This window comes from Nonomuraea sp. K271 (assembly GCF_009908215.1).
Taxonomy (GTDB): domain Bacteria; phylum Actinomycetota; class Actinomycetes; order Streptosporangiales; family Streptosporangiaceae; genus Nonomuraea; species Nonomuraea longispora.
In genome coordinates this window covers 1-56,944 of sequence record NZ_JAAAHR010000039.1, presented here as the reverse complement: position 1 = coordinate 56,944, position 56,944 = coordinate 1, and the positions used below count along the sequence as shown (strand labels likewise).

Below are 56,944 nucleotides of genomic sequence, written 5' to 3'. Positions count from 1 at the left end.
CCTCCTGACCGCCGCCCGCCGCCCGCGTCATCGCCCGCCGCGGGCGTGGCGACGGCCGAAGCTCCTGACAGTGCTGGCGGCGGTGTCCGCGGCGGCCGCGGCGGCGCTCGGCGCGCTGGCCGTCGACGCCCACCGCGACCTCGGCGACCTGTCCGCCAGGACGGGGGAGCTGGCCGCCGTGCTGGCCGCGCCCGACGTCCGCACGGTGCGCCTGCCGGTCTCCACCGGCGGCACCGGCACCGTGGTGCTCTCCCGCTCCGCGGGACGGATGGTGTTCACCTCGTCCGGGCTGCGGGACCTGCCCGGCTCCCACGACTACGAGCTGTGGCTGACGGGACCGCGAGGCGCGCGCCCCGCCGGGCTGCTCGACCGTGCGGGAGGCGGGGCGACCGTCCCCGTGGTGGCCCCGCTGGACGGCGACCGCCGGGTGGCGCTCACCGTCGAGCCCGCGGGCGGCTCCGAGAAGCCCACCACGCGCCCCATCATGGTGGGCGGCCTGCCTCCCACCTGAACAAACGCCCGTTACACGGGCCGGGTGAGGCGGGCGAGCAGCACGTCGAGAGCGGCCAGCGAGCCGTCGCGGACCCTGGCGTACTCCTTCTCCGGATACTGCCGGGGCCCGTTCTCGATCAGCAGGATCAGGTAGAGGTAGGCGCGGTAGAGGTCGAGCCGGGTCAGCACGGAAGGGGTGAGCTCCAGCGGCGTCACCTCGCGGTAGCCGGCCAGCAGCGGGTCGTCCTCGCGCAGCTCGCCGAAGACGGTCGGGGTGACGAACTCGGCGATCGGATCGCCCCAGAAGGCCCGCTCGTGGTCGATGATGGCCTGGATTCTGGGCGGGCCGCTGAGGTCGAGGAAGACGTTGCCCGCCCACACGTCGAAGTGCACCAGCCGGGGTGTCGTCACCTCGCCGAGCACCGGCGACGCCGCCTCGAACACGGCCATGAGATCGGCCGCCGGGCGCGGCAGCGGGGCCGGATAACGTACGGTGTCGCCGAGGAGGGCGGCCACCATCGCCAGGAACGCCTCGCGCCACGTGGCGCCCACGATGCCCGCGTGCGGGTAGCCGAACACCTCGCCCGTCACCGCGTTGAACCTGGCCAGGTGGCGGCCCAGCTCCCTGCGCAGCGCGTCTTCGCCGTCGGGCTTGACGGCGTTCCACGACACGCCGTCGAGGGCGCTCAGCATCAGGTAGTCGCCGCCGAGCACGGGGTCGTCGAAGCCGGCCCGCAGCAGTGACGGCACGGGAACGCCCGCCTTGAGCGCGTGCTCGTACGCGGCGGCCTCCATGCGCAGCAGGTTGCGTTCGTAGCTGAGCTGGTCGAGCTCGGGCGGCGGGGAGAGCTTGAGCACCACCTCGCGGCCGTCGTCCAGCGCGAGCCGCCAGACCGCGTTGGCGAAGCCGTCGGTCAGCTCGCTGGCGGACGCCACGCCCGCGCCCAGCGCGCGCCTGGCCAGCGCGTCGAGCTCGGCCGCGGATAACCGGCGCTTGGTCCTGCTGTCCATGGCAACCCCTTCCTGCCGTCAGGCGGACTCCCTGCGCACGAGATGCGTGTCGAGGATCACGACGGGCTGGCGCAGCTCCTCGCCGTTGATGCGGGCGACGAGGAGCCGGGCCATCTGCCTGCCCATGGCCTCCGTCGGCTGGTGGACGGTGGTCAGGGGCGGGTCGGCGCTGAGCGCGGCCTTGGAGTCGTCGAACCCGATCACGGCCACGTCGCCGGGGATCTCCCGTCCTTCGGCCTTGAGCACGCGCATCGCGCCCAGGGCCATCGGGTCGGACGCGGCGAAGACCGCGTCGAGCTCGGGATGCGTGCGCAGGAGTTCGGCCATCGCGACGGCCCCGCTCTGCTCGGAGAAGTCGCCGTAGGACACCAGCTCCGGCAGGCCCGAGGGCAGCAGCGCGTCGCGGTAGCCCGAGAGCCGGTCGACGCCCACGCCCATGTCCTGCGAGCCGGCGATCGCGGCGATCGCGCGGCGGCCGAGGCTCAGCAGGTGTTTGACCGCCTGCCGGGCCCCGGCCCTGTTGTCCATGTCGACGTAGCTGTAGGGGTCGAGGCCCACGGGCCGGCCACCGAGCACGGTGGGCACGCCCATCGCCTCCAGCCGGCCCGGCAGCGGATCGGCGCCGTGCAGCGACAGGAGCAGCACGCCGTCGACGTGCTGCCCCGTCAGGTAGTTCTCGAGTCGCTCGTGCTCCTCCGGCGACCTGGCCATCGCCAGGATCAGCTGGAGGCCCGTCTCGGCCAGCGCCGAGCCGATGCCGCGGATGGTGCCCGCGAAATACGGCTCGTCGAAGACGCGGAACTGCGACTCGGACACCACCAGCGCCACGGTGTCCGTGCGGCGCGTCACCAGCGCCCGCGCCGCGCGGTTGGGCACGTAGCCCAGCTCGCGGATGGCCAGCTCGACGGCCTCGCGGGCCCTGGCGCTGACGTTCGGCGAGCCGTTGATGACTCTCGACACCGTGCCCCGGCCCACGCCGGCCCGAGCCGCGACTGCCTCAAGAGTCGGTCGGTTCATGTCGCCTATTGTGCCGGATGATCTCCGAGTACCAGAGCGCGCTGTCCTTGAGCAGCCGCTCCTGCGTCTCGTAGTCCACCCGGACCAGGCCGAACCGTTTGCCGTAACCCCAGGCCCACTCGAAGTTGTCCATCAGCGACCAGGCGAAGTAGCCCTCCAGGGGCACGCCCGCGTCGATGGCCTGCTTGCATGCGGCGAGGTGCGCCTCGACGTACGCCCGCCGCTCCCGGTCGTGCACGCGGCCGTCGTCGAGCACGTCGTCGAAGGCGGCGCCGTTCTCGGCGATCACCATCGGGATCGCGGGATAGTCACGTGCCACCCTGGTGAGCACCTCGACCAGGCCCGACTCGTCGATCTCCCAGTCCATAGCCGTCACCGGACGGCCGCCGTTGACGAACGACACGTGCTCGCTGCCGACCCACGGCGACCCCGTGTCCGTGGGGGCCGCGGCCGCCGACCGGGCGCCGCCAGGGGCTCCCGAGACGGTGAAGCGACTGTAGTAGTTGATGAGCAGCACGTCGATGGGCGCGTTGATGATCTTCATGTCGCCGGGCTGGACGCAGTCCATCTCGAAGGGCAGGTCGGCCAGCACGTCCTCCGGATAGCTGCCCAGCAGCATGGCGTCCAGGAAGAACCGGTTCTGCAGGCCGTCGATGCGCCGGACCGCGTCGAGGTCCTCCGCGCTGCCGGTGGCGGGCGTGACGGGGTACAGGTTCACGCTGCCGCCGACGCGGCGGGCGCCCATCGCCTGCACGGCCAGGCCGTGCGCCAGATTGAGGTGGTGCGCGCCCCTGATCGCGTTCTCCGGTTCGCGCCTGCCGGGCGCGTGCTCGCCCGAGGCGTAACCGAGGAACGCGGCGCACCACGGCTCGTTGACGGTGCTGAACGTGTGCACGTGGTCCTTCAGCGCATCGTGCACCGTCGCCGCGTAGTCGGCGAAGCAGTAGGCGACGTCGCGGTTGGGCCAGCCGCCCCTGTCCTCCAGCTCCTGGGGCAGGTCCCAGTGGTAGAGGGTCAGCCAGGGATCGATGCCGTGCCTGCGCAGCTCGTCGGTGAGCCGCTTGTAGAAGTCGAGTCCCTTCTGGTTGACCTTGCCGGAACCGGCGGGTTGGATGCGGGGCCAGGAGACCGAGAAGCGGTAGGCCGACAGGCCCAGCTCCGCCATGATGGCGACGTCGTCCTTGTAGCGGTGGTAGTGGTCGATGGCCACGTCCGCGTTGTGCCCGTTGAGCACCCGGCCCGGCTTTCTGGTGAAGGTGTCCCAGATGGACCGTCCTCGTCCGTCCTCCGCGACGGCGCCCTCGATCTGGTACGCCGAGGTCGCCGCGCCCCACGCGAAGCCCGCGGGGAAGCGCAGTCCGGTACGCGTCTGTTCCTCTTGTGTCGTCACGCCTTGACCGCACCTTCCATGAGTCCGCCGACAATCTGGCGGCCGAATGCGACGAATACCGCGATGAGCGGAATGATGGACAGTGCCGTACCTGCGAAGATCAACGAGTACTCCGTGGAATACCTCGCGTTGAGCGAGTTGATCGCGATCTGCACGGTCGGGTTGTCCTGGTTGAGCACGATCAGCGGCCACATGTAGTCGTTCCACATGAGCATGAACGTGTTGATGCCGAGCACGGCCATGCCGGGCCTGACCGCGGGCAGCACGACGTTCCACCAGATGCGCAGCGTGGCGGCGCCGTCCACCCGGGCGGCCTCCACCAGCTCCATCGGCACGGACTGCCGCGTGTACTGCGTCATCAGGAAGACGCCGAACCCGTTGAGCAGGTACGGCAGAATGACCGCCTTGAGCGTGCCCGTCCAGTCCAGGCTCACCATGAGCCGGTAGAGCGGGACCACGCCCATCTGCTGCAGCGGCACCGCCATCGTCAGCAGCACGAGCAGCAGCAGCGCGTTGCGTCCCCTGAAGTTGAGGTTGGCGAAGGCGAAGCCGGCCAGCGTCGAGATGAGGATGACCGAGATGGTGACGACGCTCGCCACGATGAACGAGTTCGTCAGACCGGCCACGAACTTGGCCTCGGGGTGTTCGAGCACCGCGATGATGTTCTGGCCGAGATTCCCGCCGGGCAGGAACCTCGGCGGCGAGGCCACCGCGTCGGAGTTCGTACGCGAGGCGATGACCAGCATCCAGTACAGCGGGAACGCCGACAGGAAGATGGCCAGCCCGAGCAGGACCTTCGTGAGGACGGACGGTTTCCACATGGTCATCGTGTGCCCCCGATCCTGCGCACGAACAGGAAGTTGATCGCCGCTCCGATGAGGATCAGCAGGAACAGCAGCCAGGCGGCCGCGGAGGCGTAGCCGTAGTCGAACTCACGGAAGGCCTCCTTGTAGACGAACATGGCCACCGTCTGAAACTGGCCCTGCGACCCGCCGTCGGGGTTGCCGTTGTAGAACGTCATCGGCTCCGAGAACAGCGTCAGGCCGCCGATCGTGGAGTTCAGCACCACGAAGATCATCGTGGGGCGCAGCATCGGCAGGGTGATCTGCCAGAACTGCCGGCGCTGCGAGGCGCCGTCGATCGAGGCGGCCTCGTACAGGTCGCGCGGGATCGTCTGCATGCCGGCCAGGAAGATGATCGCGTTGTAACCGGTCCAGCGCCAGTCGACCATGGTGGCGATGGCGATCCACGACGGCACGCGCTCGGCCCGCCAATTCGTGTTCTCCACCCCGAACATGCCGAGCAGCCAGTTGACCAGGCCCCAGTCGCGGGCGAACAACTGCGTGAACACCACCGCGACCGCGACGACCGACGTGACGAGCGGCAGCAGCACGCTCATCCGGATCGCCAGCCGGAAGCGCATGCGCTTGTTCAGGGCGTTGGCCAGGAACAACGCCAGCAACATCTGCGGGACGGTGGCGATGAGGAACATGGCCACCGTGTTCACCGTGGCCCGCCAGAAGTCGTCGTCGCCCAGCAGCGCGGTGTAGTTGCCCAGCCCGGCCCACTCCGTCGTGCCGGTCAGGTCGTAGTCGTACAGCGAGTAGTAGAGCGTGAACGCCAGCGGGAAGAGCCCGAAGGCGGCGAACAGCAGGAAATACGGGGACACCAGTGCGTACGGCATCGCCTTGATGTCGAGGCGGGAACGCCAGCGGCGGCCGGGCGGGCGGGCGCGGCGATTGTCGCTCCGCGTCGCCCGTGGAAGGGTGTCGATGCTCATTACAGACCTTTCGGCGGCAACAAGCCCGGCCCGCTCCTGGCGGGCCGGGCGCGAGAATCAGCCCGCGGCCTTCACCGCGTCGTCGACCAGCTGCTGCCAGGCCTTGTCGTACGGGACCGAGCCGTCGTCCATGCCCTGGATGACCGCCTCGGTGGCGTTCTTGACCTGGGCGTGCTTCACGCCCAGGAAGACCGGCTGGAGGCTGGCGGCGGACTTGGCGAAGATCTCACCGATGGGCGCGTCGTTGAAGTACTCGTTCTTCGCGCCCTGCACCGCCGGGTCCTGCTGGGCCTTGGTGTTGCTCGGCATGTTGCCGAAGTCGGTGAAGACGCTCGCCTGGGTCTTCGCCTGCGTCAGATAGTCGGCGACCATGGCCGCTTCCTTCGGGTGCTTGGACTGCTTGGGCACGGCCAGCCAGGAGCCGCCCCAGTTGCCGCCGCCGCCGGGCACCGCGGCCACGTCCCACTTGCCCTTGCCCTCGTCGCCGGCGTTGCCGCTGACCGCGCCCAGCATCCACGACGGGCAGCCCAGCGTGGCGAACGCGCCCTTCTGGGTGCCCGTCGCCCACTCGTCGGAGAAGTTGCGCAGCTTGGCGGTCAGGCCATCCTTGCTCAGCTTCTCGACGAAGTCGAAAGCCGTCCTGACCGCCGGGTTCTTGTCGATGATCAGGTTGTTGTCCTTGTCGAAGTAGGACACGTTGCCGTTCTTGGCCGCCTCCTGATACAGCACCACCTGGTACAACGTGTTGGTGCCGTCGGCCCACTTGGTGTCCTTGACCTTCGACTGGAACCGCTTGCCGACCTCGAGGTACTCCTCCCACGTGGGCCACAGCGCGCTGACCTCGTCACGGTCGGTCGGCAGCCCCGCCTTCTCGAACAGGTCCTTGCGATAGCAGAGGCTCATGCCGCCGATGTCGGTGCCAAGGCCGAACAGCTTGCCGTCGGCCGTCACGCCGTTCTCCCACTTCCACGGCAGGTAGTCGGCCTTGCGCGACTCCAGACCGTGCTCCTTCAGGTCGGCCCACCACTCGGTGCGCGCCTTGGCCAGGCCCATGCCGCCCTCGTCGATGCCGATGACGTCGCCCGCGCCGCTGCCGGCCTGCAACCACTGGATCATCTGCGGCCAGTACTGCTGCTCGAACTGGTCGGTCAGGTTCTCGTGCTGGATCTGGATGTCCTTGTGCTCGGCGTTCCACTTCTCGACGGCGTTCTTGTAGCCGAAGTTGCTGCCGCCGCCGAACGTCTGCAGGCGGATGGTGACCGGCTCCGACGCGGTGGAGGGCGCGTCGGAGCTGCAGGAGGCCACGGCGAGCGCGGCCGCCGCCAGGACCGAGGCCACGGCGAGACCGCCGCGACGTTTTCTGATCATCATGGTGGGCCCCTTCTCGGGTGAATGTGCAGGAGATGCACCGCGGCCTTGCGTTCCACCGCGGTGGGATGTTTGGGAGCGCTCCCACAAAGGGTGCACTTGCCCGCTCTGTGCGTCAATCCCGCGAAACGTAACCGTTACCAATGGTGCGGTTTATCACTGAACAATCGGATTTATAGGTGTAAACCTCGCAAAGGGCTGATTGGGAGCGCTCCCATCACAAGAGGCATCTTTTGTGTCGCATCAAGGGCATGTCACGCGCACGTACTCGCCTGAGGCCGGCGCCGGGCACCGCCATGCACCCGCGGACCGCTCAGCCCAAAGCGCCACCCGACCGGCCGGGACAGCCGACCGGGCAGCCCGGCAGAGCGGTCGGGGGAGACTCAGGCAGGCGGGTCGTCGCGGCAGGCGGCGGCGCGGGTCTCCAGAAGCGTCCGCTCGCGAGCGTTGGGCGTCATCCCCGCCGCCCGCTCGAACTCCGCCAGCGCCTCGCCGAGCCGGCCCAGCTTGACCAGCAGGTCGCCACGGACGCTCGGCAGCAGGTGGTAGTCCTTGAGCGACGGCTCGTCCACGATCTGGTCCAGCAGCCCGAGCCCTGCCGCCGGGCCGTACGCCATGGAGAGCGCCACCGCGCGGTTGAGCTCGACCACGGGGGAGCGCGACAGCTCGGCCAGCTCCTCGTACAGGCCGGCGATGCGTGCCCAGTCGGTGTCGTCGGGGTCGAACGCCCTGGCGTGGCAGGCGGCGATGGCGGCCTGCAGGGTGTAGGGGCCGCGGGCCCCACCCGGTTCCTCCGCGCGGCCGAGCGCGGCCAGGCCCCGGCGGATGAGCAGCCGGTCCCAGCGGGTGCGATCCTGCTCCAGGAGCAGGATCGGCTCACCGTCGGGGCCCACACGGGCGGCCGAGCGTGATGCGTGCAGCTCCATGAGCGCCACCAGGCCGTTCACCTCGGGCTCCTGCGGCATCAGGCCCGCCAGCACGCGACCCAGCCGGAGCGCGTCCTCGCACAACCCCGGCCGCATCCAGTCGTCGCCGGCGGTCGCCGAGTAGCCCTCGTTGAAGATCAGATAGATGACCTCGAGTACGGACGCGAGCCGCCCGGCCAGCTCGGCGCCCTGCGGGACCTCGAAGGGGATCTGCTTGGCGGCGAGGGTACGCTTGGCCCGCACGATCCGCTGGGCGACCGTGGACTCCGTGACGAGGAACGCCCTGGCAATCTCCTCCGTGGTCAGGCCGCCGAGCACCCGCAGCGTCAGCGCCACCCGCGCCTCCATCGACAGCGCGGGATGGCAGGCCGTGAACACCAGCCGCAACAGGTCGTCCTCGATCTCGTCGACCTCGGGCGGCTCCTCGCTCGCCTCGAGCCGGTGGGCCAGCTCCGCCAGGTTGCGCGCCAGCCGCTCGTTCCTGCGGATCATGTCGATGGCGCGGCGTTTCGACACGGTCATCAACCACGCGCCCGGGTTCTGCGGCACGCCGGACTCCGGCCACTGCTCCAGGGCGGCGACCAGCGCGTCCTGCGCCAGCTCCTCGGCCAGGCCGACGTCGCGCACCAGCCGGGCGAGCCCGGCGATGAGCCTCGCCGCCTCGATCCGCCAGACCGCCTCGATGGCGCGATGAGTGTCGGAAGCCGTCACCGGGCCATGACACCAGTAACCGTCCCGGCCCGGCAACTCACCACACCCCGCCGCGCCCCCACCTCGTCCGCTCCGGCGTTCCGGCCCGGGTCTGGTTTCCGGGTCCGGTCTCTGCGTCCGGCCACAGCGCCCCACCACCGCGGCCACCGCCCAAGGGCTCCGCGAGGACGCGCGGCACGGCCCAAGGCGGCAAGCCGTCAGCCGCCCGGCTGATGGGACAGCGCGTCATCCCGCGTGTGGAGCGTGCCGGCCGCCCGCCCCGGTGGACCGCTCGCCGTCGGCTGTCCGGTTGGTGAGCGCTCGGGCCGGCGGGCATGCCGTCAGGTGCTTTGGCGGGGCGGGCGCGTGACGTCGCGCGGCCCCGGCAGCGGTGGCGTCAGCCGCTCGGCTCGTCGGCGCCGAGGCGCTCGCGCAGCGCCTGCTCGCGCTCCCGGACCTGGGGCGGCATCGTGTCGTCCGGTACGTCCGACGGGTCGAACACCTGCCACACGTCCAGCCCGACCCCTTCGTGCCCGGGAGGGACCGGCACGCGCAGCGCCCACTGGACGGCCTCCTCCCTGGACTTGACCTGGATCAGCCAGAACCCGGCGATGAGCTCCTTGGCCTCGGCGAACGGCCCGTCGATCACCGTCGCCTTGCCGTCGCTGTAGGAGATCTGGGCCCCGTACGAGCTCGGGTAGAGCCCTTCGGCCGCCAGCAGAACCCCCGCCTTGACCAGCGACTCGTTGAAGGCGTGCATGTTGTCGACGAGCTCCTGGCTGGGCAGTTCCCCGGCCTCGACCTCCGCGTTGCTCTTGCCCACGATCATGAATTTCACCGGTGTGGTCCTTCCGTCCCGTTCCGCTTGTCATGCAACGCGTCGAACGGCGCCGGCGCGGATCGACACGCATGTGGACACTATTGCGCGATGCTACACACCCGCCGATGAGAGCGACCGATCCGGACGCCGACCGCCCCTGACCCGCCCTGTACGGCCGTGCACGGCGCATCCGGCGCGGCCGTAACCGGACGGAGCGGGCCGCGAAGGCGACGACCGCGAGCAGGACCGTGGCGGCGGCGAGCGCGGGCACCGGACCGGTGGTGACGTGCAGCGCGGCGCCCCCCAACGCCCCCGCGAACATGGCGGCGATGCCGGCGGACCGGCGCAGTGCGTCTCGTCCCGGACCTTCGGCGAAGAGCGCGGTGAGGGTGGTCGTCAGGACGTTCGTGTTCATGTCGGGCACGGACAGCTCGCGTACGGACGCGCTCTGCATGCCCATGCCGCAGGCGAGCAGCGCGATGAGGGCGGCCCGCCCCGGCGGCTCGCGATGTCCGGCGAGCTCGGCCGTCACCATGGCGGCCGCCACGAGCAGCGCGTGCACGGCGGTGAGCAGGACGAAAGCCCGGCGCGGCTCGGCCGCCCGCCGGGTCGCCCGCCCCGTGACCCAGGCGCCCGCCGTGAAGGCCACGAGGGCCACCGGCGATCCCCACAACGACAATCGCTCCTCGCCGGCCAGCGCGAAGCCGAGAAAGACGATGTTGCCGGTCATGTTGGCGCTGAAGACGCCGCCCAGGGCGAGAAAGCTGACGGCGTCGACGATGCCTGTCACGACGGTCAGCACGACCAGCAGGGTGGGCACGGTGTCGTGCCGGTTGGCGCCAGGCGGGAACAGCTTGTCGGCGAGCCACCGCAGCCCTCCCCTCACCTGCCCTCCCCGGCCGGCCGGTCAGGCGTCTCTCCCGCGCTCGTCCCCGGGGCGGGACATTTCGCCTTCCTCACAGTTGGATACTCTCCGTAACGGAATGCCCTCGCAAACCCGACACGCTCAAACGCCTGGGCGGACGCGAGCGCGCGCCCCTCGCTCGACGAGCCACCGCTCGGCCGCGGAGCACCGCTGGTCCGGCCCGTTGCTATCTCGATGTGATCGCATGGGTTTGACCGGTGCGGCGTCGCCGCGTTACGGTGGGCGGCATGTCAGGTCAATGTGAGCGCATTGGATTGCTATGAGTCTGGTCCGGCTGCTGCCGCTGGCCGGATCCCGTCGGTTCCTCCCCCTGGGGGTGTTCAGCGTGGGCGCGGCGGTGCTCGGGCCGCTCAGCACGATCCCGCTCGGCCGGCTGATCGACCACGGTGGCGCCACCGAGGTCGCCGCGCTGCTGCTCGCCCTGCTGGGGCAGGAGTTCTGCGCGGCGCTGCGGGAACCGGCCGGGGCCGCCGCCGCCCGGCGCATCGACGGCGTGCTGCGCGCGAGGGTGCGAGCCGCCGCGACGGCCATGCCGCTGGCGCGGCTGGAGAACCCTCAGGTGCAGGCCGACGTACGGCTGGCGCTGACCGGGCACCGCGGCAGGACGGCGGGCATGGCGGCGGTTGCGCGGGCCGGAGAGGCGAGCCGGGCGGCGGCGGCGCTGTTCGGCGCCGCCGTGCTGGCCGCGCACGTGTGGTGGGTGGCCGCGGCCGCGCTGGCCCTGTCGGCCGCGCAGAACCACCGCATCGCCGCGATGCTCGTCGGCCCTGGCGGCGTGGAGTCCCTGGCCGACAGCCCCGAGCAGGTCCTGCGCCTGCGCCGGGCAGGCTACCTGGCCGAGCTCACCGGCGGCCCCCGCGCGGCCAAGGAGGTCCGCGTCTTCGGCGTGGACGGATTCCTCATCGGCCGGTACGTCGCCGCCATGCGCGCGTTCGTGACCCCGCAGGCGCGCGGACGCCGCGCCGTCGTGCACGGGTACGGCGTCGTGCTGGCGCTGCAACTGGCCGGCGCCGCCGGCACGTTCGGGGCGCTGGCCTGGCTGACCGCCGCCGGCACGCTGACGGCCGTCGCCCTGGCCCAGAGCGTGCTGGCAGCCTTGCTGGTCCTCGCGTACGGCGCGGGCGGGCACCAGATGTTCGAGATCGCCCACGGGAGCAAGCCGTACGAGGCGGCAATGCGCGTGCTGGACCAGCCCCTCACCGCCGCCCCCACCGCCACGGCAGCCGAGGAGCCCGCCGAGGAGCCCGCCGAGCCGGCCGCCGAGGAGCTTGCGCTGGTCAGGGTGACCTTCGGCTATCCCGGCCGGGCGGAGCCGGTGCTCAAGGAGCTGGACCTGCGGGTGCGGCCGGGCGAGCGGCTGGCCGTGGTCGGGCTGAACGGCGCGGGCAAGACCACCCTGGTCAAGCTGCTCACCGGCCTGTACACCCCTCAGAGCGGCGCCGTCGGCACCGCAGGGGACGCCGCCGTGGTCTTCCAGGACTTCGCCCGCTACCCGCTGCCGCTGCGGGACAACGTCCGCCTTGGCGCGCCCGAGCAGGAGTGGACGGACGCCGACGTGCTGACCGCGCTCGCCGCCGTCGACGCGCTCGACCTGCTCGAAGGGCTTCCCCAAGGGCTGGACACGCCGCTGTCGCGCTCGTTCACGGGCGGGCGGGACCTGTCCGGCGGGCAGTGGCAGAAGGTGGCGCTGGCCAGGGCGGTGTACGCCCTCGACGCGGGCCGGCGCATCCTGATCGTCGACGAGCCCACCGCCCACCTGGACGCGCGGGCCGAGCAGGAGGTGTTCGAGCGGCTGCTGGAGCGTACGCGCGGGCGCACCCTGGTGCTCATCTCGCACCGTTTCGCCACCGTACGCCGGGCGGACCGCATCGTCGTCCTCGACGGCGGCGCCATAGCCGAGCAGGGCGGCCACGCCGAGCTGCTGGCGATGGGCGGCCGTTACGCGCGCTGGCACCGCCTCCAGACCGCCCTGACCGCGGGGACGAGCCGGTGACCGCGACCCTGCGCACGCTGGTGGGGCTGGCCTGGCGCACCGACCGGCGGGCCTTTCTCACCCTGACCGTCTTCCTCGCCCTCGGCGCCGTCAGCCACGGCATGGTCGGCGTCTTCCTGCGCGCGCTCACCGACGCCGCCACCGCGGGCGACGGCGTGCGGGCCTCGTGGTGGGGCCTGGCCGCAGGGGCCGCGCTGGCCACGGGCGTGGCGCTCGGCCGCGCGGAGCTGACGCTGATGGAGGAGCTGGGGGAGCGCATGGGCCTTGCCGTGCAGGAGGAGATCCTCACCCTCTCCTCAGGTGTGCCCACCATCGAGCATCTGGAGCGGCCCGCGTACCTGGACAGGCTGGCCACGTTGCGTGAGGAGAGCCGGCAGCTGTACTTCGCGGTGTGGGCGCTCGCGCTGGTCGGCGAGCACGCCGTGCAGATCGGGCTCGGCGTCGTGCTCGTGGCCGCCGTGCATCCGCTGCTCACGCTGCTGCTGGGCGGAGCCGTGCTGCCGTCGCTGCTGGTACGCGGCCGCGCGGCCCGCCACGTCGACGCGGCCGTCGAGCGCACCGCCGAGACGGCCAGGCTGGAGGAGCACCTGTCCGAGTCCGTTACCACGCCGGGGACGGCCAAGGAGGTACGGCTCGCCCGCGCCGCGCCCGCCCTGGAGGCGATGGCGGCGCAGCGGTGGGAGGAGGTGTCGGCGGGGTTGTCGCGGGCCAGGCTCCGCGCCGCGCTGCTCACGTTCGCCGGGTCCGGCACGTTCCTCGCCGGGTACGTGTCAGCGCTCGGCTGCACGGCGTGGCTGGCCGCCCGGGGGCAGGCCACGGCCGGCGACGTGGTCCTGGTCGCCACGGTCGGGGTGCAGTTCGTCACCCAGGCCTCACGGCTGGCCTTCCACGTGGGGTCGGTGGCCGCCGGCCTGCGCGCCGCCGGGCGCCTCGCCTGGCTGCGCGCCTACGCCCGGACCCGTAGGCCCCCCGCGGACGAGGCCGGAGGGGCCGAGCTGCCCGGAAGCCTCAGCTACGGCATCACGCTGCGGGACGTGTCGTTCACCTACCCCGGCACCATGAAGCCTGTGCTGCGCGGGATCGACCTCCGCCTGCCCGCCGGCGCGACCGTCGCGCTGGTCGGATCGCCGGGCTCGGGCAAGACCACGCTGGCCAAGCTGCTGTGCGGCCTGTACCAGCCCACGGGCGGGGAGATCCTGCTGGACGGAGTCCCGCTCCGCGACGTGCCCCCGGGGCGCTGGCGGCGCCGGATCAGCGCCGTGTTCCAGGACTGGGTGCCGTTCGAGCTCACCGCCGCGGAGACCGTCGGCATCGGTGACCTGCCCCGCATGGGCGACCGCGCCGCCGTGGACCGGGCGCTGGGGTGGGCCGGCGCCACGGAGGTGGTGGCCGGGCTGCCGGAAGGCCTGGGCACCGAGCTGGGCGACAGCTTCGCGGGTGGAGTGAAGTTGTCCGGCGGACAGTGGCAGAGGCTGGCGCTGGCGCGCGCCTCGATGCGGGAGGAGCCGCTGCTGCTCGTGCTCGACGAGCCGACCGCCTCCTTGGACGCGCCCGCGGAGAGCGCGCTCTTCGCCCGGTACGCGCAGGCCGCCCGCCGCCACCGTGCGGCCATCACCCTCCTGATCACCCACCGCTTCCCGACGGTGCGCGTGGCCGACCTGATCGTGGTGCTGGAGGCCGGGCGGATCGCCGAGCAGGGGAGCCACGACGAGCTCATGGCCCTTCACGGCCGCTACGCCGGGCTGCACGCGGTTCAGCGGGACGGCGAGGGCTGACCGGACGCGCGAGAGCGCGCGTCCATGCCGGACGCGCGCTCGTACGCGGGGGGCCGGGATCAGGCGGCGTACTCGGGGTAGCCGTAGCCGACGACCTCGGAGGTCGGACGGGTACGCTCCTCGACCTTGCCGTTGCCGGTGTTGCCTTCGATCGTGGAGATGGTGCCGTCGCCGTTGTCCTTCACGACGAAGCCGACGTGCTGGATGTCGCTGATGTCCTTGCCGCCGTCCCAGGAGAAGAACACCACGGCGCCAGGCTTGGCCTCGGTGCCGAAGCGGTCGTTGGCGGCGAACCACTTGGCGTGGGCGACGGTGTAGGCGTCCCAGCCGACCTGCGGACGGGCGCCGGTCTGCTCACCGACCCAGGAGACGAACATCGAGCACCAGGCGGCGTTCAGGTAGGCGGCCGGCTCGCCCCCGTCACGGGCGACGGTCTCGGCGGCGCGCTGCGAGTTGGCGTACCACTGCTGGTACGGGGTGCCGCCACCGGCGGCGTTCTCGGAGACGCCGACCTGGGACTTGGCGAAGTCCAGAACCTGGGAGGCGGTCACATTGACCTTGGTCTCCTCGGCCGCGCGCTTCTTGGACTCGGTGACCGGCGAGACGGCGGCCGGCCTGTCGCCGGGAGGGGTGTCGGCGTTGGCGGCGGCGACGTTCACGCCGAAGGCCGAGGCGAGGACGGTGGCGCCGAGTGCGGCGCGGGCGATGGTGCGCTTGGGGACAGCGGTAAGTCGGAACGTGGCCATCGAGGGGATAACTCCTTGCTTCCATGCCGCTTACCGGGTTAGCTGACGGGTTCGGGCGTGGAAGCTGCCCTACGGCACCAAGGTGCCGATTCACCCCAAAGGACGTGGGTCCCCGGTTCCGCGTGATGCGGATTCAGCGGTCACAGGACGATCCTGTGATCTTGTTGCGATGGTCAGACATAGCCGGACAAACCGGACGTATGCCTTGAGATGCCCCATAAGGTAATACATGAGGCAAGAGGATTACAACTACATAAAGCCCAGCTAGGCGATTTGCCTGCGAGCGTCGGCCAGAAGCCCGAGCATGGCAAGGGATTCGTCAAGGGGCATGATCGAGGATTCGGTCCTGCCCTCGGCCGTGGCGGCGCGGACCTCGCGGAGCTCACCGGCGTAACCGTTGTCGGCCGGATCGAGCACATGCTCCTCCGGCTCCATGGAGGGCCCGGTGAGGACGATCCGCTCGGGCGCCCAGAACGGCGCATGGATGTCCGCCCGCATCTGCGTACCTACAACGCAGGCCTGGTTCGGGTAATTCCCCAGCAAGGAGGTCTCCACGAAAGCCCTTCTGCCGCCGGGATAGAGCAACATCCCGGCCGCCTCCGCGTCAACTCCGTTCGGCGCCAGCGAGCCCGTGACGCGCAGGCCGGTGGGCATGCCGAGCAGCAGCTGGGCCAGGCCGAACGGGTAGACGCCCAGGTCGAGCAGCGCGCCGCCGCCCAGCTCCGGGGCCCACAGCCGGTGCGCCGGGTCGTAGGGCATGGCGAAGCCGAAACTGGCCTGCACGGAGCGGATCTCCCCGAAGCGCGAGTCGGTGGCGATGAGCCTGATCAGCGGGTTGAACCGCATCCACATGGCTTCCATGAGGAACACGCCGGCCTCGCGCGCCATGCGTACCATCTTCTCGGCGTCGCCCACGGTCGCGGCCAGCGGCTTCTCGCACAACACGGACTTGCCCGCGGCGATGGCGGCCTGCGCGACCCGCAGGTGCTCGGTGTGCGGCGTCGCCACGTAGATCGCGTCGACCGCCGGGTGGGCGCACAGCCGCTCATAGGAGCCGTACGCCGACTCCGCGCCCAGCGCGGCGGCCAGGGCCCGCGCCCGTTCCGGATTCCGGGAGCCGACGGCGCCCACCCGCATCCCGGGCTCCGCCACGATCGCCGCCCCGACGGTCCGCGCGATGACGCCCGTCGCCGCTATGCCCCATGTGAAATCGCGCACGCGGACGATGCTAGACGCATCAGATCACGTTGAACGTGTCAGGATCACCACCGTAGCGAAGGCCCCTGTTCAGCGCGCCGACGGCGGCCATGCTCTCCGGATCGAGGATGAAGTCGAACACGTCGATGTTCTCCGCGATCCGCGACGGCGTCACCGACTTCGGGATGACGACGTTGCCGAGCTGCAGGTGCCACCGGAGCACGATCTGCGCGGGCGTCTTGCCGTGCTTGTCCGCCAGCAGCGCCAGCGCCGGATCCTCCAGCAGCCCCCGGCCCTGGCCGAGCGGGCTCCACGCCTCCGTGAGGACGCCGTTGGCCTCGTGGAAGGCCCGCGTCTCCCGCTGCTGGAAGTAGGGATGGAGCTCGATCTGGTTGATGGAGGGCACGATGTCGGTCTCGTTCATCAGCCGGGTGAGCATGCCCGCCGTGAAATTGGACACGCCGATGGCCTTGGCCCGCCCGTCACGGTGGATCTTCTCGATCGCCTTCCACGCCTGGACGTACTTGTCCTGCTTCGGCACCGGCCAATGGATGAGATAGAGATCGACGTAGTCGAGCCCCAGCCGGGCCAGGCTCTCGTCGAAGGCCTCCTCCGCGCGGGCGTGGTCGGCGTTGGCCAGCTTGGTGGTGACGAACACCTTCTCGCGGCGCAGGCCGGACGCGCGCACGGCACGCCCCACGCCCTCCTCGTTCCCGTAGGCGGCGGCGGTGTCGATGTGCCGGTAGCCGGCCCGCAGCGCCGTCGCCACCACCTGCTCGGCCTCGTCGGCGGGGACCTGCCAGACGCCGAAGCCGAGTTGCGGGATCTGGACGCCGTCGGTGTTGAGCATGAGCGAGTTCATGGGTCCCATTGTTCACGTACCGTTTCTGGCCGCTTAAGGCGGCCGGGCTAGCTTGAAGCGGTCGTGAACGCGCCATCACCCGGCTGGGAGGACTGGAGTGGTCGAACAGGCGTCGGCCTGGGTGGAGTCCCCGCTCCAGATGCTGTGCGCCGTCGAGGCCCACCACGCCGGGCTCCTCGGGCCCGCCACGGCCGTCGTGCCGCGGGCGGGGCTTCGCCCGCTGAAGGCGACCCGCCGGGAGCTGCGCGCGCTCGGGCTGCCCGACGGGCTCGAACTCGCGGAACCGCGCGACGCCATGCCGAGGCGCGTGCACGCCGTCGGCGACGCCTTCTCCGGCAAGGTCCAGCTGCGCTGGCTCACCTCCGGCACCGGGCTCACCTCGGGACGCATCGTCATCGTCGACGACGGGCTGGCCACGCTGCGGCTGCTGGAACTGCTGGCCGCCGGGCCCCGGCGGCCGCTGCTGCGGGCCCGCGCCAAGCCCACCGCGCCGCGCTCCGCGCTCGGCCTGGCGGCCGCCCTGCGGCTGCGCGTGAGCGACGTCTCCGTCTTCACCGCGCTGCCCGTGGCCGACGACCTGGCCGCCGCCGTCCGCCGTACCGGCGTCGATCTCGTACGCCACGACTTCGCCTGGCTGCGCGCCCAGCCGCCCAGCACGCAGGGGCCGGCCGAGCGCACGGTCGTGCTCGGCACCTCGCTCGTCAGGAACGGCCTCGTGCACCGCGACCACTATCTGCGCTGGCTGACCGAGCTGGCGGCGCGGGAGCCGCTCGCCTACTACCCGCACCGCCGCGAGGACCCCGTCGACGTGGCCCTGATCCGGGAGCGTCCCGGCATCACCGTGCACGACGCGGGCGCGCCCGCCGAGCTGACGTTGCGCGGGCTGGACGCGGGCCAGCGCGTCCTCAGCCTCCCCTCGACGGCGATCACCTCGCTGCGGGTGCTGCTCAGTCCGCGCGGTGTCGCCATCGAGCCCGTGAACGTTCCCGATGACTGGTGGACCAGCAGGGCGGAACCCGCCCTGCGCTCGCATTTGACTGGAGTGACCGGGTGAGAGTGCTGGCGGTTGCCGACTCCGACTCGTACCTGAAGTGGGCTGCCTGCCTGCTCGGCGACCTGCCCGCGGGCTGCGTGACGGAGCTGGCGGTGGTGCGGACGCCGATCGCGCCCTCGCCCGAGCAGATCGCCGCGGCGGTGAGCGGGCCCGCGGACGGCCCGGGGAGCGGCGCACCGGCCCCGCCACTGACCGGGCCACTGACCGGGCCACTGACCGGGCCACCGATCGGGCCGCCGATCGGGCCGCCGGTGATGTCGGCGCGGTCGGTGCGCCGGCTGGCCGAGCGCACGCGGCCGGACGTGATCCTCGTGGCCTGCACGGGCCCGGTGGTGGACGTGCTGGTCTCCGACGTGTTCGCGGGGCTGACGCCGAGGCCCGTGTTCGTCAGCGGGCTGCCGGGCATCTCGGTGCCGGCCACGGAGAAGGCGTGGCTGTTCCGCAGCGGCTGCGACCTGTTCGTGGTGCACAGCGAGCGGGAGGTGGCCGAGTTCCGCGACATCGCCGGCCGGCTCGGCGGGGGCGGAGCGGTCGGCCTGGCCAGGCTGCCGTTCCTGCGTCCCGGCGCGGTCGCCGGGGGCGGGAACAGGATCGTGTTCGCCACCCAGGCCAAGGTGCCGCGCCCGCGCGAGGAGCGCGAGCGAATCCTGCTGGCCCTGGCCGAGCTCGCTGGGCGACGGCCGGAGCTGGACGTGGTGGTCAAGCTGCGCGCCCTGGAGGACGAGCGGCAGACGCACAACGAACGCCACCACTACCAGCGGCTGTGGCGGGAGATGGGCGAGCCGGGGCGGCTCACCTTCGCCGCCGGGTCGATGCACGACCAGCTGACGCGGGCGGCCGGGTTCGTCACGGTGAGTTCGACGGCGGCGCTGGAGGCCATCGCGCTCGGCGTACCCTCACTGGTCCTGAGCGACTTCGGCGTCAGCGCCCAGATGATCAACCTGGTGTTCGAGGGCAGCGGCCTGCTGGGCACACTGGACGACCTGGCCAAGGGCGACTTCCGCGCCGCCGCGGCCGAGTGGTGCGCGGCCAACTACTTCCACCCGCCGGAGCGCGGCGACTGGTCGGAGCTGCTGGCCGGGCTGGTGAGGGCCCGGCCGGGCGAGCCGGCCCGGTCGCTGCTGGACGGGCCTGAGCACGCCGCCGCCCGGCGCAAGGCCCGGTTGCGGGTGGAGCTCCATCCCACGATGGTGCGGGCGGGCTACCGCGCCAAGCGCCGCATGCGCCGCTATCTGAAAGCCCTGTCCTGAGCGCTGTGAGGGATGCTCAGATCCCTGATCTGAGCTTCCTGCGCAGCCTGGTCAGCGCGGTGGGCCTGGCGGGCGGTGCCACCAGGTCCAGCGCCTCGAGCCGCCTGCGCTTGAAGTAGCGGGCGTCGAACGTGATGGTCTCCGGCCGCAGCTCGGGGTAGGTGTCGGCCTGCATGCAGTAGCCCACCGTCCGTACGAGGCCGGGGAGGTCGAGGGTGGGCGGCCGCTCGATCACGCCCTCCTCCGACAACCGCGGCAGCAGCGCGTCCACGATCGTGACCGGGATCCTGTTGCTGTTCTCGTACGGCGTCAGCCGCTCCAGCACCATGCCGGTGCCGTACGACGCGACCTGCAGCCCGAAGTAGCGCCGCGCGGTCATCAGCCCCGTGGAGAAGCAGCCCACGACCAGTTCGGGCCGCAGCGCCGCGAAGCACACCTCGGCGGGCACGTTTCCGGCGGCCACCGACAGGCTCACCCCCAAGGGCGCGGCGGCCGCCCGCAGCATCCTGGCGTGCCGGCGCCCGGCGGCCGGGTGCGGCTTGAACACGACGTCGGTGTAGCCGCGGGCGGCCAGCGCCGCCAGCATCGTCTCGTGCAGCGCGGCCTCCTCCTCCGGCGTGACGATCTCCAGCGCCGACAGGTACTGGCCGAGGATCATCGCCTGACCGTGCGGCGGGGCGGGCGTGGCGGCGGACACCTCGTCCAGCACCGCGAGGAAACGTTCGCCGGGCAGGATCTCGGGCGCGACGCCGTACTCGCTGAGCAGCAGCGGCCTCAGGCCCGGCACGAGGTCCAGGTGGAGCAGCCGCCCGACGCGGCGGAAGATCTCGGCGGGCAGCGGGTCGCGGGTCGGGCCGTAGCTCATCAGCCCGTCGGAGTAGACGGTGATCGGGCAGTCGCGCACCAGCCCCGCGATCGTACGGGCGGGCGGCACCGCGATCGACTCCAGCACCAGCTCCTCCACCCCGTCCAGCCCCCAGTGGGAACGGATGAGGCGCTCCAGCATCGGCACCTCGATGACGCGCGCCCGCCAGTCGGACGGATGCAGGGGGGCGATGAGCTCGTTCCACGAGACGACCTGGTCGAAGCGGCCGCGCAGCGGCGCGAAGCCGGGCGACTCGTCGAGCGGTGCCGTCACCTCGGGCACGGCCGCGTTGTCGGACACCACGAGCACGCGCCGGCCCGCGCCGAACCGGCCGTCGTCCACGGCCGCGGCCAGGGACATCGCTCCGAACAGCGTGGAGGCGTAGAAGACTTTCACTGGGGCTCCTCCCGGTCACGGCGGACCCGGATGTGCGGGCTGGGGGGCAGGCCGGGCACCAGGGCCCGCAGCAGGGCCTCGCGCTCGCAGGCCATCCGCGCCACCGACTCCGTCACCAGGTCAGGGGGCAGCCTGCCCACCATCTCGGCGCCGCGCTCCTCGAAGCGGGCGCGCAGCTCGGGCGTGAGACGGTCGCCGATGTCCAGGTGGTGGGCCAGCAGCGCGCAGAAGTTCCGCACCGCCTTGGGCAGGAACTCCCGCTCCAGGTCCTTGAACACCAGCTCGAACGCGTCGAAGAAGTGCAGCTGACGCTCGTCGCCCACCTGCGTCAGCGACCCGGACACCAGGCGCCGGTAGAACACGCCGGCCAGCGACACCACGGCGAACGTGGCGGCCTCCCTGTGCAGCCGCCAGATCCACGGGCGGTCCTCGGCGGTGTGCAGCGAGCCGGGGAAGTGCAGCAGGTCGCCCAGGGAACGCCGGTAGATCCCGGCCCACGCGTACGGGTAGTCCACCATGGTCCGCACCCCGGCGGGCATGATGGAGCCGCGCGCGTCGAGCACCGTACCCCTCGGGGCGGCCAGCGGGGCCCGGTGCACCACCCGCTTGCGGCCCTCGACCTGGACGTGGTCGGTGCGTACGAAGTCGCACCCGAGCCCCTCCACGGCCTCGACGAGCCTCGCGAGATAGCCGGGGGCCAGCCAGTCGTCGCCGTCCATGAACGTGACGTACCGGCCGGAGGCGGCCGACAGGCCCGCGTTGCGCGCGTCGGCCAGCCCCACGGGAGTGCGGTTGCGCAGCACGCTCAGCCCGGGCAGGTCGAGGAGGAAGTCCTCGACGATGTCGCCCGTGGCGTCCTTCGACCCGTCGTCCACGACGATGAACTCGAAGTCGCGCCGGGCGTTGCGGCACAGCGAGGCCAGCGCGTCGGCGATGTACCGCTCGCCGTCCCGCACGGGGACGACGACGGAAAGAGTGATCAACGTGCGGTCTCCTGCCGGGGACGTCAGACCGTCACCCGGCGCAGGCGGGCCTTGGGGGCCTCCTCGCCGGGGAAGACGCGCTTGACGCCGTCGCCCATGGCCTGCTCGATGATGCGGATGTCGCGTACGAGGTGCTCCAGTCCCGCCGGCTCCAGCGAGGCCGCGTGGTCGGAGCCCCACATGGTGCGGTCGAGCGTGATGTGGCGCTCCACGCAGACCGCGCCGAGCGTCACGGCGGCCAGCGAGATCTGCAGGCCGCGCTCGTGCCCGCTGTACCCGACGGGCACCCCGTAGCGCTCCTTCAGGGTGGTGATCGTGCGCAGGTTCGCCTCCTCGGGAGGCAGCGGGTACGTGGACGTCGCGTGCATCATGATCAGCTTGCCGGTGCCGAGGATCTCGACGGCCTGGTCGATCTCCGTCAACGTCGACATGCCGGTCGACAGGATGACCGGTTTGCCGGTGGCGGCCAGGACGCGCAGCAGCTCGTGGTCGGCGACGCCGGCCGAGGCCACCTTGTGCACCAGGACGTCCATCTCCTCCAGGAACTCCACCGACGGCACGTCCCACGGAGAGGCGAACCAGTGCAGCCCCCGCTCGTCGCAGTATTTCGCGATCTGGCGGTACTCGTCGTGACCGAACTCGGTCCGCTCCTTGTACTCCAGGTACGTCATCTCGCCCCACGGCGTCTGCCGGATCTGCCCCTTCTGCTCCTCGGGCACGCAGATCGACGGGGTGCGCTTCTGGAACTTGACCGCCTGGCAGCCCGCGTCGGCCGCCACGTCGATGAGGCGGCGGGCGATGTCGAGGTCGCCGTTGTGGTTGATGCCGATCTCGCCGATCACGTAGACGGGCTCGCCGTCGCCTACCGGCACGTCGCCGATGCTCACCGGGCCGAGCCTGCGCTCCGCCCTCGCCTCCGCCACCGGAGCCGCAGGACGGGCGGCCACGACCCGGTCGCACAACTCACGCACCGCCCCCGACCCGCCGGGCCTGGTCAGCACCACGCGGGCGGCGGCGCGCACGCGCGGGTGCGCGTCGGGCGTCGCGACCGGCCAGCCGACCTCGGCCATCGGGCCCAGATCGTTGACGTCGTTGCCGACGTAGGCGACCCTGGCCGGGTCGAGGCCCTCGATGTCCAGCCAGTCGCGCAGCACGGTGCGCTTGTCGGCCAGCCCCTGCAGCACCGGCACGCCCAGCTTGCGGGCGCGGGCGGCCACCACCGGGTTGCGCTCGGTGGACATCACCAGCACCTTCACGCCCGACCGCTTCAGCAGCGACACGCCCATCCCGTCGGAGCGGCTGACCAGGACCATCTCCCGGCCCTCCGAGTCGACGTAGGCGCGGTCGTCGGTGTGCACGCCGTCGAAGTCGGTGATGACCGCGTCCACGTCGACCGGCTCCGGCCCGTCGAGGAACGGCGCCAGCGCGCGTACCAGCTCCAGGTCCTCGGGGTTGTCGATCTCGATGGCGTGCTGCGGCGGCACCGGCTGCACGGCGACCTCGCCGAAGAAGCGGTGGCCGCGCTCGCGCAGGCCGGAGGTGCGCATGACGTAGAAGGCGCCGTTCTCGCGGAACTGGGGCTCGCGGTCCTGGCGGCGCGGCCTGACAGCGGGGTCGTGGTTGATGCCCCCGCCGGCCGCCGTCCATAGGAATTCGTGCGTCGGCAGCCCCGACACGACAGAGTCGGCCTGGCCGTCCAGCACCCTGCGCACCGCCGCCGACAGGTCGGCGGGGTCGATGAACGCGCTCGTGCACTGCACGAGCACCACGACCTCGGGGTCGGCGCCGAGGGCGTCGAGCGCGTGCAGCACCGCCGACTCGCTGGAGGCCGTCGAGCCGCTCAGCTCCTCGGGCCGGACCACCACGGTCGCGCCCGCCAGCCTGGCGGTCTCGGCGATGCCCGCGTGGTCGGTGCTGACCACGACCTCGTCCACGAGGTCGGCGCGCAGGCACGCCCGTACGGCGCGGGTGACCAGGGGGACGCCCCCGACCAGGGCGAGGTTCTTCAGGGGAACGCCCGTCGAACCTCCGCGGGCGGGAACTACGGCCAGGACTCGCACGGTGGGTCTCCTCGGTACGTGGGATCGCACCCAGAAGCTAGAAGGCCGGGTTGAACGGCCAGCGTCACTGCCATTAACTTTCCATGGGGATCCGGTAGAGCAACTCTGGCCGGCCCACCCCTCCGTACCGCGGCGCGCGCTCGGCCACCCCCAGCTCCACCAGGTGTTCCAGGTAGCGGCGCGCGGTCACCCTGGACACTCCGACGGCGTCGGCCACGGCCTGCGCGGCCATGCCGTCCGGTTCCCCGCGCAGCCGCGCCGCCACGGCGTCCAGCGTGTCCCTCGCCAGGCCTTTCGACAGCTCCGAACTGCCCCTGAGGGTGCCCAGCACGCGGTCCACGTCGCCCTGCCCGATGGCCAGGCCCGCCTCGTCCTTGAACCGGGCGTGACGCGTGAGCTTCTCCAGCAGTGCCGCGTAGGTGAACGGCTTGAGCAGGTACTGGGAGATGCCGAGCGACACCGCGGAACGGACCATGGCCAGGTCGCGCGCGGACGTGACGGCGATCACGTCGCACATGAGCCCGCCCGCGCGCACCGCCCGCACCACCTCCAGCCCGTGCATGTCCGGCAGGTACAGGTCGAGCAGGACGAGGTCCACCTGCCGCCCGCGCAGGAACCGCAGCGCCTCACCGCCCGACCTGACCACGCCCGCCACCTCGAACCCCGGCACCCGCCCCACGTAGATGCGGTTGGCCTCGGCGGTGATCTCCTCGTCCTCCACCACCAGTACGGAGATCATCGTTCCCTCCCCGCCGCCGGTGCGGGCAGGCGCACGGTGAACACCGACCCCGCCACCTCGATGGAACCGCCCAGCCGCCGCACCGCCTGGCCCACCAGCGCCAGGCCGAGCCCGCGTCCGTCGCCCTTGGTCGTCCATCCCTTCTCGAACGCCTCCTGCCCGGTCAGCCCGGGCCCGTCGTCGGCCACCCGGATCAGCAGGCCCCGCTCGTCCGCGCTCAGATGCACCTCCACCCGTCCGGCCGCGTCAATCGCGTTGTCGATCAGGTTGCCCACGATCGTGACGAGCTCGCGCGGATCCAGGCCGGGGTCGTCGAGCTCGCTGTCCTGCGTGATCACCAGCTCGATGCCGCGCTCGGCGGCTTCTGCGCTCTTGCCCAGCAGCAGTGCCGCCAGCACCGGCTCGCGCACCGCGCCCACCACCCGGTCGGTCAGCTCCTGCGCGGCCCGCAGCTCCGCCGTCCCCAGCGCCACGGCCTCCTCCGTACGGCCCAGTTCCACCAGCGTGACGACCGTGTGCAGCCGGTTGGCCGCCTCGTGCGCGGCAGAGCGCAGCGAGTCGGCGAAACCGCGCTCGGCGTCGAGCTGACCGGTCAGCGCCTGCAGCTCCGTGTGGTCGCGTACGGTCACCACCGTGCCCAGTTCGCTCGCGGCGACGTTGACGGCGAGGACCCGGTCGCCGGCCAGGCGGACGCGCTCCTCCCCGCCGGCCGCCAACTCCGCCAGGCCCAGCTCGGCCACGTGCCGCCCTTCGGCATCCGCTGGCAGGCGGAGCAGGTGCCGGGCGGCGTCGTTGCACAACGTCAGGGCGCCGTCCTTGCCGACGAGCAGCAGCCCCTCCCTGACCGCGTGCAGCACGGCGTCGTGGTGGCCGTGGATGCGGCCCAGCTCCACCGGCCCGAGCCCGTGCGTCTGGCGGCGCAGGCGCGCGGTGACGAGCCACGTCCCCGCCGCGCCCAGGCCGAGCGCCAGCGCCACGACGAGCCCGGCCCAGGGGAGCCGGTCGAGCAGCCTGGCGCTGATCCTGTCGATCGTGATGCCGGCGCTCACCAGTGCCCGCACCCGGCCGCCCGCCATGACGGGGGTGACCGCCCGCTTGGACGGCCCGAGCGTGCCCGTGTACGTCTCGGTGACCGTCTCGCCCGCCAGCGCCCGCCCGGTGTGCCCGAGGAACCGCCCGCCGATCCTGGCCGGGTCGGGGTGCGTGTAGCGTGTGCCGTCCGGCCGCATGATCGTGATGAAGTCGACGCCGGTCGCGCCGCGCACCCGCTCCGCGTACGGCTGCAGCCGCCCCGACGGGTCGGGGTCGCCGAGGGCGTCCAGCACGTCCGGAGAGGCCGCCACACTGAGCGCCACGGCCCTGGCCGTGCCCTACGTGACCTGCGTGCTGTTCGTCGGCGTCGTGCTCGGCGCCATCCTGTGGCTGGTGGCCAGGATCAACCTGTGGGGGCTGCTGCGCTATCTCGGCCGCGAGTTCCTGCTCATCCTGTCGACCTCGTCGTCGGAGACGGCTCTGCCCAGGCTCATCGCCAAGATGGAGCATCTCGGCGTGAGCAGGACGGTCGCGGGCATCACCGTGCCGACCGGCTACTCCTTCAACCTCGACGGCACCGCCATCTACCTGACCATGGCCACGCTGTTCATCGCCACGGCCACGGGCTCGCCGCTCGAGTTCGGCGAGCAGGTGGCGCTGCTGGTGTTCATGATGATCGCGTCCAAGGGGGCCGCGGGCGTGACCGGCGCCGGGCTGGCCACGCTGGCGGGCGGCCTGCAGGCGCACCGGCCCGAACTGGTCGACGGCGTCGGCCTCATCGTCGGCATCGACCGGTTCATGTCCGAGGCCAGGGCGTTGACCAACTTCGCCGGCAACGCCGTCGCCGCCGTACTCGTCGGCACCTGGACGGGCGAGTTCGACCGCGAGCGCGCGGGCCGGGTGCTGGCCGGCCAGGCGCCGTTCGACGAGGCCACGCTGCTGGACGAGACCGAGCCGCAGGAAGCCGGGTCCGGCCGCGAGATGACGAAGGTCTAACCCGGTGCGCGAGGCGAGTGCGCCGTCACTCCGCGAGCGGCAGCCGCAGGACGAACCTCGCCCCGCCCCGGCACTCCTCGACCGCGATCCGGCCGCCGTGCGCCTCCGCCACGTCCCGGGCGATGGCCAGGCCCAGCCCGGTGCCGCCGGCGTCGCGGCTGCGGGCCGCGTCGAGTCGGGTGAAGCGTTCGAAGATGCGTTCGCGGTCCTCCACGGCGATCTCCATGCCGTCGTTCTCCACCGCCAGTACCGCCATGCCGTCCGCGCGGGAAACCTTGACGAGGACCCGGGACTCGGCGTGCCGCTGGGCGTTGTCCAGCAGGTTCGTCAGCACCCTGCTGAGCTGGACGCGTACCCCTTCGATCACCACCCCCTCGGCCAGCTTCACCTGGACGGGCACCTTGTCCGAGCGGGTGGACAGCTCCTGGCGCACCAGCAACGCCAGATCGATGCGCTCCTTGGCGGTGTCCGCCTGGGAGCCGATCCTGGCCAGGAGCAGCAGGTCGGTGATGATGGCCTGCAGGCGGTCGGTGTCGCGCAGGCTGCCGGCCACCAGCGCTTCGACGTCGGTGTCGTCCGGATAGAGCTGGGCGCTCTCCAACTGGGCGCGCAGCCCGGCGATGGGGGTGCGCAGCTCGTGGGAGGCGTCGGAGGCGAACTGGCGCTGCTGCTCGGCCGACCGTTCGAGCCGGGCCAGGGTGTTGTTGACCGAGCGGGCGAGCTGGGCCAGTTCGTCGTCGCCCGGTGGCTGGGAGACGCGGTGGCTCAGGTCGCCGGCCCCGACGGCGTTCAGCTCGGACCGCATGACCGCCACCGGCCGCAACGCCCTGCCCGTGACGAGCCACGTGGTCCACGAGGCCAGCCCGATCAGCACCGCCACCTGGACGAAGACGATCACGTCCAGAACGCGGGTGTCGAGCACCTCGGGGGTCCTGCGGCCGGCGTAGACGACAGGGGAGTCGGCGAAGATGGTCACCCGCACCGCCGACAGGTGCACGCACTCGGTCGGCAGGCAGTTGACGGTGCTGATGTCCTGGGTCTCCTTGCTGGGACGGACGTCGCTGAGCGGCGGTAGGTTCCTGGCCGCGTCGCTCGTGGCGAGGATCTGCCCGCTGGGGCCGACGACCTGGATCAGGTCGACCGGCGGGTTCACCACCGGGATGGCGGCGCCCGCGGGCAGCGCGCCGCCGCGCATCTCGGCGGCGATGCGCTCGGCGGTGTCCCTCGTCGACTGGAAGACGTTCGCCTCGATGACGGATCTGGAAACCACGATGCCGACGATGGCGAGAGGGATGAACACGAGGGCGGCGACAGCCGTCGCGATGAGGGTCACGCGTCCGCGCAGGGACCTGGCCCACCAGGGTGCCACCCCCCGAGGTTACCGAGGGTGACCGCTGCTGTATGCCGCGTCAGGACAAAGATTCGCCCAACCGTTCAGCGCTGGAGCCAGACCGTGGTGTCGGGCGGCACGGACCCGTCGCCCGGCAGCGGCCCGCTGGTCACCAGCACCTCCCCCGTCACGCCGGGCCGCACCGGCTCCTCACCCGTGTTGACCACCACGACCAGGCCGGGGTCGCGCTCGATGGCCAGCACGTCCTCGGGAGAGTCGAGCCACGTGAGCGTCCCGCCGCCGAGCGCCGGGTGCTCCTTGCGGATCCGCAGGGCGGCCCGGTAGAGGTTCAGCGTGGAGCCGGGATCGTCCTCCTGGGCCTGCGCCGACAGCGCCGCCCACGACGCGGGCATCGGCAGCCACGGGTCCGTCCATCCCATGTCGCCGGAGCTCGTCCACGGGATCGGCACCCGGCAGCCGTCGCGGCTGTCGCCGCGGCGCAGGAACGCCGGGTCCTGGCGCAGTTCGTCCGGCAGGTCGAGCACCTCGGGCAGGCCCAGCTCCTCGCCGTTGTAGAGGTAGGCCGAGCCGGGCAGGGCCAGCATGAGCAGGGTGGCCGCCCGCGCGCGGGCCAGGCCGCCGTGGCGCGTGACGTGGCGCGGCTTGTCGTGGTTGGACAGCACCCACGTGGTGGGCGCGCCGACCAGCTCCGCCTCCTTCAGCGACTTCTCGATGACGGTACGGAACGACTTGGCGTGGAAGTCGGCCAGCATGAAGTCGAAGTTGAAGGCCTGGTGCAGCTCGTCCGGGCCGATGTAACGGGCCAGCCTCTCCGGCGAGGGCACCCACGCCTCCGCCACCGCCATCCTGCCGCCCGGGTAGGAGTCGAGGATCGGCCGCCACTCGCGGTAGATGTCGTGCACGCCGTCCTGGTCGAAGTACGGCACCTGCTCGCCGCCGAGCATCTCGGCCTGTCGTCCGTCCTTGGATCCCACGTCGGGCAGCCCCTCGGCCTTGACCATGCCGTGCGCCACGTCGATGCGGAAGCCGTCCACGCCCCGGTCGAGCCAGAAGCGCAGGATGTCACGGAACTCGGCGCGTACGTCGGGGTTCTCCCAGTTGAGGTCGGGCTGTTCCGGGGCGAACAGGTGGAGGTACCACTGCCCGTCCTCGACCTGGGTCCACGCGGGGCCACCGAAGATCGACTCCCAGTCGTTGGGGCGGTCGCGGAAGATGTAGCGGTCGCGCATCCCGGCCTGGAACCACGGGTGCCGGTCGGAGGTGTGGTTCGGCACAAGGTCCACGATGACTCTGATGCCGGCCTCGTGCGCGTCGGCGACGAGCGCGTCGAAGTCGCCGAGCGTGCCGAACATGGGGTCGACGTCCTGGTAGTCGGCCACGTCGTAGCCGCCGTCGGCCATGGGGGAGGTGTAGAAGGGGCTCAGCCAGATGGCGTCCACGCCCAGGCGCGCGAGGTAGGGCAGGCGCCCGCGCACGCCTTCGAGATCTCCGACGCCGTCCCTGTCGGAGTCGGCGAAGCTGCGGGGATACACCTGGTACACGACGGCGTCGCGCCACCAGTCGTCGTTGCCGAGCATGGTGTCCTTCCCTCGGATGTCCGAGATGTCGGGATCTTCTGGTGAAGGATGGCGCGACCGTTCTCCGGGGGTCAAGTGCAACTTGCGGAAAGTTGCAGAGATCACGTCGTCCCGCACGGAGCCGGTCACGAGGCCGGACGGGCCGCTGGTCCGTCGGCGCGGTTGCGTAATTCCCGCGGCGCATAACGGAGAGGTCAGGGGTTCGGGGAGTTCTGGCGTCCCGCGCGATGATCACGCTACGGTTGCTTTCCCAGTGATCCATGTTTCAAATAGATAGTGGTGTGCTCGCATGAGGCCGTTGTCCGTAGCCGTCATCGTTTCACTCCTGCCTGCCGCTCCCGCCGCAGCCCAGGCTCACGCGGGAACGACGTACTACGTCGACTCCCGCGCGGGGGACGACGCGGCCGCCGGCACCAGCGCGAGCACCGCGTGGAAGACGCTCGACAAGGCCGTCGCCGACCTCGAGCCGGGCGACACCGTCAGCGTCAGGCGCGGCAGCGGCTTCACCGGCCCCCTCACCCTCACCTCCAGCGGCACCAAGGCCAAGCCGATCACGCTCACGACGCACGGCTCAGGAGCCAGGCCCAAGATCACCGGCTCGGACGACGACTGCGTCGTCGTCAAGGGCGACCACTGGCGCATCAGCGGCCTGCGGGCCTCCGGCTGCCGCTGGGCCGGGTTCCAGATCGACGGCCACGACAACGAGCTGATCGGCGTGGAGGCCGACAAGAACATCGCCGGCGCCTTCGTCACGCCCTCCGGCGCCCGCAACACCATCCGTGACAGCGTCTTCACCGACAACAACCGGATGAGCGTCAACGACAAGGGCGGCGACAACGACTCCGGCGCCTTCGGCGTGCTGCTCAACGGCGACGACAACGTGGTGACCGGCAACACCATCACCGGCAGCTTCGCGAAGAGCAAGGACTACGGCCACGACGGGGCCGCCGTCGAGGTCTTCGGCGGCGACCGCAACCGCGTCACCCACAACATCGCCAGGAACAATGTGACGTTCACCGAGCTCGGGGCCAAGAAGGGCAAGACGGCCACCGGCAACGTGTTCGCCTTCAACGTCGTCACCTCCTCCCGGAAGCGCGGCTCCTTCCTCGTCACCCGCGGCCCCCGCCACATCGTCGGCCCGGTCAAGGGCACGGTCGCCGTGCACAACTCGGTCTACCTGCCGGCCAAGCACACCGTCGGCTGGTCCTGCCACGACGGCTGCGCGCCGTCCATCCTGAAGCTGCGCAACAATGTGATCGTGGTCGGCGGCGAGACCGGCTTCGCGGACGGCAAGGGCGCCGACGAGGGCGGCAGCGTCTACAAGGGCCGCAAGCACAGGTTCAAGCTGGGCCCGAAGTCGGTCAAGGCCGACCCGATGTTCACCTCGCGCACCGACCTGCGGCTACGTCCCGGCTCCCCGGCGCTCGGCCGCGGCATCGCCCTTCCCCCGTCCTGGTACGGCGGCAAGGCCTTCGCCAAGGACATGAAGGGCAAGGCGCTGACCGGCTCGCCCGACGCGGGGGCCTATCAGCGCTGACCCGCGGCCCGTCCGCCGGGTCTAAAGTGAACCGTGTGCTCCACGATGTCCGCGCTCCGCTGGTGAGGCAGCTCGCCGAGTCCGACGCCCCACGCCGCTACTGGCACATGGGCGACGAGGACGGGCGGGCCTGGTTGTTCGAGAGCGTCGAGGGCGACGGCGAGCACTGGGCGGTCAGGCAGGTGGAGGTGGGCGCCGACCGGGCCGCCCGCCGCTACTGGTGGCGGCGGCTGCAGGACGACGACGGCTTCCTGACCGACCAGCCGCTGGAGATCTGGGAGCTCACCGAGATCACCGAGGAGGCGTTCGAGGCCGTCTGGGCGGCCGCCGGCTGAGCCCGCCCGGCTAACGGGCGGAATAGCTCGCCAGGCCGTTGATCATCAGGCGCACGGCCGTGTCGAAGGTGCGGGCCGTCTCCTCGGGGTCGTCCGGCCCGTGGCCCTGGAGCTCGGTGGTGATCAGCCCGGTGACGAACGCGTGCAGCACGTCGCTCGTCCGCCGCAACTCGGGCTCCGGCACCCCGGCCATGCGCAGGATGCGGTAGAGGGTCACCCAGATCGCCAGCGTACGGTCCTCGATGATCTCCCAGTGGGCGTGCAGATAGGTCCACATGGCCGGGTGGCTGCGCGCGTGCCGGTAGTAGGCCAGGGCGAGGAGCCGGAGCTGGTCCTGCCAGGGGGTGCCGTCGTCCTCCGGCAGGTGCACGCGCTGCTGGATCGTGCCGCAGATCAGCCGGATCAGCGCGTCCTTGCTCGCCACGTGGTGGTAGAGCGACATCGGGTTGACGTCCAGCTCGGCCGCCAGTCTGCGCATGGACAACGCCTCCACGCCGCCCTCGTCGATCAGGCGCAGTGCCGTCGTGCTGATCTCCTCCAGCGTCAGAGGCGTCCCTCTGCGCGCGCTCACAGCCATACGCCGTATGGTAGCGTCCGCCATACGGTGTATGGCTACTCAAGGGAGCTCTCATGGCACGCATCCCCGCCCCGCCGGGCCTGCCCGTCGTGGGCAACACGCTGCAGATCCCCTCGCACGCCCCGGTCGACCACTTCGTCAAGGTCGCCTCCCAGTACGACGAGGGCATCTACCGGCTCGAGATCGCCGGTCGCGTCCTCGTCCTCGTGTACGATCCGGACCTGGTCGCGGAGGTGTGCGACGAGAGCCGGTTCGTCAAGCGCATCGGCCCGCCGCTGTCGATCGTGCGCGACTTCGCCGGCGACGGGCTGTTCACCGCCGACCATGACGAACCCGTCTGGGGACAGGCGCACCGCATCCTGATGCCGGCCTTCAGCCAGCGCTCGATGAAGGCGTACTACCCGCAGATGCTGGAGGTCGCCGAGCAGCTCGTCGCCTCGTGGGCCGGCCGTCAGGGGGAGGACCTTCCCGTCGCCGACGACATGACCCGGCTCACCCTGGACACGATCTCGCTCACCGGGTTCGGCTACCGCTTCCAGTCGTTCGACTCGCCCGAGCTGCACCCGTTCCTCAAGGCCATGGGCGGCGCGTTGACCGAGGCCATGCTCCGCAACCAGCAGCTCCCGCTCGTCACCAGGCTGCAGCGCAAGCGCGAGGAGACCTACCGGCGCGACATCGCCACCATGCACGACCTCGTCGACGACGTGATCAGCCAGCGCCGCGCCGAGGGCCGTACCGGCTCGAAGGACCTGCTCGGGCTCATGCTGGAGGCGTCCGACCCGCGCAGCGGCGCCCGTCTGTCCGACGAGAACATCCGCAACCAGGTCCTCACCTTCCTCATCGCCGGGCACGAGACCACCAGCGGCCTGCTCTCCTTCGCGCTGTACAACCTGCTGCGCGAGCCTCACACCCTGGCCCGCGCGTACGACGAGGTGGACCGCCTGCTGCCGGACGACGAGCCGCCGGCGTACGAGACGATCATGAAGCTCGACGTGATCCCCCGCATCCTGGAGGAGACGCTGCGTGTCTGGTCGCCGATTCCGCTGTTCGGCGTGACCCCGGTCGAGACCACCACCACGCTCGGCGACTACGCCCTGCCCGAAGGCGCCAGGCTCGCCGTGCTGCTGCCGGCGTTGCACCGCCATCCCAAGGCGTGGGACAGGCCCGGCGAGTTCGACATCGACCGCTGGCTGCCCGAGCAGCGCGTGGCCCACCGCCCGGCGGCGTACAAGCCGTTCGGAAACGGCGAGCGGGCCTGCATCGGGCGCCAGTTCGCGCTCACCGAGGCCAGGCTCGCCCTGGCGCTGGTCCTGCGGCGGTTCGCCCTGTCCGACCCGGGCGTCTACCGCATGAAGATCAAGCAGATGCTCACCCTCAAGCCCGACGGCTTCACGCTCAGGGTCCGTGAGCGCCGCGCCCACGAGCGGACGGCCATGGCCCTGCCGGACGTGCGCGAGAGCGAGCAGCAGGACATCGCCGTCACCGGCGTGCCGCTCACCGTCGCCTACGGCTCCAACCTCGGCACCAGCGCCGACATCGCCGAACGCCTGGCCGAACGGGCCGGGCGGGCCGGCTTCGCCACCACGCTGACGTCGCTCGACGAGCTGACGCCGCCCGCCGGGGGCCTGCTCGTCGTGGTCGCCTCCTCCTACAACGGCAAGGCTCCCGACAACGCCCAGCGCTTCGACGCGCTCGAGTCGCTGCCCGACCTGTCCGGGGTGCGGCTGGCCGTGCTGGGGTGCGGCAACACGCAGTGGCCCACCTACCAGGAATTTCCGAGACGGGCGTACGAGAAGCTGACGGCGGCGGGAGCCGTGCCCCTGGTCGAGCGTGGCGAGGCCGACACGGACGGCGACTTCGACGGCGACGTGTCGGCCTGGACGGCGCGGTTGTGGGAGGCGCTGGCCGAGGAGTACAGCGCGCCCACGGCCGGCGTGGGCCCCCGCTACGAGATGGAGGTGCTCAGCGAGACCGAGGTCAGGCCGGCGGTCGTCTCCGAGCGGGCCTTCCCGCTGACCGTCGTCTCCACCGAGGAGCTGACCGGCGACCCCGCCGGACTCTGGGACTTCTCGATCGAGGCGCCCCGCCCCGGCGTGCGGACCATCGTGGCCAGGCTGCCCGAGGGCGTCACGTACACCGCGGGCGACCACGTGGCCGTCTTCGCCAAGAACGACCCCGAGCTGGTCGAGTGGGCGCTCGGCCGCCTGCGCGTCCCCCGCGACCAGGTGGTACGGCTGCGCGCCGCCGGAGCCACCCACCTGCCCGTCGGCACGCCGGTCACGGCGGGCCTGCTGCTGACCGAGTTCGCGGAGCTGCAGGAGGTCGCCACCAGGTCCGACCTGGAGGCGCTGGCCGCGCACACCGCCTGCCCGTGGACCCGCGGCCAGATCGCCGAGCTGACCGCGAACTACGCCGACGAGATCCTCGCCAAGCGGATCTCCCCGCTGGTCCTGCTCGACCGTTTCCCCGCGATCGAGCTGCCGCTGCCCGCGTTCCTGGAGATGGCCGGGCCGATCAGGCCGCGCTACTACTCGGTGTCCTCCTCGCCGCTGGCCGATCCCGGGCTCGTCCGGCTCACCGTCGGCCTGGTCGAGGGGCCCGCCTGGTCCGGCTCCGGCACCTACCACGGCATGTGCTCGGCGTACCTGGCCGGGCTGAGGGAGGGCGACGTCTTCTACGGCTACGTGCGGGTCCCCGCGCCGCCGTTCCGGCTGCCCGCCGACCCGGCCACGCCCGTGGTCCTCGTCGGGCCAGGCACCGGGTTCGCGCCGCTGCGCGGCTTCCTGGAGGAGCGGGCGCTGACCGGCGCGAGCGGACCGGCCGCGGTCTTCACCGGCTGCCGTCACCCGGCCCACGACCAGCTCTACGCGGGCGAGCTGGCCGCCTGGGCCGCCTCGGACACGGTGACCGTGCACGCCGCGTACTCCGCGGTGCCGGGGCATCCCTACCGGTTCGTGCAGGATGCCGTCGCCGCGCGCGCGGACGAGGTGTGGGAGCTGCTGGAGCAGGGCGCCCACGTCTACGTCTGCGGCGACGGCCTGCGGATGGCGCCGGCCGTGCGGCAGGCGCTGCTGGACGTCCACCAGCGGGCGACCGGCCGCGACGGCGCGGGGTGGCTGGCCGGGCTGGAGGCGGACGGCCGCTACCAGCAGGACGTCTTCGCCTGACGCTCCGTCGAGGGCCCCGGACGTGCGGGCTGGTCAGCAGAACGTGGTGTCCAGGGCCTTCTGCAGGGCGTCGGCGGGGGTCGTCCCGCTGTAGGGGTTGCCGGACATCACCAGGGTGCGGCCGTCGTCCGAGCGCAGCGCGTACGTGAGGTAGCCGAAGATGCCGCCGCTGTGGCCGTGGAGGCTCTTGCCGCACGTCGTGCCGAACTTCTGCAAACCGAGCCCGTAGTCTTGGCCATCGCCCGCCGGCTGCGTGGCGCGCATCTGCCTGAGCGCGGACGCGCTGGTCAGCTTCCCGCCCAGCAGGGCGCCGAGGAAGCGGGTCAGGTCGGCCGTGGTCGAGATCATCTCGCCGGCGCCGTACTCCAGGGAGGGGTTGATCCGGGTGGCGTCCACCATCTTGCCCTTGTGGAGGACGTAGCCGCGGGCGTGCGGCCGGGGCATCGACTGCCGGTGGCCCGGCAGGGACGTGTGGGTCAGGCGGAGGGGGCGCAGGATCCTGGCGGTGATCGCGTCGGCGTACGAGCCGCCCGTCAGTTTCTCGATCAGCATGGCGGCCACCACGTAGTTCGTGTTGGAGTAGCGCCGGCCCTTGCCGGGCTTGAAGTAGGGCGGCCTGGACAGCCCTACGGCCAGCAGTTCCTCCGGCGTCTGGTCGTAGCGCGACTCGACCGGCCGGAAGTCGCGCAGCGACCAGCCGGGGATGCCGGCGCCCGCGTAGTCGAACAGCCCGCTGGTGTGGCCGAGCAGTTGCCGCACCGTGATCGGGCTGCCCTCGGGCAACGCGCCGGGCAGGTGTTCGGAGACGCGGTCGCCGAGCTTCAGCCGGCCTTCGTCGGCGAGTTGCAGCACGACGGTGGCCACGAACGTCTTGGTGACGCTGCCGATCCGGAAATGGCCTTCGGGGTCGGCCGGCTCGCGTGAGACCACGTCGCGGTACCCGGCCGCGGCCGTCCAGTCCTTGCCCTTGTCGCTGACCCTGACCAGGGCCGCCGACATGGCCTTGGCCTTCACCAGGTCGCCGAGCTGCCGTTCGAGGGATTCCAGGCGGTCGTTCCCGGGCGCGAGAGAGGTGAGAACGAGCGAAAGAGCGGCGATCTTGACGGAAATCATGGGGACGACTGTAGAAATGAGGGGAGGACCGGGCCATGCGGTGCGCCATACGATGACCTGCGGAAAACCGCACCACCCTTTATCGACAATCCGGACTTAACGCTGCATGCTGGGATATAAACCGCAGCATGTGCGACACATCCGTGGAACATGCTCGAAATGTCGCCACGGCACTGTGGAAACCTCTGGAAAGGGGGGCGCGATGCTGCTGCGACTGAGGGTGTCCCTACCCGACAGACCGGGCGGTCTGGGGCAGGTCGCCAAGGCGCTGGGAGCGCTGGGGGCCGACATCCTGCAGGTCGTCGTGCTCGAACGCGAGTGCGGCCGGGCCGTGGACGACTTCACCGTCTCCTGGCCGGGCCCGATCACCCCGTGCGAGGCGCGCGAGCGGCTGTCCTCCATGCCCGGCGTACGCGTCGAAGGAGTCTGGCAGACCAGGGAGATGCCGGGATCCGCCCCCGACTACGACCTGTTGACGCACGTCGCGGCCGAGCCCGCACGGGGGTTCGCCACGCTGGTCGACGCGCTGCCCGGACTGTGCGGAGCGGAATGGTCGGTGGCCGTGGCCGACGGGGCCGTACGGCACGCCTCGCTGGCCGCCCCCGCGGAGTTCGAGCCTCCGGACCGCCCGCCTCGGGCCATGACCGTCGACGCCCGCGAGCTGCGGCTGATGGTGCTGCCGGTGGTCACCCAGGGCCTGCACGTGGTGGTCGCCAGGGCCGGCGGGCCGGTGTTCCACCGCGCCGAGGTGGAGCGCGCCGCGCGCATCGTGGACGTGGTCGCCACGCTCGCCGCCCGCCACGCGTCGGTACGCGCGGGTGATTGACCGGGCAATCACCTCGTCACTAACGTGAACGCGTCGACCGGTGTGAACAGGAGCCGCCCTTGACCGTTCACGAGCCCAGCATCGGCCGCTACTACGAGGACTTCACCGTCGGGGACGTCTACCAGCACCCCATGGGCCGCACCATCAGCGAGGCCGACAACACCTGGTTCACGCTCCTGACCATGAACACCAACCAGAACCACTTCAACGCCCACTTCGCCGCCCAGGCGCCCACCGGCAAGATCATCGTGAACTCCGGCCTGACCGTGGCCATCGTGCTCGGCCTCTCCGTCATCGACGTCAGCCAGACCGCGATCATGAACCTCGGCTGGGAGGGCATCCGACTCACCCACCCGGTGTTCGTGGGCGACACCGTCTACGCCGAGTCGAAGGTCACCGCGAAACGCGAGTCACGATCGCGCCCGTACGCGGGCATCGTCACCTGCTACACGCGCGGGCTCAACCAGGACGGCGACGAGATCATGTCGTGGACGCGCACCGTCATGGTCTACAAGCGTGACGCCCCGCACGACAAGAACCACTTCCCGCAGGCCAGGACCGGCCCCCTCTGATGACCCCTTCGACGGATCGGAAGCCATGGACTTCGAGCTGACGGACGAGCAGAAGGCGTTCCGCGAGACCCTGCGGGCGTTCGTGGACAAGGAGATCCTGCCGGTGGCCACCGAGTGGGAGCGCTCCGGCAGATACCCGGCCGAGATCATCGGCAAGATGAAGCAGATGGGGCTGTTCGGCCTCAGCGTGCCCGAGGAGTACGGCGGGATGGGCGCCGACATGGTGTCGTTCGCCCTCGTCTTCGAGGAGATCGCACGCGGCTGGATGGGCGTGGCCGGCACCATCGGCTCCCACTCGCTGGCCTGCTGGATGATCGCCCGCCACGGCACCGAGGAGCAGAAGGAGCGCCATCTGCCCGACCTGGCCGGCGGCGTGCGCCGTACCGCGATCGCGCTCACCGAACCGGGCGCGGGCACCGACCTGCAGGGCATCGGGACCCGCGCCGTACGCGACGGCGACCACTACGTCGTGACCGGCACCAAGACGTGGATCACCAACGCCCGCCACGCCGACCCGCTGCCCGTGCTCGTCAAGACCTCGGTCGAGGAGCCGGCGCACAGAGGCATGTCGGTGCTGCTCGTCGACCCGTCCACGCCGGGCTTCAGCGTCAGCCGTGATCTGCCCAAGCTCGGCTACAAGGGCACCGAGACGTGCGAGGTCGTGCTCGACGCGGTGCGCGTGCCGGTGTCCTGCCTGCTCGGAGGCGTCGAAGGGCGCGGGATGCAGCAGGTGCTCGGCGGGCTGGAGATCGGCCGCGTCAACATCGCGGCCCGCGCCGTCGGCGTCGCCCAGGCCGCCTACGACGCGGCGCTCGGCTACGCCCGCGAACGCACGGCCTTCGGGCAGCCGATCGCCGGCTTCCAGGCCATCCAGCTCAAGCTCGCCGACATGGCCACCGAGATCCAGGCCGCCCGCCTGCTCACCTACTGGGCGGCCGCGCGGGCCGACAGGGGGGAGCGGGTCGACATGGAGGCGGGCATGGCGAAGTACTTCGCCTCGGAGGTGGCGCTGAAGGCGTCGCTGGAGTCGATGCGCGTCCACGGCGGGTACGGCTACTCGCAGGAGTACGTCGTCGAACGGCTCTACCGGGACGCGCCGCTCATGGCCATCGGGGAGGGCACCAACGACATCCAGCGCATGGTGATCGCCCGTGCGCTCGTCTCCGGCAAGGGCCGCCTCGGCTGGTGACACGGGCCGTTTTTCCAGGGGTTCCGCGGAGTGCGAACGCCGTGCGGGCCGCATCACCCGGCCCGTTACGGGTAGGTTGGTGCGGGTGTCCGCAGCCACCTTCGCCTCCGCGTCCCCCCGCCCGCTGCCCGCTGCCCGGCTCGCCTGGCTGGACGCCCTGAGGGGCATCGGCGCGCTGGCGGTGGTGGCCGAACACATGCTGCCCTGGTTCATCCCCCAGCTACGGCCCTACTGGTTCAACATCGGCGTCTACGGCATCCTGGTGTTCTTCCTGGTCAGCGGCTACATCATCCCCGTCTCCCTCGAACGCCACGGCGACGTGCGCGCGTTCTGGTTCAGCCGGTTCTTCCGCCTCTACCCGCTCTACCTAGCCGTGATCGCCATGGTGCTGGCCCTCTCCTGGTGGGTGCCGGTGCGCGAGGCCGTCCCGCGCGACGCGAGCGCCGTGGCCGCACACGCGACCATGCTGCTCGACGTCGTCGGCGTCGGAGGCATGGCCGACACGATGTGGACGCTGTCGTACGAGATGGTGTTCTACCTGCTGGTCACGGCGCTGTTCCTGCTCAGGGGCCACGGCTACAGCGGGCTGCTGGCGATGGTGTTCGCGGCCGGCGCCGTCGTGGTCGGCCTGGTGACGTCGGGGGCGCTCATGGCGGGCGTCTGGCCGGCGTACGTGTCGTGCGCGGTGTTCGCGGCCGGGCTGGCGTGCGTCATCACGGGCAGGTTCCGCACCACCGCCGCCTGCGTGCTCGGGGTGATGGCGCTGCTGCTGCTGGTGCTGAGCAGCCGGGTCCCGTGGCTGGGCGTGGCGGTGGTCGCGGTGATGTTCGCCGGCACGGCCATCCACCGCTGGGAGCGCGGCGACGGGCGGCTGTGGCCGGTCGCGGTCACCACGGCGCTGGTCGTGATCGCGCCCCTGTGGGCCGTCACGAGTGGCTGGTGGTGGGTGCAGGGCGACGTGTGGCTGACCACGATCGCGCTGGCCGGCCTGACGTTCGCGGGCGGCATGGCGCTGCGCGGGCGGCGGCTGCCCAGGGTGCTCACCTGGCTCGGGCTGATCAGCTATTCGCTCTACCTGGTGCACCATCCGCTGCTGAAATATTTCGTGGCGGTCACGGGCGACCTGCGCCAGGCGGGTCTGCCGGTGCAGATCGGCATGAGCGTGCTGGTCATGATCCTGATCCTGGCCGGCAGCGCGCTCACCTACCGTTTCGTCGAGAAGCCCATGCAGGAGCTCGGCCGGCGCCTGTCAGGCAGGAGCGGCCACCGGCTCGAGAGCCCGGGCGATGTCCGGGCGCAGCCGGAGCGCCCGCGCGACGACGGCGTCCTCGGCGAGCAGGAAGCCGAGGTGCCTGACGGCGTGCGCGACCACGTTGGCCAGGGCGACCCGGTCGGGTGACGGTGTCGCGGGCGCCAGGCCGCGCGCGATCTCCAGCACGGGCACCTCGACCGCGGGCAGCCACGGCTCCGGATCGGGGCACACCGCGTAGGTCAGGACGATCTCGCCGCCCGGTTCGTAGCGCCAGCTCGTGGAGTGCACGACGGTGGCCGGATCCGCGGCGGCGACCCCGCTGAGCCGCCGGGCGGCCTCGTCGGGGCTTTCGCCGCGCTCCGGATGGGTACGTGCATGCCGGTAGGACCAGCGATTGCCGGAGCCTGCCCTGAGCATCAGCGTCTCCACCGAGACCACGTGTCTTCCCGTCACCGCCACCAACTTACTGCCATTCACATGCAGGTACGTCCCATGCGCATTCGCGCTCCGCTCTTGAACAGCCCGGCCGGCCCGGCTGTAGTCGATGAGGTGCGAGAGAGAGGCCGACAGGCATGCCCGGTTCGCTGGTGCTGATGGGGTCGGGGGAGACGAGCCCGACCATGGTCGAGGTCCACCGCGCCGCGGCGCGGAGGCTGCCCGCCGGGGCGCGGGCCGTACTGCTCGACACTCCCTACGCCTTCCAGGAGAACCGCGCCGACATCTCCGCCCGCGCCTGCCGCTACTTCGCCCGCAGCGTCGGCCTGGACGTCGAGGTGGCGGCCGGCGTCACCGGCGCCGACTGGGTGTTCTCCGGCCCCGGCAGCCCCACCTACGCACTCGACAGGTGGGCCGCCTCGGGCGTGGCCGGCGACCTGCGGGCCCGGCTGCGCGCCCGCCGGGGGGTGACCGTCCTCGCCTCGGCCGCGGCCTGCACGGCGGGCCTGGCCACCGTGCCGGTCTACGAGATCTACAAAGCGGGCGCCGACCCCCACTGGCGCGCAGGACTCGACCTGCTGGAGCCGCTCGGCCTGCGGGCCGTGGTGATCCCCCACTTCGACAACGCCGAAGGAGGCACCCACGACACCCGCTACTGCTACCTCGGCGAGCGCCGGCTCTCCCGCATGGAACGCGAGCTGCCGTCCGGCACCGCGGTGCTCGGCCTCGACGAGCACACGGCGCTCGTCATCGACCTCGCGAACGAGTCCGCGCACGTGGCCGGCAGGGGCGGCCTGACCGTCCGGCGGCCGGGCTCGTCCATCACCCTGCCCGCCGGCACCCGTACCGACCTCGGCGAGCTCCGGCGCCTGGTTGAGGGCGGCGCCGGCGTCACCGTCCCGACGCCGCCCGGCCCCGGACCCGCCGCTGTGCCCGCCGGGGCGACGCTGGAGGAGACCGCCCACGCGTGCGAACAACGCTTCAACGCCGCCGTCGCCGGGCCCGACATGGTGGCCGCCGCGCAGGCCGTTCTCGATCTGGAGGCCGAGATCGTCAAATGGGCCGCCGACACGGAGGAGGACTCCGGCGGGGTCGAGCAGGCCAGGGAGCTGATGCGGCTGCTCATCGCCCGGCTCGGCGAACCGGCCTCGACCGCTCGCCTGCGCGCCCTGGGCCTGAACGCCCTGGTGGAGCCGCTGCTCGCGCTACGCGCCCGGCTGCGCGACGAGGGCCGCTACGAGCTCGCCGACACCCTGCGTACGGCGCTGCTCGAAGGCGGGGTGGTCGTGGAGGACACCCCCGACGGCCCTCGCTGGACCCCTGCTTCCTGAGGTCACGATGTCCCGGCGGGGGCAGGCTAGCGGCGCGGGGGGTCGATGCGGGCGCCGTCCAGCGTGAAGATCATGACGCGGCTGAGGTCCACGCCCACCTTGGCGGGGTCGCCGGCACGCCAGACAGGGTGGTTGCCCAGCCGCACGATGAGGTCGGAACGGCGGTGGATGCCGCTGTTGGGGTGCTGGCCCACCCGTTCCTGCTCCTGGTGCTGCTCCGGCTGCGAGAACAGCCGTTTCACCAGCCCCGTCAGCCGCCCCGACCCGTTCTTCGAGCCGTTGACGCGGCGGGCCGGGTCCGGCGGCTCTGGCACCGGGGCGAACGACATCCCCGACTCCAGGTACGCCAGCCACTCGTGCCCGTGATATTCCAGCGCCCGTACCCGCCCGTAGAACGAGGGCCCGTCGTAGCTCTCCGGCACCGGCGCCAGCCCGTCGGGCCGCAGGCCGACCAGCACCTGCCCGCCGGTGTGCTGGGAGATCGCGTACGCCCTGGGATCGCTCCACGGCATCGTCAGCCGGTGGGGACCGAAGTCGAGCATGACGTACTGGTTCTGCGGCGTCCTGACATTGGCCGCCAGGAGGTTCAGCTGCTGGGAGTTGAGGAAGGCGGCCACGAAGGCCGTGGCTGGATCGTTGTAAATCTGGGCCGGGGTGCCGACGTCCTGGAGGACGCCACGGTTCAGGATGGCGATCCTGTCGGCCAGGGTCAGCGCCTCCACCTGGTCGTGGGTCACGTAGATCGTGGTGACGCCGAGCGACCTGACCAGGGCCGAGATCTCCATGCGCAGCTCGGTGCGCATGCCGGCGTCGAGGTTCGACAGGGGCTCGTCCATGAGGAACAACTTGGGCTGCCGGACGATCGCTCTGCCCATCGCGACGCGCTGTCGCTGGCCGCCGGAGAGGGTGCCGGGGCGGCGTTCGAGCGTCTCGTCGATGTGCAGTGCCTTGGACAACTCGGTGACGCGCTCGCGCACCATCGCCGGGTCGGACTTGGCGATCTCCAGAGGGAAGGCGATATTGCCGCGTACGGTCCTGTGCGGGTATAACGCCCCGCTCTGGAACACCATGGCGACGTCACGGTCGCGCGGGGCGAGGTGGTTGGCCATCTGGCCGTCGAGCCAGAGCTCACCTTCGGTGATCTCCTCCAGGCCGGCGATCATCCGGAGCAGGGTGGACTTCCCGCATCCGGAGGGGCCGAGCAGGACGAGGAACTCGCCGGCTTGCGCCCGCAGGCTGAGGCGGTCGACCGCGAGGTAGTCGCCCGGATACACCTTGGTCACTTTGTCGAGAACGACCGAGCTCATGGGCCCACACCTTGCGCGCGTGTCACCTGTGACGGGGGCTGATTGATGAGGTAGTACATCGCGCCCTAACGGTACATGTCCACCCTTGATGTAAAGAATCTCGTTCGATTGCGTTTCGGTCGGGGGTTATGGGCATCCCTAGGCGTTGATTTCCGATTGTTAGGGGTGTGGAAGGGCTTGCGTAAAGTTGCGGAAAGAGCTTTCATGGTCGAAACATACCGGGGGAGACTATGACCGCATGGTGGCGTGACGCCGTGATCTACCAGGTTTACGTACGCAGCTTCGCCGATGGCAACGGTGACGGAGTCGGCGACCTGATCGGCGTTCGCGATCGCCTGCCGTACCTGACCCGGCTCGGCGTCGACGCCCTGTGGCTGACGCCGTTCTACACCTCGCCCATGGCCGACTTCGGCTATGACGTGGCCGACTACCGCGACGTCGACCCCCTGTTCGGAACGCTCGCGGACGCGAAAGCGCTCATCGACGAGGTCCACGCTCTCGGACTGCGGATGATCGTCGACATCGTCCCCAACCACACCTCCGCGGCCCACCCCTGGTTCCGGCAGGCGTTGCGCGGCGAGGGCCGTGACCGTTACATCTTCCGCGACCGGCCGAACGACTGGGAGTCGATCTTCGGCGGCCCCGCGTGGACCCAGGTCGAGGACGGGCAGTGGTACCTCCACCTGTTCGACCCCTCCCAGCCCGATCTCAACTGGGACGACGACGAGGTGCGCGGAGAGTTCGAGTCGATATTGCGGTTCTGGCTCGACCTCGGCGTCGACGGCTTCCGGGTGGACGTGGCGCACGGCATGGTGAAACCGGAGGGCCTGCCCGACATCGGCCGCGGCGGCCAGGCCACGTTGGTCGGCAGGGAGCCGGTGCCCTTCTTCGACAACGACGGTGTCCACGAGATCCACCGCTCATGGCGGCGCGTGCTCGACTCCTACCCCGGCGAGCGGATCGGCGTGGCCGAGGCGTGGGCCCCCACACCCGAGCGGCTGGCCCGTTACGTGCGCCCGGACGAGCTGCACCAGGCGTTCAACTTCCACTACCTGTTCGCCCCCTGGGACGCCGCCGAACTGCGCGCGGTGATCGACGCCTCCCTCGCCACGGCGGGCTCCGTCGGCGCCCCCACCACCTGGGTGTTGTCGAACCACGACGTCAAACGGCACGTCACCCGCTACGGCAGCCTGGCCAGGGCCCGCGCCGCCGCGCTGCTCACGCTCGCGTTGCCCGGCTCGGCCTACGTCTACCAGGGCGAGGAACTGGGCCTGCCCGAGGTGCTCGACCTGCCGGAGGAGCTGTGCCAGGACCCGCAGCGGCTGCGCGACCCCGACAGCGGGCGCGACGGCTGCCGCGTCCCGTTGCCGTGGACGCGCGCGTACGGCTGGACCCGCCCGTGGCTGCCCATCCCCGAGGAGTGGGCGGACCTGAGCGTGGAGGCCCAGCAGGGCGTGGCCGGCTCGACGCTGGAGCTGTATCGTGCGGCGCTGCGGCTGCGGCGCGGCCTCGGCGGGGAGCTGGCCTGGCGCGACTCGCCCGAGGGCACGCTCGTCTTCTCCAGGGGCGCGTTCGCCTGCACGGTCAACCTCACCTCCGACCCGGTGGACTTCGAGGTCGACGGCGAGTTGCTGCTGGCGTCCGACGTCCCCGGCGCGCCCGATTCGGCGGCGTGGTGGAAAGTAAAGTGTCAGGCATGAACGGTCACGCTCGCCTAGCCGACATCGCCGCCCAGGCCGGGGTGAGTGAGGCCACGGTCAGCCGGGTGCTCAACGGCAAACCCGGCGTCTCGGCCGCCACCCGCCAGGCGGTCATGACGGCGCTCGACCTCATGGGCTACGAGCGCCCGCCCCGGCTGCGGCAGCGCAGCAACGGATTGATCGGCCTGGTGACGCCCGAGCTGGACAACCCGATCTTCCCTGCCTTCGCCCAGGCCATCGAGAAGGCGCTGACCCAGCACGGCTACACGCCGGTGTTGTGCACGCAGTTGCCGGGCGGAGCCCCCGAGGACGAGTTCACCGAGCTGCTGGTGGACCGGGGAGTCAGCGGCATAGTGTTCGTGTCGGGGCTGCACGCCGACACCACCGCGCGGATGGACCGCTACACCCGCCTCACCGACCGCGGGCTGCCGATCGTGCTGGTCGACGGCTACAGCGAGCACATCGACGCCCCCTTCATCTCGCCCGACGACCGCCTGGCCGCCCGGCTGGCCGTGCAGCACCTCGTCGACCTGGGCCACGAGCGCATCGGCATCGCGCTGGGGCCCCACCGGTTCGTCCCCGTGATCAGGAAGATCGAGGGTTACAAGCAGGCCATGGCGCAACTGCTCGCCACCTCCGACGTCGACGACCTGATCGCCCACTCGCTGTTCTCCGTCGAGGGCGGGCAGGCGGCCGCCACGCAACTGCTGGCCCGCGGCTGCACCGGCATCGTGTGCGCGAGCGACCTGATGGCGCTGGGCGCGATCCGCGCCTGCCGGCAGAAGGGCCTGTCGGTTCCGGCGGAGGTGTCCGTGGTGGGTTTCGACGACTCACCGCTGATCGCGTTCACCGACCCGCCGCTGACCACCGTACGCAAACCGATCGGCGCCATGGCCTCGGCGGCCGTGCAGACGCTGCTCGAAGAGGTCAACGGCGCCGCCCCCAGACACGTCGAGCTGATCTTCCAGCCGGAGCTCGTCGTCCGCGGCTCCACCGGCTCCGGCCCTCTGGTCAACCGGTGAACCGCGACCTTCTCGTCCTCGGCGGCGCCGGGGTCGACACCACGGTCTACGTGCCCGGGCTGCCGCTGCCCTACCGCGACACCTACCTCGTGCCGCCGGTCGTCGACCGCATCGGCAACACCGGCGCCGGCGTGACGCTGGGCTGCCACGCGCTCGGCCTCGCGGTCGCCTTCGCCGACCTGATCGGCGACGACCCGCAGGGCGCGCTGGTCCGCCGGGCGCTGGACGCGGTCGAGTGCCGCTGGGGCCGCGCGGAGGCGGGCACCCGGCGCAGCGTCCTGCTCGTGGGGCCCGACGGCCGCCGCACCTCGCTCCACGACGCGAAGGTCACGCCGGGGGAGCGCCTGGCGCGCGAGCTCTACGCGGACATACGTCCCCGGCACGTGCACGTGTCGATCATGGATTTCTGTCGCCACGCCCTCGGCGACTTCGGTGACGTCCCGATCTCCACCGACCTGCACGACTGGGACGGCGCCTCCGACTACCACAAGGACTTCGCCTACCGCGCCGACCTCGTGTTCCTGTCGGAAACCGCGCTGCCGGACCCGGCCGCCGCCATGCGCGACCTCATCGCGCGGGGGCGCGCCCGCACGGTCGTGTGCACGCGCGGCGCCCGTGGGTGCCTCGTCCTGACGCGCGGCTCCGGTGTGCGCGCCTTCCCGGCCGCGCCGCCCTCGGGGCCGGTGGCCGACAGCAACGGCGCGGGCGACGCGTTCGTCTCGGGCTTCCTGTACGGCACGGTGAACGGCAGGCCGCTGGAGGAGTGCGTACGCCTGGGGGCGATCGCCGGCGCGCACGCCTGCACGGTCACCGGCACGCACGAGTCCCCGATCACGGAGACGCTGCTGCTCGCGAGGTCCGCCGCTAAGTAATGTGATAGTACGATTGAGCCGTGCTCGATCTCGTACGCGGCGTCTCGCCGGTCCTGGAGGTGCCCTTCCACGACGACGGCGCCCTCGATGCCGACGGCTTCGTCACGGTGGCCGGCGAGGTGCTGGCCACGGGCGTCACCTCGGTCATGTTCCCCGGCTTCGCCGGCGAGGTGCACAAGCTCGACGACGCCGAGCGGGAGCTGCTCACCGGCCTGCTCCTCGACGTCACCCGCCCCCGCGACGACGTGGCCGCGATCGTCTCGATCCCTGACCACGCCACCTACCACGCCGTCACGCGGGCCGTACGCGCCGCCGAGCGGGGCGCCGACGCGATCAACCTGCTGCCGCCGCACTTCCTGGGTCCCTCGCGTGAGGCCGTGCTGGCGCACGTCCGCGCGGTGCTGGCCGCGGTGGCGCCGCTGCCGGTCGTCCTGCAGTACGCCCCGGCCCAGACCGGCACCGCGCTCGACGCCGGCACGCTGCGCCGGCTCGCCGCCGAGCACCCCAACCTGCGCTGGGTGAAGGTCGAGTCGGCGCCGCCCGGCCGGCTGGTCGCGGCGCTGGCGGAGGGAGAGCGGCCGCTGCCCGCCCTGGTCGGCTACGCCGGGCTGCACCTGCCCGACGCGCTGCGCCGCGGCGCCGTCGGCGTGCAGCCGGGCTGCTCGTTCACCGACCTCTACGTCGAGTTGTGGCGGCGCTGGGCGAGCGGCGACGAGGCCGGGGCGCTGGCCCTGCACACCCGCCTGCTGCCCTACCTGTCCTACTGGATGCAGGATGTGGAGCTCATCGTCGCCGCGGAGAAGGAGATCTCGCGCCGCCGCGGCTGGATCGGCTCGGCCCACTGCCGCGCCCCCGGCTACCGGCTCGACGAGGAGGAACACCGGATGATCGACCGGTTCGTCGAGGAGTTCGGGCTGGCGCCGGCATGACCGCCGGCCGGCGGTCGGCCCTTCAGGCGACCCCTGTGACGGGCAGCGGTGCGGCGCTGCAGGGCCTGCACGGGCAGGTGGTCGACAGGATCGGCGGTGCGCTCGCGGCGGGGGAGCTGCGCGCCGGGGAGGTGCTGCGGCTTGAGGACGTCCAGGAGCGCTATTCCGTCTCGCGCACGGTCGCCCGCGAGGCCGTACGCGTGCTGGAGTCCAAGCGGGTGGTCACCAGCCGCCCGCGCGTCGGCGTCACCGTGCGCCCGATGAGCGCCTGGAACCTCTACGACCCCCAGGTGATCCGATGGCGGCTCGCCTCGCCGGGGCGGGCGGCGCAGCTGCGTGAGCTGGCCGAGCTGCGCGCCGCGGTCGAGCCCGCCGCCGCGGCGCTGGCCGCCGGGCTCGCGGGGCAGGGCGTGCGCCGGGAGCTGATCGCCCACGCGCAGGCGCTGACGAGCGCGGCGCGCGACGGCGACAGCGAGGGGCTGGTGACGGCCGACGCCGCCTTCCACCGGGTGCTGCTCGCCGCGTCGGGCAACGGCATGTTCGCCCAGCTCGCCGAGGTGACCGAGGAACTGCTCAAGGCCCGGCGCGATCAGCTGCTGCTGCCCGAGCGGCTCGACACGGCCGCCGTCAGGCGCCACCTCGACGTGGCCGAGGCCGTCGCCGCGGGCCGCAGGGCCGAGGCGGCCGAAGCGGTGCGCTCGATCGTGGAGTCCGCCCGCGACGAGGTCGAACACCTGCTCGGCGGCCCTTAGGCGGGGTCCCGCTCGGCCTTGGCGGCGGTCTCGGCGGCCAGCCGTCCAGGGGCCGTGAACGGCCCTGACGCCATCGCCACGGCCGCCGCCAGGAACATGGCCCCCGCGATGACGAGCAGCGGCGCGTCGAACGAGCCCGTGGCCTCCTTGACCACCCCGATGAGCGGCGTGACGGCCAGGCCCGCGATGTTGGCGACGGAGTTGATGAGCGCCACCCCCGCCGCCGCGGCCACCCCCGTCATGAAGGACGTGGCGCTGCCCCACAACGCGGGCACGGCCGACCACGCGGCCCCCGTGGACAGCGCCAGCAGCGCGAACCCGAGCACGCCCGGCCCGGCCAGCACGCTGCCCACCAGCATCACCCCGGAGGCCGCCATCGGTACCGCCATGTGCAGCGCGTGCCTGCCCCGCCGGTCGACGCCGCGCGCCACGAGCACCATCGCCACCACGGCCAGCGCGTACGGCACCGCGGTCAGCAGCGCGGTCACGAAGTCGCTCGGCTCGCCGAACCCGCCCTGGATCACCTGAGGCATCCACAGGGTCAGCCCGATGCTGTTGAAGGAGTACAGGAAGAAGAACAGCGCCAGCAGCAGCACCCCGGGGCTGGTCAGCGCCTGCCGTACGGAGATCGCCCGCTGCCCGTCGATCTCCGCCTGCTCGCGCGCGAGCCGCTCGACCAGCCACGTACGCCCGCGCTCCGGCAGCCACGCGGCCTCGCGCGGCTCGTCGGTGAGGAACCTCAGCACGACGAACCCGAGCACGACGGCGGGCAGGCCCTCGACGACGAACAACCACTGCCAGCCGGCCACGTCGAGGAACCCGTCCATCTTCATGATGAAGCCGCTGACGGGCGCCCCGATGACGGTGGCCAGCGCGGCGCCGACGTAGAAGCGGCCCATCGCGCGGCCCCGGTGGCTGGCGGGGAACCAGCGAGCCAGGTACCAGATGATGCCCGGAGTGAAGCCGGCCTCGGCGGCTCCGAGCAGCAGCCGTACGATGATGAACGACTTCTCGCCCTGTACCAGGGCCATGCAGGCCGACACGATGCCCCAGCTGATCATGATGCGCGCGATCCAGCGGCGCGCGCCGATCCTGGCCAGCACGACGTTGCTGGGGATCTCGAAGATCACGTACGTGACGAAGAACATGCTGACCCCGAGCCCGAACTGCGCGGCGGTCAGCCCGATCGCCTCGTTCATGCTCAGGGCGGCGACCGAGACGTTCGACCGGTCGATGTAGGCCACGATGTAGCAGACGATGATCAGCGGCATCAGGCGGCCGGTCACCCGGCGCATGGTCTCTCGCTCCAGCTCGCCGACGCTCATCCCCGTGACCTCCTGTGCAACATATGCACACTGTGAACTAATGGTGCTACCATTACCCTGCTGCAGGGATTCGGTCATGTCAACACCGCTGTAAAGGGCAGAGCTTATGTCGCAGACCGTGAGCAGGGCGACCGCGATCCTCCGGCTGGCGTGCGGTGGCCCGCGCAGCCTCGCGGACATCGGCGACCGGCTCGGCGTGCACCGCACCACCGCCCTGCGTCTGCTCCACACGCTCGCCGAGTCCGGCCTCGTCCGGCGGCTGCCCGACGGCACCTGGGGCGCCGGGAACGGGCTCGCCGCGCTGGCCGCGCGCGCCGGCGGCCAGTTCGGGCTGCGCGACCTCGCCCACCCGCACCTCGCCGCGCTGCAGGAGAAGGCGGGCCACACCGTCCACCTGGCCGCCCTGCGGGAGAGCACCATCGTCTACGTGGACAAGATCTCGCCACCCGGCCCGGCGCGCATGTACGCCCGCATCGGTCGGCCCGTTCCGCTCCACACAGCGGGCGTGAGCAAGGCCATCCTCGCCCACCTGCCCCCCGCCCACGCCGACGAGGTGCTGGAGGGCTGGGAGTTCACCCCGTACACGCCCGCTACGCTGACCACCAGGGCCGCGCTCGACCAGGAGCTGCGGGCCGTGCGTGAACGGGGGTGGGCGGCCGATGAAGGCGAGTTCGAGGAGTTCGTCCACTGCGTGGCCGTGCCCGTGCGCAACGCCTTCGGCGACGTGACCGCGGCGGTCTCGCTCACCGCGCTGTGCGCCCAGGCCGACCGCGCCGCCCTGCACGCCCTGCTGCCGCCGGTGATCCGGTGCGCCGCGGCCATCTCTGAGCAACTCGGTTACCAGGAGGACCCACCATGACCGTCGCCGTCCACGTCGGCCCCGAGCCCGTGCCCGTCCTCGTCGAGGCCGTGGAGCGGGCGGGCGGCAAGGTCGTACCACTGGAGCAGGCCGAGGCGATCGTCTACTACGGCAGTGACGATCCCGCGGAGATCCGCGCCATGACGCACGGCGGCATCCGCTGGGTGCAGTTGCCCCACGCGGGCGTCGAACGCTGGGCGGACGCCGGGGTCTTCACCGAGCAGCCGGTCTTCACCGCCGCTGCCGGCGCCTATGGGCCCGCCGTGGCCGAGCACGCGCTGGCCATGATGCTGGCGGCCGCGCGCGGGCTGCACCGGCACGCCAGGGCCACCTCGTGGGGTCCCAACACCTCGAAGGAGTTCGCCGGCTCGACCGTCTCCATCGTCGGCCACGGCGGCATCGGGCGGGCGCTCATGCGGATGCTGGAGCCGTTCGGCTGCCGCGTTCTCGCGGTCACCGACAGGGGAGAGGCGCCGGGGGCGGCCCGGATCGTGCCGCGCGCCCGCTTCCGCGAGACGCTGCCCGAGGCCGGTTACGTGGTCGTCGCCGCTCCCGCCACCCCGCGGACCAGGGGCATGTTCGGGGCGCGCGAGTTCGGCCTCATGCGTTCGGACGCGTGGCTGGTCAACGTGGCACGGGGTGGGCTCGTGGTGACCGGCGACCTGGTGGACGCGCTGCGCGAGGGCCGCATCGGCGGCGCCGCCCTCGACGTGACCGACCCCGAACCGCTGCCGGACGGGCATCCGCTGTGGGAGCTGGACAACGTCCTGATCACGCCCCACTGCGCCAACCCGCGCGACGCCTACTGGCACGGCCTGGCCGAACGCGTCACCGCCAACGTACGCCGCTTCGCCGAAGGCGCCCCGCTCGAAGGCGTCGTCTCCCCGTCCCAAGGCTTCTGACCGAGCACGTCACCACCCGCTCCCACCCTCGCCACGACGCCGCCCGCCGCACGACGCCGCCGGGCGTGCGGGCGGTGCAAGGCCGCGTGCGGGCGGTCGCCGCTCATCCTGCGTCACGTGTGCGGGTAGGTGAGGCGGGCGATGGGCGGGTGTTACGGCGCGGTGGCGTCCGGTCGGCCGGGGAGGTTGATGCGGGCGCCCGCGCTCAGCCCTGAGTCGTGCACCTCGAGCCCCACGGGGGTGAGGCCCTTGTCCAGCTCGAACACCAGCGCGCCCGTGAACGTCCGCCCGGCCTCGATCCGGATCGGGGTGATCTCCTTGCCCGCCTTGTCGAGCAGCCGGGTGCCGGCGTGCAGCGCGTCGTCCTCGTCGATCAGCTTCTGCTGCCCGGGATAGAGCACCCGGGCGTCAGGGCCGACGTTCTCGATCTTGACGCCGATCCGGCAGGCCCGTGTGGCCGCCGACTTGGCGGGCTTGCCGCATGTCGTGCTCGTCACGGCGAACTTCAGCTTGCCGTCCTGCACGGGCCCGTCCGCGCCGGACGCGGGCGGCGGGCGGAACACCCAGGCCAGCACGGCCACCAGCAGCACGAGCAGCACCGCCGCCACGACCAGGACGGTCAGGCAGCCGGCGAACATGCTGCGCTTGCGCTTCGGCGGCCGGTAGCCCGGCAGCGGGCCCTGCCCGGTCACCGAGCCGGTCACCGCGCCGGTCACCGCGCCGGTCACCGCATGGTGCGGCGGCGCCTGGCCGGTCCGGCGGTGCGGCAGCGGTCCGCGCCCGGTGGTGAGCGGGCCGGTGTGCTCAGGGTGCGGCGTCTGCTGGCCGTGCGCGATGCGCGGCAGGGGTCCGGTCCGCTCGGGATGCGCCGGCCGGCCTTGCCCGGCCGGCGTGGGACCGGTGCGTTCCGCGGGCGGCGGAGGGTGCGGGCTCCGGCCCGAGCCAGGTGTGGGGCCCGTCCGCTCGGTGGGTGGCACGTGCTGCGGGCCGCGACCGGAACCTGACGTCGGCCCGGTGCGTTCGGCGGGAGGAGGTTGCCGTGGCCCTCCCACAGCGCCGGGCAGAGGGCCGGGCCCCGTGCGCTCGTGGTGAGCCTGTTGGGGCACCCGGCCGTCGGGGTGCCGTGCCTGAGCCCCATGGCCTCCGGCGTCGGGGTGTGGACCGCGCTGGGTCGCGTCGGGGTGCGGGCCGCGCTGAGGTGCTTCGGGAAGCGGGCCCTGGTGGGTGGACTCCGGGTGCGGGGTGCGGTGAGGGGCCTCGGGATGGCGGTGCGGCGATGGCGATCCGGGCGCGGCACGCTCGGGCGGCGGCCGGTGCGGCGCCTGCGGCATCAGCGGCCCGAACTCCGACGGGTTCCACGCGTTGGTCAGGTGCTTGGTCGCGGCCAGCTGCGCGGCCGGCTCGTCGGCCGCCTCCACCAGCTCCAGCAGCAGCTGCCTGGCCGCGGGCCGCCGCGCGGGGTCGGGGTGGATGGCCGCCGCCACCAGCCGGTCGAGAGGCGCAGGCAGCCCCCGGAGGTCGGGGGGCGCGGTGCGGGCCCTGGCCGCCATCACGTAGGCGTCGCCCTCGCCGAACGGATGCCCGCCGAGCCCCGCGTACGCGATGAGCGAGCCCCACGCGAACACGTCACCCGCCGGGCTCGTGCGCCCCTCGAAGACCTGCTCGGGAGCGATCCACCCGGGTGTGCCCATCACCATGCCGGCGTTGGTGTGCCGCGAGTCGACGTGCGAGGAACGGGCCAGGCCGAAGTCGATCACGCGCGGCCCCGCCAGCGTCAGCATCACGTTGGCCGGCTTGAGGTCGCGGTGCACCAGCCCCGCCGCGTGGATCGCTGTGAGCGCGGCGGCCACGCCGACGGCCGCCGCGTGCAGCACGGACGGTGACAGCGCGCCGTGCTCGATGAGGTGGTCCTCGAGGGAGATGCCGTCGATGTACTCGGTGACGAGATAGAGGCGGCCGCGGTCCTCGCCGTGGTCGAGCACCCGCGCCGTGCAGAACGACGCCACCTTGCGCGCGTTGGACACCTCTTCGTGGAAGCGCGCGCGGTAGACGGGGTCGGCGGTGAAGTCACGCCGGATCGCTTTGAGCGCCACCCGTGACCCGTCGGCGGCCTTGGCGAGGTAGACCACCCCCATGCCGCCGGAGCCGAGACGGCTGAGCAGCTCGTAGGGGCCGATCGCCGGCGGATCGTCCGGCTTCAGCGGAGAGCCAGCGGAGCGCCCCAACGTCGCCGTCCTCTCGCCGTCGTCATCCCGTCTCAACCCGAACCGATCCTCCGCCCCGGCCGGTCGTCGTGCAGCGACCCGCACCGTTCCGCCGCACGGCATCCCGTTTGTACCCAAGACTCTAACGGAGGAAGGGCCCGCTCGTTGGCCACTAGGCGTGAGCAGGCTTGCGGCGCGCGGGGCGCATCGTCACCCGCAGCCGCGCGAGATTGAGCGCGTAGGGGAGTGGCCGGTGCGGCGAGACGAGCCGCCCGACGGGCTTGGGACGGGAGGCGCGCAGGATGCCGGCCAGGAAGGCCGTGCCGACCGCGAGCGTCAGGTGCACGCCCTCGCAACCCGGCCTTGCCCACCACTCGCCGGCGGCGGTGCCGTCCTGCCAGATCTCGGGTGCGAAGGTGTTCGCGTACGGCAGGCGGGGGCTGCGCTGGTGGGCGGCCATCGGCACGAGGACGGTGGTGCCCGCGGGCAGGGTGGCGCCGTACCAGGAGGTCTCCATCGTGGTGACCCGGGTCAGCGCCGGCACGGGCGGCCACAGGCGCAGGCTCTCGCGCAGGCAGGCGCGCAGGTGACAGGGGTCGGCGCGGGCCGCCTTGCGGTGCGCAGGGTGGGCGGCGAGCAGGGCGAGGGTCTGCATGAGGCCGGGCGCGGTCACCCCGAGCCCCATCAGCCAGAACGCGGCCTGCATGAGCCCGCGCGACTCGGCCTGTCCGGGGTTCTCGGCGATCAGCCCGGCCAGGCTGCCGGGCTCGGCGCGGCGCAGGTGGTCGATGATCCGCGCGTCGTAGCGGCCCGACAGGAGCTGCTGGCGCCGCCTGGCCCGCAGCCGTCCCGCCCGGGTGAGGTCCGCCAGCAGCCGGGTCAGCTCCTCGTCGCCGGCCGCGCCGTCGCCGTAGACGCAGCGGCGGGCGACGCGCTGCCAGCGCGTGTCGAGCCGGGCGTAGTCCACCACGCCGTCGGTGAGTCCTTCGGCCTCCTCGCGGGCGATCTCGATGAACGCGGGGCGCAGCACGTCCGTCGGCAGGCTCAGGGGGCGGATCTCCACGGCCGGCGCGTACGCGTCGTCGTCCTCGGCCAGCACACGCAGCGCGTCCCGCTTGGAGATGACCAGCAGCGCGGAGCCGCGCGGGCCGCGGACCAGGACGGGACGGCCGCCGTACCGGGATTCGAGCTCCATCAGCAGCGTGCGGGAGCGCAGCAGGTCGCGCCCGGGGGCGAGGTGCGGCGTGCCGGGCGGTACGAGGGCGGACCGCAGGCGCAGGCTCTCCAGCGCGGTGGCCCTGGGCAGCCCCCTAGGCACGTGCGGCTCCCCGGGATCCGGCCGGCGCCCGCGAGTCCCGGGCCGCGTGGGCCCTGGGCCCTGAGCCCGCGGGCGCCTCCTGGATGGCCGGAGCGGGGAGAAAGTTCATATCCCGATGTGATCGCCGCAGCCTTGCCTTCGCAATCTGGGGTTTCGGTCACCGGAACGTCTGCGGCCCCGCGCGCCCGAGGTGTTCCGGTGGCCGGAACGCCGGCATCACGGCACGCGAAGCGGTTCGGGGCAGGGGGAGATCGCGGCCGAGATGGCCTGCGCAGCGCCGCGTACGGAGATGCCGAGCCGGGCGAGCTGGGCCGCGTGCGCGGGCGCGGCCACGCCGAGCGCCATGCAGACCGTGCCCGCGGGCCCGAACACGGGGGCGGCCACGCAGGCCACGCCCTCGGTGTACTCCTCCTGCGCGTACGCCACCCCGTGCCTGCGGACCTGGGCCAGCTCCCGCTCCAGCCCGGTCAGGGTGGTGACGGTGCGGCGCGTCCAGCGTTCGAAGGGGCCGCGCGCGATCAGCTCGTTGCGCAGCCGGGGATCGAAGGCCAGCAGCGCCTTGCCCGTAGCGGTGCAGTGCAGCGGCGCGCGGTCGGTGCCGTCGGAGCGTGAGCCGACGCGGTTGTGCCCGTAGAGACGCTCGACGTAGCGGGCCTCCAGGCCGGCGGGCACGGCCAGGTTCACGGTCTGCCTGGTGGCCTCGTACAGGTAGAGCAGGTACGGGAGCACCACCGCGCGGGTGCCCGGCACGAGGGCGCGGGTGGTGCCGGCCATCGTCTCCAGCACCTCGCCGGGCACGTAGACGTTGCCGACCCGCCGGGCCAGCTCGCGCGCGCACAACACGCCGAGGATGCGATGCGCGGTCGACTTGGGCAGCCCTGTGCTGCGGCACAACTCCGACAGGCTCACCGGGCGGGACGACGCGCTGAGCGCGAGGAGGATGTCGATCCCGCGCTCCAGGCTGCCCGGTTGCGCCGACCTGCGGTCGTCGGCGACGCTCTGCTCGTGGTCGGCGGTCTGTGTCGGCATGACTGTCCTTTCGCTTTCCGAGGAGCGAAAGGGGCTTCCCGGGGCCGCGTTTTGTGCATGCCTCGACCTACCCGGTTGACCGAAGGTTGATACACCGTCAGCTCAGAGTGATGATCTTCGCGTATTCAGAAAAAGGCCGCGTCGGGGGATTGTGCGGCCTTGTCCGGTCCGTGCGTCACCTTAGTGCGGCGGCCTCCGACGCGAGCTTCTCGACCCGGCCCCAGTCCCCCGCCGCCAGCGCGTCGGCCGGGGTCAGCCAGGTGCCGCCGACGCAGGCCACGTTCGGCAGCGCGAGATAGCCTGCCGCCGTGTCGGCCCGGATGCCGCCCGTCGGGCAGAACCGCACGTCCGGCAGCGGCCCGCTCAGGGCCTTGACGTAGGGCACGCCGCCCGCGGCCTCGGCGGGGAAGAACTTGAGCTCCTTGACGCCGCGCTCGGCGAGAGCCATGGCCTCGGACACGGTGGCCGCGCCGGGCAGATAGGGGACGCCGCTCGCGTCCAGTGCCTCGACCAGCGACAGGGTGGTGCCCGGCGAGACCAGGAACCGAGCCCCGGCCGCCACCGATGCCGAAATATCGGCAGAAGTCCGGATCGTGCCGGCACCCACGGTCGCCTCGGGCACCTCGGCGGCGATCCTGGCGATGGCCTCACGGGCGGCCGGCGTGCGCAGGGTCACCTCGATGACCGGCAGGCCACCGGCGACCAGCGCCCTGGCCAGCGGCACGGCGGTGTCCGCGTCGTCGATTACCACGACGGGGATCACCGGGGTGAGATCGAGCAGACTGCTCATACGTTCTTCTCCTCGTCGGCCCCGTCCGGGACCTTCCGTACTGAAATTTCCGGGCTTGCGTCACAGCGGGGCATGCCTCAACCCACCGGTTCCCTGCGCGCACCGGCTCAGCCAGGCCGCGGCGCCCGTCAGCGCCGGCTGCGGCGCGACGATCAGCGCCGTTCCGATCGCGGAAAGATAGTCCGCCATATCGGGATTGGCGATGAACCGCGTACGGAAACAGCCGGCACACACGCGCTCCACCATACGGGGCAGAACTCCACCACCCAGGTAGACCCCGCCCCTCGCCCCCCTGTCTCTTATACA

General features: G+C 71.8%; 48 protein-coding genes, 1 pseudogene and 1 riboswitch. Of the genes and pseudogenes, 21 read left to right on the top strand and 28 right to left on the bottom strand.

The features are described 5' to 3' along the window. Window positions 1–511 (top strand): anti-sigma factor (locus GUY59_RS16320; protein ID WP_161714566.1); only part of this gene is annotated, 511 nt, incomplete at its 5' end. A gap of 11 nt (window positions 512–522) precedes the next feature. Here GUY59_RS16320 and GUY59_RS16315 read toward each other — a convergent pair. The 9 genes and pseudogenes from GUY59_RS16315 to GUY59_RS51350 all read right to left on the bottom strand — a co-directional run. Next, a complete protein-coding gene (locus GUY59_RS16315) occupies window positions 523–1,503 on the bottom strand; it encodes a phosphotransferase family protein (RefSeq protein ID WP_138200612.1) in 981 nt (326 codons plus the stop codon). An 18-nt stretch (window positions 1,504–1,521) separates the two neighbouring features. Next, window positions 1,522–2,520 carry a LacI family DNA-binding transcriptional regulator gene (locus tag GUY59_RS16310; RefSeq protein WP_138200611.1) on the bottom strand — a complete coding sequence of 333 codons (999 nt, stop codon included), beginning with the start codon at window positions 2,518–2,520 and terminating at the stop codon, window positions 1,522–1,524. Continuing rightward, window positions 2,501–3,910 (bottom strand): GH1 family beta-glucosidase, encoded by a 1,410-nt coding sequence (locus tag GUY59_RS16305; RefSeq protein ID WP_138200610.1) that lies wholly within the window; start codon window positions 3,908–3,910, stop codon window positions 2,501–2,503. The genes GUY59_RS16310 and GUY59_RS16305 overlap by 20 nt, the downstream gene beginning before the upstream one ends. Continuing rightward, complete coding sequence (locus GUY59_RS16300) at window positions 3,907–4,737, bottom strand: carbohydrate ABC transporter permease (protein ID WP_138200609.1); 831 nt, start codon at window positions 4,735–4,737, stop codon at window positions 3,907–3,909. The genes GUY59_RS16305 and GUY59_RS16300 overlap by 4 nt, the downstream gene beginning before the upstream one ends. Continuing rightward, a complete protein-coding gene (locus tag GUY59_RS16295) occupies window positions 4,734–5,690 on the bottom strand; it encodes a carbohydrate ABC transporter permease (RefSeq protein WP_132341275.1) in 957 nt (318 codons plus the stop codon). The genes GUY59_RS16300 and GUY59_RS16295 overlap by 4 nt, the downstream gene beginning before the upstream one ends. A 57-nt stretch (window positions 5,691–5,747) precedes the next feature. Then, complete coding sequence (locus GUY59_RS16290; protein ID WP_138200608.1) at window positions 5,748–7,061, bottom strand: ABC transporter substrate-binding protein; 1,314 nt, start codon at window positions 7,059–7,061, stop codon at window positions 5,748–5,750. Between the two features lie 380 nt (window positions 7,062–7,441). After that, window positions 7,442–8,695, bottom strand: a complete 1,254-nt coding sequence (locus GUY59_RS16285; RefSeq protein WP_138200607.1) for an RNA polymerase sigma factor — start codon at window positions 8,693–8,695, stop codon at window positions 7,442–7,444. Window positions 8,696–9,071: 376 nt separating this feature from the next. Beyond that, a complete protein-coding gene (locus GUY59_RS16280) occupies window positions 9,072–9,503 on the bottom strand; it encodes a YciI family protein (RefSeq protein ID WP_201760946.1) in 432 nt (143 codons plus the stop codon). 226 nt (window positions 9,504–9,729) lie between these two features. Further along, window positions 9,730–10,296 (bottom strand): annotated as a pseudogene (locus tag GUY59_RS51350) (YoaK family protein); the annotation flags it as partial. Window positions 10,297–10,678: 382 nt separating this feature from the next. Between GUY59_RS51350 and GUY59_RS16270 the strand changes: the two are divergent. Together GUY59_RS16270 and GUY59_RS50725 are read left to right on the top strand one after the other, a co-directional pair. Next, complete coding sequence (locus GUY59_RS16270) at window positions 10,679–12,412, top strand: ATP-binding cassette domain-containing protein (protein ID WP_138200605.1); 1,734 nt, start codon at window positions 10,679–10,681, stop codon at window positions 12,410–12,412. Beyond that, entirely contained in the window at window positions 12,409–14,187 is a 1,779-nt protein-coding gene (locus GUY59_RS50725) for an ABC transporter ATP-binding protein (RefSeq protein ID WP_138200604.1), read from the top strand. The genes GUY59_RS16270 and GUY59_RS50725 overlap by 4 nt, the downstream gene beginning before the upstream one ends. Before the next feature lie 59 nt (window positions 14,188–14,246). Here the strand turns inward: GUY59_RS50725 and GUY59_RS16260 are convergent, their stop codons facing one another. The 3 genes from GUY59_RS16260 to GUY59_RS16250 form a co-directional block, all read right to left on the bottom strand. Next, on the bottom strand, window positions 14,247–14,933 hold the full coding sequence (locus tag GUY59_RS16260; protein ID WP_138200603.1) for a C40 family peptidase: 687 nt from the start codon (window positions 14,931–14,933) through the stop codon (window positions 14,247–14,249). A 12-nt stretch (window positions 14,934–14,945) separates the two neighbouring features. Continuing rightward, a riboswitch (cyclic di-AMP (ydaO/yuaA leader) is annotated at window positions 14,946–15,082 on the bottom strand. Window positions 15,083–15,197: 115 nt separating this feature from the next. Then, window positions 15,198–16,151, bottom strand: a complete 954-nt coding sequence (locus GUY59_RS16255) for a Gfo/Idh/MocA family protein (protein ID WP_138200602.1) — start codon at window positions 16,149–16,151, stop codon at window positions 15,198–15,200. Window positions 16,152–16,170: 19 nt separating this feature from the next. Further along, a complete protein-coding gene (locus GUY59_RS16250; protein WP_138200601.1) occupies window positions 16,171–16,992 on the bottom strand; it encodes an aldo/keto reductase in 822 nt (273 codons plus the stop codon). Between the two features lie 97 nt (window positions 16,993–17,089). Between GUY59_RS16250 and GUY59_RS16245 the strand changes: the two genes are divergently transcribed. Beyond that, window positions 17,090–18,046 carry a hypothetical protein gene (locus GUY59_RS16245; RefSeq protein WP_138200600.1) on the top strand — a complete coding sequence of 319 codons (957 nt, stop codon included), beginning with the start codon at window positions 17,090–17,092 and terminating at the stop codon, window positions 18,044–18,046. Then, window positions 18,043–19,296 (top strand): DUF6716 putative glycosyltransferase, encoded by a 1,254-nt coding sequence (locus GUY59_RS16240; RefSeq protein WP_138200599.1) that lies wholly within the window; start codon window positions 18,043–18,045, stop codon window positions 19,294–19,296. The genes GUY59_RS16245 and GUY59_RS16240 overlap by 4 nt, the downstream gene beginning before the upstream one ends. Window positions 19,297–19,312: 16 nt before the next feature. On the opposite strand, the gene GUY59_RS16235 is transcribed toward GUY59_RS16240, so the two are convergent. From GUY59_RS16235 to GUY59_RS16215, 5 genes are all read right to left on the bottom strand, one after another. Then, complete coding sequence (locus tag GUY59_RS16235) at window positions 19,313–20,557, bottom strand: polysialyltransferase family glycosyltransferase (RefSeq protein WP_171055360.1); 1,245 nt, start codon at window positions 20,555–20,557, stop codon at window positions 19,313–19,315. After that, window positions 20,554–21,540 (bottom strand): glycosyltransferase family 2 protein, encoded by a 987-nt coding sequence (locus GUY59_RS16230; protein ID WP_138200598.1) that lies wholly within the window; start codon window positions 21,538–21,540, stop codon window positions 20,554–20,556. The genes GUY59_RS16235 and GUY59_RS16230 overlap by 4 nt, the downstream gene beginning before the upstream one ends. 23 nt (window positions 21,541–21,563) lie before the next feature. Continuing rightward, the gene (locus tag GUY59_RS16225) at window positions 21,564–23,600 is read right to left on the bottom strand and encodes an N-acetylneuraminate synthase family protein (RefSeq protein WP_138200597.1); all 2,037 of its coding nucleotides are present in this window, start codon (window positions 23,598–23,600) and stop codon (window positions 21,564–21,566) included. Window positions 23,601–23,673: 73 nt separating this feature from the next. Beyond that, on the bottom strand, window positions 23,674–24,339 hold the full coding sequence (locus GUY59_RS16220) for a response regulator (RefSeq protein ID WP_138200596.1): 666 nt from the start codon (window positions 24,337–24,339) through the stop codon (window positions 23,674–23,676). Beyond that, window positions 24,336–25,694 (bottom strand): sensor histidine kinase, encoded by a 1,359-nt coding sequence (locus GUY59_RS16215; RefSeq protein ID WP_138200595.1) that lies wholly within the window; start codon window positions 25,692–25,694, stop codon window positions 24,336–24,338. The genes GUY59_RS16220 and GUY59_RS16215 overlap by 4 nt, the downstream gene beginning before the upstream one ends. A 10-nt stretch (window positions 25,695–25,704) precedes the next feature. On the opposite strand from GUY59_RS16215, the gene GUY59_RS16210 reads away from it, so the two are divergent. Continuing rightward, entirely contained in the window at window positions 25,705–26,367 is a 663-nt protein-coding gene (locus GUY59_RS16210; protein WP_289513860.1) for a cation:dicarboxylate symporter family transporter, read from the top strand. 25 nt (window positions 26,368–26,392) lie between these two features. Here the strand turns inward: GUY59_RS16210 and GUY59_RS16205 are convergent, their stop codons facing one another. Then, window positions 26,393–27,736, bottom strand: a complete 1,344-nt coding sequence (locus GUY59_RS16205; protein WP_138200594.1) for a HAMP domain-containing sensor histidine kinase — start codon at window positions 27,734–27,736, stop codon at window positions 26,393–26,395. Between the two features lie 65 nt (window positions 27,737–27,801). Further along, window positions 27,802–29,295, bottom strand: a complete 1,494-nt coding sequence (locus tag GUY59_RS16200) for a glycoside hydrolase family 13 protein (protein ID WP_138200593.1) — start codon at window positions 29,293–29,295, stop codon at window positions 27,802–27,804. A gap of 289 nt (window positions 29,296–29,584) precedes the next feature. Here GUY59_RS16200 and GUY59_RS16195 point away from each other — a divergent pair, with 289 nt between their 5' ends. Continuing rightward, window positions 29,585–30,832, top strand: coding sequence for a right-handed parallel beta-helix repeat-containing protein (locus tag GUY59_RS16195; protein WP_138200592.1), 1,248 nt, complete (start codon window positions 29,585–29,587; stop codon window positions 30,830–30,832). 35 nt (window positions 30,833–30,867) lie between these two features. Then, the gene (locus tag GUY59_RS16190) at window positions 30,868–31,167 is read left to right on the top strand and encodes a hypothetical protein (protein ID WP_132332717.1); all 300 of its coding nucleotides are present in this window, start codon (window positions 30,868–30,870) and stop codon (window positions 31,165–31,167) included. A 10-nt stretch (window positions 31,168–31,177) separates the two neighbouring features. Here the strand turns inward: GUY59_RS16190 and GUY59_RS16185 are convergent, their stop codons facing one another. Beyond that, the gene (locus tag GUY59_RS16185; RefSeq protein WP_161714565.1) at window positions 31,178–31,744 is read right to left on the bottom strand and encodes a TetR/AcrR family transcriptional regulator; all 567 of its coding nucleotides are present in this window, start codon (window positions 31,742–31,744) and stop codon (window positions 31,178–31,180) included. 53 nt (window positions 31,745–31,797) lie between these two features. On the opposite strand from GUY59_RS16185, the gene GUY59_RS16180 reads away from it, so the two are divergent. Then, window positions 31,798–34,911 (top strand): bifunctional cytochrome P450/NADPH--P450 reductase, encoded by a 3,114-nt coding sequence (locus GUY59_RS16180; RefSeq protein WP_138200590.1) that lies wholly within the window; start codon window positions 31,798–31,800, stop codon window positions 34,909–34,911. A 33-nt stretch (window positions 34,912–34,944) separates the two neighbouring features. Here the strand turns inward: GUY59_RS16180 and GUY59_RS16175 are convergent, their stop codons facing one another. Beyond that, window positions 34,945–36,024: a serine hydrolase domain-containing protein gene (locus GUY59_RS16175; protein ID WP_138200589.1), complete on the bottom strand. Its 1,080-nt coding sequence runs from the start codon at window positions 36,022–36,024 to the stop codon at window positions 34,945–34,947. Between the two features lie 202 nt (window positions 36,025–36,226). Here GUY59_RS16175 and GUY59_RS16170 point away from each other — a divergent pair, with 202 nt between their 5' ends. From GUY59_RS16170 to GUY59_RS16150, 5 genes are all read left to right on the top strand, one after another. Next, on the top strand, window positions 36,227–36,850 hold the full coding sequence (locus GUY59_RS16170; RefSeq protein ID WP_138200588.1) for an ACT domain-containing protein: 624 nt from the start codon (window positions 36,227–36,229) through the stop codon (window positions 36,848–36,850). A gap of 59 nt (window positions 36,851–36,909) precedes the next feature. Next, on the top strand, window positions 36,910–37,422 hold the full coding sequence (locus GUY59_RS16165) for a MaoC family dehydratase (RefSeq protein WP_138200587.1): 513 nt from the start codon (window positions 36,910–36,912) through the stop codon (window positions 37,420–37,422). A gap of 25 nt (window positions 37,423–37,447) precedes the next feature. Next, window positions 37,448–38,611 carry an acyl-CoA dehydrogenase family protein gene (locus tag GUY59_RS16160; protein ID WP_138200586.1) on the top strand — a complete coding sequence of 388 codons (1,164 nt, stop codon included), beginning with the start codon at window positions 37,448–37,450 and terminating at the stop codon, window positions 38,609–38,611. Between the two features lie 85 nt (window positions 38,612–38,696). Continuing rightward, window positions 38,697–40,010 (top strand): acyltransferase family protein, encoded by a 1,314-nt coding sequence (locus GUY59_RS16155; protein WP_252374908.1) that lies wholly within the window; start codon window positions 38,697–38,699, stop codon window positions 40,008–40,010. Window positions 40,011–40,435: 425 nt separating this feature from the next. Then, window positions 40,436–41,629, top strand: coding sequence for a CysS/YqeB C-terminal domain-containing protein (locus GUY59_RS16150; protein ID WP_138200585.1), 1,194 nt, complete (start codon window positions 40,436–40,438; stop codon window positions 41,627–41,629). Between the two features lie 26 nt (window positions 41,630–41,655). On the opposite strand, the gene GUY59_RS16145 is transcribed toward GUY59_RS16150, so the two are convergent. After that, on the bottom strand, window positions 41,656–42,936 hold the full coding sequence (locus GUY59_RS16145; protein ID WP_132332709.1) for an ABC transporter ATP-binding protein: 1,281 nt from the start codon (window positions 42,934–42,936) through the stop codon (window positions 41,656–41,658). A 230-nt stretch (window positions 42,937–43,166) separates the two neighbouring features. On the opposite strand from GUY59_RS16145, the gene GUY59_RS16140 reads away from it, so the two are divergent. From GUY59_RS16140 to GUY59_RS16120, 5 genes are read left to right on the top strand one after another with little or no spacing between them, the layout of a single operon-like run. Beyond that, window positions 43,167–44,636: a glycoside hydrolase family 13 protein gene (locus tag GUY59_RS16140; protein ID WP_138200584.1), complete on the top strand. Its 1,470-nt coding sequence runs from the start codon at window positions 43,167–43,169 to the stop codon at window positions 44,634–44,636. Further along, window positions 44,633–45,658, top strand: a complete 1,026-nt coding sequence (locus GUY59_RS16135) for a LacI family DNA-binding transcriptional regulator (RefSeq protein ID WP_132332707.1) — start codon at window positions 44,633–44,635, stop codon at window positions 45,656–45,658. The genes GUY59_RS16140 and GUY59_RS16135 overlap by 4 nt, the downstream gene beginning before the upstream one ends. Then, a complete protein-coding gene (locus tag GUY59_RS50720) occupies window positions 45,655–46,530 on the top strand; it encodes a carbohydrate kinase family protein (RefSeq protein ID WP_138200583.1) in 876 nt (291 codons plus the stop codon). Before GUY59_RS16135 ends, GUY59_RS50720 begins: the two co-directional genes overlap by 4 nt. 20 nt (window positions 46,531–46,550) lie before the next feature. After that, a complete protein-coding gene (locus GUY59_RS16125; RefSeq protein ID WP_138200582.1) occupies window positions 46,551–47,459 on the top strand; it encodes a dihydrodipicolinate synthase family protein in 909 nt (302 codons plus the stop codon). Window positions 47,460–47,494: 35 nt separating this feature from the next. After that, the gene (locus GUY59_RS16120) at window positions 47,495–48,211 is read left to right on the top strand and encodes a FadR/GntR family transcriptional regulator (RefSeq protein ID WP_252374907.1); all 717 of its coding nucleotides are present in this window, start codon (window positions 47,495–47,497) and stop codon (window positions 48,209–48,211) included. Here the strand turns inward: GUY59_RS16120 and GUY59_RS16115 are convergent. After that, window positions 48,208–49,536 carry an MFS transporter gene (locus tag GUY59_RS16115; RefSeq protein ID WP_161714564.1) on the bottom strand — a complete coding sequence of 443 codons (1,329 nt, stop codon included), beginning with the start codon at window positions 49,534–49,536 and terminating at the stop codon, window positions 48,208–48,210. The genes GUY59_RS16120 and GUY59_RS16115 overlap by 4 nt on opposite strands. Before the next feature lie 106 nt (window positions 49,537–49,642). On the opposite strand from GUY59_RS16115, the gene GUY59_RS16110 reads away from it, so the two are divergent. Further along, window positions 49,643–50,395 carry an IclR family transcriptional regulator gene (locus GUY59_RS16110; protein WP_138200580.1) on the top strand — a complete coding sequence of 251 codons (753 nt, stop codon included), beginning with the start codon at window positions 49,643–49,645 and terminating at the stop codon, window positions 50,393–50,395. Further along, on the top strand, window positions 50,392–51,297 hold the full coding sequence (locus GUY59_RS16105; protein WP_132332702.1) for a D-isomer specific 2-hydroxyacid dehydrogenase family protein: 906 nt from the start codon (window positions 50,392–50,394) through the stop codon (window positions 51,295–51,297). Before GUY59_RS16110 ends, GUY59_RS16105 begins: the two co-directional genes overlap by 4 nt. A gap of 152 nt (window positions 51,298–51,449) precedes the next feature. Here GUY59_RS16105 and GUY59_RS16100 read toward each other — a convergent pair whose 3' ends face one another. The 5 genes from GUY59_RS16100 to GUY59_RS16080 all read right to left on the bottom strand — a co-directional run bounded on the left by GUY59_RS16100 (window position 51,450) and on the right by GUY59_RS16080 (window position 56,941). After that, a complete protein-coding gene (locus GUY59_RS16100; RefSeq protein WP_161714563.1) occupies window positions 51,450–53,522 on the bottom strand; it encodes a serine/threonine-protein kinase in 2,073 nt (690 codons plus the stop codon). Window positions 53,523–53,673: 151 nt separating this feature from the next. After that, window positions 53,674–54,819, bottom strand: a complete 1,146-nt coding sequence (locus tag GUY59_RS50715; protein ID WP_138200578.1) for a cytochrome P450 — start codon at window positions 54,817–54,819, stop codon at window positions 53,674–53,676. A 216-nt stretch (window positions 54,820–55,035) separates the two neighbouring features. Next, the gene (locus GUY59_RS16090) at window positions 55,036–55,848 is read right to left on the bottom strand and encodes an IclR family transcriptional regulator (RefSeq protein WP_138200577.1); all 813 of its coding nucleotides are present in this window, start codon (window positions 55,846–55,848) and stop codon (window positions 55,036–55,038) included. A 175-nt stretch (window positions 55,849–56,023) separates the two neighbouring features. Continuing rightward, on the bottom strand, window positions 56,024–56,638 hold the full coding sequence (gene eda / locus GUY59_RS16085; protein WP_138200576.1) for a bifunctional 4-hydroxy-2-oxoglutarate aldolase/2-dehydro-3-deoxy-phosphogluconate aldolase: 615 nt from the start codon (window positions 56,636–56,638) through the stop codon (window positions 56,024–56,026). Window positions 56,639–56,698: 60 nt separating this feature from the next. After that, entirely contained in the window at window positions 56,699–56,941 is a 243-nt protein-coding gene (locus GUY59_RS16080) for a glucokinase (RefSeq protein ID WP_330849168.1), read from the bottom strand. Window positions 56,942–56,944: the final 3 nt, after the last annotated feature.

What these genes read in the sequence shown, in the direction of transcription:
- GUY59_RS16310 (WP_138200611.1), bottom strand. Translation starts at nt 2,520, where the DNA reads ATGAACCGACCGACTCTTGAGGCAGTCGCGGCTCGGGCCGGCGTGGGC.
- GUY59_RS16270 (WP_138200605.1), top strand. Translation starts at nt 10,679, where the DNA reads ATGAGTCTGGTCCGGCTGCTGCCGCTGGCCGGATCCCGTCGGTTCCTC.
- GUY59_RS16315 (WP_138200612.1), bottom strand. Translation starts at nt 1,503, where the DNA reads ATGGACAGCAGGACCAAGCGCCGGTTATCCGCGGCCGAGCTCGACGCG.
- eda (WP_138200576.1), bottom strand. Translation starts at nt 56,638, where the DNA reads ATGAGCAGTCTGCTCGATCTCACCCCGGTGATCCCCGTCGTGGTAATC.
- GUY59_RS16115 (WP_161714564.1), bottom strand. Translation starts at nt 49,536, where the DNA reads ATGAGCGTCGGCGAGCTGGAGCGAGAGACCATGCGCCGGGTGACCGGC.
- GUY59_RS16200 (WP_138200593.1), bottom strand. Translation starts at nt 29,295, where the DNA reads ATGCTCGGCAACGACGACTGGTGGCGCGACGCCGTCGTGTACCAGGTG.
- GUY59_RS16145 (WP_132332709.1), bottom strand. Translation starts at nt 42,936, where the DNA reads ATGAGCTCGGTCGTTCTCGACAAAGTGACCAAGGTGTATCCGGGCGAC.
- GUY59_RS16180 (WP_138200590.1), top strand. Translation starts at nt 31,798, where the DNA reads ATGGCACGCATCCCCGCCCCGCCGGGCCTGCCCGTCGTGGGCAACACG.
- GUY59_RS16300 (WP_138200609.1), bottom strand. Translation starts at nt 4,737, where the DNA reads ATGACCATGTGGAAACCGTCCGTCCTCACGAAGGTCCTGCTCGGGCTG.
- GUY59_RS16260 (WP_138200603.1), bottom strand. Translation starts at nt 14,933, where the DNA reads ATGGCCACGTTCCGACTTACCGCTGTCCCCAAGCGCACCATCGCCCGC.
- GUY59_RS16140 (WP_138200584.1), top strand. Translation starts at nt 43,167, where the DNA reads ATGACCGCATGGTGGCGTGACGCCGTGATCTACCAGGTTTACGTACGC.
- GUY59_RS16105 (WP_132332702.1), top strand. Translation starts at nt 50,392, where the DNA reads ATGACCGTCGCCGTCCACGTCGGCCCCGAGCCCGTGCCCGTCCTCGTC.
- GUY59_RS16160 (WP_138200586.1), top strand. Translation starts at nt 37,448, where the DNA reads ATGGACTTCGAGCTGACGGACGAGCAGAAGGCGTTCCGCGAGACCCTG.
- GUY59_RS16175 (WP_138200589.1), bottom strand. Translation starts at nt 36,024, where the DNA reads ATGATTTCCGTCAAGATCGCCGCTCTTTCGCTCGTTCTCACCTCTCTC.
- GUY59_RS16290 (WP_138200608.1), bottom strand. Translation starts at nt 7,061, where the DNA reads ATGATGATCAGAAAACGTCGCGGCGGTCTCGCCGTGGCCTCGGTCCTG.
- GUY59_RS16220 (WP_138200596.1), bottom strand. Translation starts at nt 24,339, where the DNA reads ATGATCTCCGTACTGGTGGTGGAGGACGAGGAGATCACCGCCGAGGCC.
- GUY59_RS16135 (WP_132332707.1), top strand. Translation starts at nt 44,633, where the DNA reads ATGAACGGTCACGCTCGCCTAGCCGACATCGCCGCCCAGGCCGGGGTG.
- GUY59_RS16150 (WP_138200585.1), top strand. Translation starts at nt 40,436, where the DNA reads ATGCCCGGTTCGCTGGTGCTGATGGGGTCGGGGGAGACGAGCCCGACC.
- GUY59_RS16295 (WP_132341275.1), bottom strand. Translation starts at nt 5,690, where the DNA reads ATGAGCATCGACACCCTTCCACGGGCGACGCGGAGCGACAATCGCCGC.
- GUY59_RS16110 (WP_138200580.1), top strand. Translation starts at nt 49,643, where the DNA reads ATGTCGCAGACCGTGAGCAGGGCGACCGCGATCCTCCGGCTGGCGTGC.
- GUY59_RS16090 (WP_138200577.1), bottom strand. Translation starts at nt 55,848, where the DNA reads ATGCCGACACAGACCGCCGACCACGAGCAGAGCGTCGCCGACGACCGC.
- GUY59_RS16280 (WP_201760946.1), bottom strand. Translation starts at nt 9,503, where the DNA reads ATGATCGTGGGCAAGAGCAACGCGGAGGTCGAGGCCGGGGAACTGCCC.
- GUY59_RS16170 (WP_138200588.1), top strand. Translation starts at nt 36,227, where the DNA reads ATGCTGCTGCGACTGAGGGTGTCCCTACCCGACAGACCGGGCGGTCTG.
- GUY59_RS16185 (WP_161714565.1), bottom strand. Translation starts at nt 31,744, where the DNA reads ATGGCTGTGAGCGCGCGCAGAGGGACGCCTCTGACGCTGGAGGAGATC.
- GUY59_RS16250 (WP_138200601.1), bottom strand. Translation starts at nt 16,992, where the DNA reads ATGAACTCGCTCATGCTCAACACCGACGGCGTCCAGATCCCGCAACTC.
- GUY59_RS16195 (WP_138200592.1), top strand. Translation starts at nt 29,585, where the DNA reads ATGAGGCCGTTGTCCGTAGCCGTCATCGTTTCACTCCTGCCTGCCGCT.